Genomic DNA, 50681 nt, shown 5'->3' with positions numbered 1-50681 from the left:
GGCCTCGCCCTGCCACCGACCCCCCTCCCATGTGAGCGTGTCCACACCGCCGGCGTAGGTCCCGACGTGCAGCGCGTCCCCCTCGAACAGCAGCGCCGTCACCCAGTTGTCGCTCAGATGGCCCGAGAGCATCGACAGGTGCTGCCAGGACCCGTCGCGCTTCCACCGGATCAGCCCCTGCGTCGTCCCCAGCCACAGCTCCCCGTCGGGCGCCTCGGCGATCGCCCAGGTCGCCCAGCGGCGTGCGCGGGACCCGAGCGCGCGCACATCCCCCTCGCCGTCCACGATCGCAACCCCCGCGTGGGTCCCGACGAGCAGCTCCCCCGCACTCGACACCGCGAGGCTCAGCACCGTCGAGTTCGGCAGCCCGCGCTTCTCGGTCCAGGTCTCCACGGCCCCGCCACCCACGCGATGCAGGCCGCGCGCGGTCGCCACCCAGACCCGCCCGTCGCCCGCCGGGGCCAGCGCGTTGACCTGCGGATCGATCACGCCCTCGGGATCCTCGATCGACCTCCACTGCCCATCTTCGTACACGGCGACCCCGCGATCAAAAGTCGCAAGGTACAGCCGATCCCCCACACGCAGGAGATCCGTCACGTCCCCCGAGGGCAAGCCGCGGTCCAGCGTCGACACCCAGCGCCGACCGTCGCGGATCCACAGCCCCTCCGAGCTCGCCACGCAGCGGTCCCGATCAAAGCCCTGCACGTGACTGATCGCCGGACCAACCCGCGCCTCCGAGCCCAACTGCGCGAGCCCCTGCCCGCGGCTGCCGATCAACAGCTCGTTGTCGACGCTGGCGAGCGCGCGCGCGTCGTGGGTGCTCACGGTCCTCGAGTTGGCCCCGTCGACCAGGCGCACGCCCGCGAAGGTCCCGGCGTAGAGCGCCCCATCGTGCACGGCCAGGCTCCACACGACCCCCTCGACGCCATCCACGACCCGCGGCTGCTGCCCGAGAACCCAGGCCCCGGCGCCCGCACTCGCGACGACCACCTCGCCGCGGTGGACGACCAGATCCGTCACCCGATCAGCCTTGACCAGCTCGGGCCCCGCGAGCGCCCGGAGCTGGCCCTCGCGCAGCTCGAGCACCCCACCGCCCCAAGTCCCGACCAGCGTCCGACCATCATGCTCGACGACCGCGCGGACTGGCTCCGAGGCAAAGGACTCGAGCACCTGCGCGCCACCAGCGGTCCCCTGGACCCGCGCGAGGCCCCCCTCGGTCCCCACCCAGACCTCCGTGTCGGACCCCGCCACGGGCTCCACCGCGTAGCTGCGGGTCTCGGGCAGCCCATCGAGCGCCGTCAAAGGGGCCCCGGCCACCCCAGCTCGGTCGAGAAAGACCACGCCGCCGTCGGTCGCGGCGACAAAGCCCTGATCGAGCCCAAGACAGTCCCGCACGTCGCGGGTCGCGGTGGCGGGGGCGCTGGCTGGGGCTCCGGCTGCGCTCGAGGTTCACACCGCGACCCCGCGCCGCAAGGTCAGGGTCTGTCCGTCAGGCATGATCAGCTCGACCCGCTTGGCATCCAAGGTCGACGCCTCCTCGCCGCCGCGCCGGCCCTCGACGCGCTCCCGCGCCGCGTCGGCGTCGGTCAAGACCTGGCGCGCGAACACATCGAAGGCCCCATCATCGCGGACCTTCAGCTCGAGCCGCAGCTGCGGCGCCTCGACGTCGATCGTGTACTCCAGGTTCAAGATCTCGACCCGCCCGTCGGCGTGGGTGACCCGGACCAGGACCTCGTAGATGCCCGGCTGCGTGTCGTCGTCGACCAAAAAGCGCACGGTCCACTGCCCGAGCTCGTGCTCCCAGCGCGCGGCCTTGGTCTCGCCAAAGGGAAACACGACCTCGACCGACTGCGCGTCGCGGGGCGCGGGGATGTGAACCTCGGGGTCCCCCGGCTGCAGATCCCCAGGCCCGAGGTAGGGGCTGCCCCCGTCGGCGTCGAGGTTGCGACCGGAGACCTCGGGATCGCCCGGCGCCGCGGGCCCGTTGCGGCGCTCGATGTCGTAGCGCTCGTAGGCCTCCTCGCTCTCGAGCACGAGCATCGCGGTGTGCTTGCTGAGCACCGAGTGCTCGACGCTCAGCGCGATGGCGGCGGCCTTGTCGGAGGTCGCGGCGAGCTCGCGCGCGGCCCACTGCTGGCGCACGCCCGCGAGCAGCTCGGGCCGACCGAGCGCGATGACCTGCTCGAAGGGCTGACCGTCGGCGCGACCGCGGACCACGACCTCGCGCGGCAGCGGCTGATCCTCGCCGACCCGAAACAGCACGACCGGCCGCTCACCCTCGAACCAGGTCGTGCTCACGGGCGCGCGCAGCTCCTCGACGCCAGGCAGCTCGAGCTCGACGGTGGCCACGCGACGGACCTCGGGCGCGCGATCCAGGAACGAGGCAAAGGCCTGGACCTGCGCGCCCGACTGCGGCCGGACCGTGCGCCCGCCCGTGATCCCCGTCAGCGCCTCGAGCGTGTCTCGGCTCTCGCGCTTGCCGACGCTGACGGCGTAGAGCGGCGCGCCACCCAGGGCTGCCTTGGCCCGCTCGACCAAAGCCTGGCGGTCCGTCGTGCCCCAGGTCGGGGTCCCGTCGCCGACGTACACGACCTGGTCGAGGTCGGCGTCGCTCGGGCTCGCCAGCGCCTCGCCAACATGCGCGATCACGGCCCCGAGGTCGCTCGCGCCGTCGGGATCGATCTCGGCCAGAAACGCCAGCGCAGCCGCCCGCGCGCCCGCTTCGTTGCGCAGGAAGCCGTCGCCGAACACCCGCGTGTCGAGATCCGCCGCGACGAGCATGAACTCGTCCGCGGGGTCGAGCCCGTCGAGCACCGTCGCCACGGCCTCGCGCGCCAGCGCCCAGGACTCGAGCGCGCTGCGTGAGCTGTCGACCACGATCACGGTCCGCCGCCGGCCCACGCTCGCGCTCGGCTCGGGCACGGCGGCCCAGTCGAGGTCGAGGCGCGCGGCCAGATAGCGCTGCCCAGCGTGGGGCTCCTCGACGAAGGCGGGCACGCTGCTCGGCCCGAGCGCGACGCTCAGGTTCTCGCGCGCGGCGTGGTCCTGGCGCGCGAGGACCTCGCGTCCGTCAACGCTCACCGTCAACGAGGGAATCGAGGTCTGCATGGCCGGCGCCGCGGTCGGGATCGCAACCGAGAACCCGCTCTCGGCGTCGTCATCGGGCAGCAGCGGGGCCATGTAGCGCATGACCACGCGCTTGCGCTCACCGGGCTCGATCGGGAACACCCGCAGCTTGAAGGTCTGGCCGGCCTCCCACTCGAGCAGGGCCGGATCACGCATGCTGTCGACGATCTCCTCGTAGATCTTCCGGGCCCGGTCGCGCTCGAGGATCTCGCCGTCCATCAGCTGACCGTCGATCTCCATTGCGAGCCCGGTCACGACCGAGCCCGCGGGCAGCGGAAAGCGAAAGGTGCCCTCGAGCAGCTCCTCGCTCGGGTTGTGAAACACGTGCTCGACCTCGTAGCGAGCCATCGGCCCGGCGGTCTCGACGTCGACGGCGAGCGAGGCGAGCTCCAAGAACTGCGGCGCGCCGCGAAGATCCTCGACCTCGAGCTGACCCGGGCCAATCTCCTGGGAGCCGCGGTCCATGTCGTCGAGCCACGCAGAGGTCCGCGCGACCTCGGGCGAAACCGTGACCTGACTGGCCTCGCCCGAGCGGGTCGTCGACAGCGAGGACGACGAAGACGCCACGCAACCCGCGAGCAGCACCATCGACAAGACTGGAAAGTAGCTTCGCATCACTTGACCTCGATCTCAGCCACGCGAACGGTGTCGCCAGGCTTGGGCAAAACGTAAGAAAAAGTCTGCTGGCGCTCGTCGTCGCGCCCTTCGTTGACGACGACCATGACCTCGCCGCGGGCCTCTTTCATGGCCCCGCCGCTGCCGTAGTAGTTGACCTCGATCGCGTAGCTGCCGGCCTTGGCGTGGTTGGCGGTGAAGCTCTCGGGCCCGTAGCCGGTCGTGACGTCGCCAAACAGCGTGCCGCCGAAGGCCCCCTTGCGATGGCTGTAAAACACCTTCTCGCCCCGCGGGTTGGTGACCCACAGATCCACGTCGGTCCGGTCGGTGTCCCAGGTCAGGTAGACCTTGATGTCGTTCTCCGAGCCGCCCTCGAGCTCGAGCGCGTCGATCTTCGCGCTCCACTCCTGGCGCTGCGCGTCGGTCGGGGCGTCGCGTCGGAACCGGGCGTAGATCTGCCCGAGGCGCTGCTTGGCCGGGTGGCGCAGCTGCTGATCGGCGTCCTCGTCGGCGGCGATCAGCTCGAAGCGCTCGACGGCGCGCTGGTAGTCGCCCTGGCGCAGCTCGATGTCGGCGAGCTCGAACAGCAGGCGCTGATCCTCGGGCCGGAGCTCGACGGCGACCTCGAGCCGGGCGTAGGCAGTGTCGAGGTCCCCCTGGGCCTTGAGCACCGTCGCCAGCGCCCGCTGAGCCTCGGGATCTTCGGACAGGAGCTCGGTCACGGCGGAGTAGGTGCGCAACGCTTGCCGGGTCTGGCCGAGCTCGCTCTGGATGTCCCCGATCAGGCGCACGACCACGAGGTTGTAGGCGTCGACCTCGCGCCAGGCCTTGGCGGCGGCGAGGGCCTCGTCGAGCTCGCCCGCGTCGATCAGCGCGCGCACGAGCGCGAAGCGATGGCCTCGCTCGCGCGGCTCGTCATTGACGAGGGTGGTCAGCTCGTCGATCTCGGCGTCGAGCGAGGCGCTCGGCTCCCGGGCGGGGCGCTCGTCGACCGGCGTGACGGTGAAATTTGGCGGCGCGAAGGCCAACGTGGCGCAGAGCCAGAGCGAAGGGGTCATGATGGCGCCCAGACGCACGAGCGCGCACGAGCTATTCCGACCAAAGTCTCGATCTCGTCCCGCGGGCCCGAGCGGAGCGAGGCTGGCGGGGCGCAGGCCCGAGTCGGGATCCGCCTATGAAGGGTTGCGCCCTAGCTCCGTGGCGCGCGACACTCCGGGCGCCATGGACAAGACCTACCCCTCCGCGAGCGCCGCCATCGAGGGCATGCGCGACGGCATCACCTTGATGTCCGGCGGCTTCGGCCTGTGCGGCAACCCCGAGAACCTGATCAAGGCGGTGCACGAGGCCGGCCACGCCGATCTCGACATCATCTCCAACAACTGCGGCATCGATGGCGTCGGCCTCGGCATCCTGCTCGACGCCGGCCGGGTCCGGAGCATGACCGGCTCCTACGTCGGCGAGAACAAGACCTTCGAGCAGCTGTTCTTGTCGGGCGAGCTGAAGGTCACGCTCGTCCCCCAGGGCACCCTGGCCGAGCGCATCCGGGCCGGCGGCGCGGGGATCGGCGGGTTCTACACCCCGACGGGCTACGGCACGCCGATCGCCGAGGGCAAGGAGGTCCGCGAGATCGACGGGCGCTGGTACGTGCTCGAGATGCCGCTGCGCGCCGACTTCGCCCTGGTCAAGGCGTGGAAGGGCGACCGCCACGGCAACTTGATCTATCGCTACACGGCCAACAACTTCAATCAGGCCATGGCCACGGCCGCCACGATCACGATCGCCGAGGTCGAGGAGCTCGTCGAGCCCGGCGAGCTCGATCCCAACTTCGTCCACACCCCCGGGATCTACGTCGATCGGATCATCGAGGGCCCGTCCTACGAAAAACCGATCGAATTCCGCACCACGAGGGAGGCCTGACCATGGCGATGTCCCGCGAGCAAATCGTCCAGCGCGTGGCCAGGGAGCTGCGCGACGGCTACTACGTCAACCTCGGCATCGGCATGCCCACGCTGATCGCCAACTACGTGCCCGAGGGCATGCAGGTCGTGCTCCACAGCGAGAACGGCCTCCTCGGCATGGGCCCCTTCCCGACCGAGGACGCGGTCGACGCCGACCTGATCAACGCCGGCAAGCAGACCGTCACCGCGATCCCCGGGGCCAGCTTCTTCGGCAGCCACGACAGCTTCGCAATGATCCGCGGCGGCCACCTGGATCTGTGCGTGCTCGGGGCCATGGAGGTCAACGAACACGGCGACCTCGCCAACTGGATGATCCCCGGCAAGAAGGTCAAGGGCATGGGCGGGGCGATGGATCTGGTCGCGGGCGCCAAGCGGGTGATCGTGACCATGGATCACTGCAACAAAAAGGGCGCGCCCAAGCTGCTGAATCAGTGCAAGCTGCCGCTCACGGGCAAGCGCGTGGTCCACGAGCTGGTCACGGATCTGGGCTACTTCAAGCTCGGGCCCGAGGGCTGCACCCTGGTCGAGATCGCGCCCGGCGTCAGCGTCGAGGAGATCCGCGAGAAGACCGAGTGCGAGGTCAAGCTGCCCGAGGGTGAGCTGCCCGTGATCTCGATCTGAGCCGCAGAGCTTCGCGTGTCGAACAGGCAGACGAGCGCGGCGCCCATCTCAGCGCCCGACCAACACCAGCCCCGGCGCGCGCTCGGTGTCCAACACGACCGAGGTCCCAACCGGCGCCGCGAGCAGGTATTGGAGGATGTAGCGGCGCCCCACGACGTCGTAGCCGTCGATCGCCGTGATCACGTCATCGACCTCCAAGCCCGCCGCCGCGGCCGCGCCTCCCGGCTCCACACGGATCACCCGCGCGACCTGGTCGGCTTGATCCGCGACGTGGTCCCAACGAACCAGGCGAAACCCGAACGACGCCGCTTGCTGATCGGGGCTCAGTCGGCGCGTCGGCACGCCCAGGTCGCCGAGGTCGAGCGGGGCGCCCGGGTTCACGGTCACGCTGAGGTGGGCCTCGGTCAGATCGGGCGGGCGCGCGTGCAGGTTCTTCGGAATCACGTGCAGGGTGACCCGCCCGGTCGGCGGGTCCGAGATGAGGAAGCGCCCGCTCGCGTCGCTGACGTTGCGCGCGTCCTCGTGGACGTAGCGGCTGCGGAGCTGGGCGTCGAGCGCGGTCGCGACGACGCGAAAGTCCGCGAGCGGCTCGCCGGTCTCGAGTCGGACCACGCGTCCGAGCAGCTGGGTCAGATCGTCGAGCGGCACGTCGCCCGCGTCGTTGCGCCCCGCCCCGACCTCGGCCTCGACCGCCCCCGCGCCCTGGCTGGCCTTGATGCGGACCTGGTAGCGACCGACCGGCAGCCCCGCGACTGACCACTCGCCGCGCGTCCGCAAGAACACGTCCCGCCGGCGCACCGCCGCGTCCCCGCGCACGACCTCGACGACGAGCAGATCCGGGATCGACCCGTCGCTGCGATAGTGCGCGCGGCCTTGCAACGAGCCGGTGTCACGCACGACGAGCTCGACCTCGTCGCCGATCGCAACCCCAGACAGGACCGCCTCACCGCCGCCGCGAACCCGAGCCTCGAGCGTGTACTGCCCGCCCGACAGCCGACGGATCTCGAAGCTGCCGTCGACATCGGTCATCCGCGGCGCACAGCGACCGCGCGAGACGAGCGCGTCCGGGGGCGGAGCGTCCGCTTTGGCGCACACGAACGCGGCGGCCAGCGGCTCGCCGTCGCTATCGACGACGACCCCGGTGATCACCCCGGCTTGCGGGGCAACGACGAACTCCAGCTCACTCGCCTCGCCGCCCTCGACGCTCGCGCTCGCCGACGCCGCTGCGCCGCTCGAGCTCGTGAGCGGCTGGCCGCCCTCGGCCAACAGGTCGACCTGGTAGCGACCCGGCGGCAACGAGGCGAACGCGAACTGTCCCTCGGCGTCGGTCAGCGTCTCGCCCCGCCAGCGACCGTTGACCGAGCGCCGGACCGCGAGCACCCGCGCCGAGGCGACGGGGCGTCCGCCGACCTCGACGACCTCGCCGCGCAGCGTCCCTCCCGCGCGCAGGGCCAGCTCGAACGAGTCGTCACGCGGGATCGTGACGCGGAGCTCGGCGTCGACGGGAAACCAACCCGGCGCCACGCCGGTCACCACGTACTCGCCATCGTCGAGGCCCGCGAGCTCGACCTCGCCCGCCGAGTTGGCGACGGCCACCGCCGCGGGCGGACCCCCCCGCGCAGCGATCAGCGCGACGGCAGCCTCGGCGAGCGGCTCGCCGTCGCCCGAGACCCGACCCCGGAGGACGAAGCCGCGCTCGACCACGAGCTCGATCGACTCGTCGTCGCTCGGGTCTCCGCTCAGCTCGAGGACCGGCGGATCACCCACGAGCCGATGCCCCTCGCAGCGCACCGCGACTCGATAGCTGCCGGCTCCCGCAACCGAGAGCTCGACGCGCCCGTCGAGGTCGGCGGAGCTCGCCAGCCGACGCCCGACCTCCTCTTCCACCAGCGAGACCTCGGCGCCGGGGCAGCCCTGCCGGGTGTCGGCGATCACCACCCGCGCTCGAACCCTCGTCCCGCGGTGGATCAAGATGTCGACGTCCTCGACCCGGCTGCTGAACTCGACGGTGACGCCGCCCTCGCTCGCCCCCTCGCCCCACGGGCCTTGGCTGCTGAGCCCGAACACTCCGCCCGGCAACCCACGGATCTCGTAGCGCCCCTGCGCGTCGCTCCGGGCTCGGTACACACCGTCGTCGCTGCCCTCCCGCGCGTCGTTGTCGGCCCGGCGCGCCGAGACCAGCGCGTCGGGGATCGCCGCCCCGGTCCGAGCATCGAGCACCCGCCCGGCGATGACCGCCTCGGGCAGCAGCACCAGCTCGACCGCTCCGCTGGGCAGGACCAGCCCCTTGCTGCCGCTCACGTAGCCGTCGGCGGCGGCCTCGATCCTCGCGTGGCCTTCGCTCGCCCACAGCTCGAACTCGCCGCCCTCCCCAGACACGCTCGCGGCGATCGCCGCGCCGCTGGCGTCTTCGACCCGGACCAGCGCCCCCTCGATCGTCCCACCGGTCGCGTCCGCCACGACCCCGGTCACACGAACCCCGCCGCGTCGCAGCGTCACCTTCACGTGGTCGCCGCGTGGCGCCAGCTCGCCGGGTCGGGGGACCATGGCCGGTCGGTAGCCCTCGGCCGAGACCGCGATTCGCCAGCCCTCGCCCGCGCTCAGCTCGAGCTCGTCGACGAAGCCGCCCGCGTCCGTCGCCGCGCAGCGCTGCGCCAGGACCTCGCGTCCGGCCAGCAAGAGGCACACCTGCGCCCCCGCGATCGGCTGTCCGGAGCCATCGACCACAGCGACCGACATGCGCCGCGCCTCGGGCTGCTCCGGACCCGCACGGCCTGGCCTCGACCCCGCCTTCTTGGCCATCTTTGACTCGGTCGCGCCGTCATCTTCCGGCTTGTCTGCCGTGCTCGAACGGAGCGTGAAGCCGACGGCCAATGAGGCGATCAGCAGGCCCACGAACACCAGCCAACGCGGCCTCGCGCTTGGTCGAGTTTGCTGGTTCACGCCGCGGCTCCGAAGGCTTGGGTCGAGGTGGCTCTGCCCATCGACCGAGGATACCCCAGGCTCCAACGCACGGCTTGATCGTCACGACGACCGCGAGTGATGAACCACCGACCCCGCGCCGCGCCCCCGGGTTTCACCCTCGCGCTTGCCTTGTCTCACCCCTACAAGGCCCCGATTGCGAGCGGGGTCTGAAGCACGACGCCGCCTTGGCGGGACCAAAGTGGGCCATGACCAAACACCGACGACGACTGAGCACTGCGATGACCCTCGGCCTCGCCCTCCTCCTCGCGCCCGGGTGTGACGGTGAGGACGTCGGCGACGCCGACGCCGACGCCGACGCCGAGAGCGGAGACGGGGACACCGAAGATGACGCTGGCGACGGCGACGGCGACGGCGAAGACGACGACACAGGAGGCGCCAAGACCGGCGACGGCGACGGCGACGGCGACGGCGAGCTGATGGGCTGCGCCCTGCTCTCGACCGAAGCCGACTGCCTCGCAGAGTCCGGCTGCGGACCCGTCTACGGCAACGCCCTCGTCGACGACGGCGACGAGGGCTGGTGCACCCTGCCCGACGAAGTCTTCATCGGCTGTGCGAGCTCCTCAAACCTGTGCCCGACGTTGGGCAAGACGCTGTGTGGCGAGACCTCGGTCTGGTACACGACCGGCTGCGTCCCGGACAACTTGACGCCCTGCGAGACGCCCGGAGGAATCTCGGGCGCCTGCTAAAGAGGCACAGCGCGCGCGCCCACTACAAGAAGGGCTGGTAGCCCTCGAGGTCGGCGGCCGAGCGCGGGATGATCTTGTAGGTCGAAGCCGAGAGGTTCAGCGGCCCCTGAATGGCCGTGAACGTGGCTTCGAGGCCCAAATCGGGGAACGCTTCGTCGGCGTCCATCACGTTGAACACGTAGTCGTCGACGTAGCCGTTCGCGGTCCCGTCGTCGATGATGAACTCGCCATCGCCCGGCAAACCGACGACCTCCAGCTCGCCCTCCACGCGGACGAACACGCTCTCCCAGGTCGCGTCGATGTTGCCAACGGAGATCAGGTCGGGCGGCAGCGGCGACTCGAGCTCGCCGACGACCGTGACGCCTCCGTTCAAGGCGTTGATCTCGTTGACCTCGTTGAACTGCCCACGCACACCGAGCACGTCGACGACGTCACCGACCTCAATCACCTCGAGGTCTGGCAAGTTTTCGCCAGTGTAGACCCAGATGCCGCTGTACTGCCCACCGCCCATTTCCTGGACCCACAGGCCGTTGCTGCGCTTGGCGGTGACCCAGACGTTGGAGACCCAGACCCAGCCAAAGGACGGCGCGGTCCCGTCTTGGATCTGATAGATGGAGTATTGGTCGGCAGCTTCGCCGCAACAGTGGCCGTCGCCGTCGCCACTGTCGCCGTCGCCATCGCCGTCGCCGTCGCCGGTCGAATCACCATCACCATCACCATCACCATCACCGGTCTCGGTCTCGGTTCCGGTCTCGGTCTCGGTCCCGGTCTCGGTCCCGGTCGCGGTCCCGGTCTCGGTCTCGCCCTCGTCATTCGGCTCTCCGGCCTGGCAAGCCATGACCAAGCTCAGCGCCACACAAAAGAAGTTCGCGTGCTTCATTTGGCCGCGAGGCTATCACCTCAGCACCGCGATAATAACAAGGTTCGTCCCCCGAGCGGGCAGCATCGCCCGGGCTCAACCCGGCTCCTGAGACCGCCGCTCGTCCTCACAGTTTTGCGGCTCGTAGCGCTCGCGCAGCTCGTCTTTGAGCTCGCTACGCCCGGCGTTGAGCTTGCGGCTCGCGAAGCGCTCGATGATCTGCTCCTCGAGCGCCTCGAGTGGCAGCGGGCCCGGACCCCAGTGGCCCTCGACCAGGACGACGTGAAACCCGAACTTGGTCTGGGTGACCACAATCTCCCCAGGCTTGGCCTTGAACACGGGCTTGGAGAAGTCCTCGACCATGCGATCGGCGGAGAAGATGCCGAGGTCGCCGCCCCTGGCGGCCGAGGGCCCATCGGACTCGGCGCGCGCGAGCTCGGCAAAGTCGACGTCGGGCTGGTTGGCGAGCGCGGCGAGGCGCCTGGCCTCGGCCCGGGCCTCGGCCTCGCTGGCCCGGCCGACACGATCGGGATCGACCTTGATCAGGATGTGCCGGGCCCGGACCCGGTCGTCCTTGCGGTCGTAAGAGGGGGCGATCGTGTCGTACTCGGCCTGGACCTCGTCGGGGCTGACCGTGAGCGCGCCGCGGTGGTCGAGGATCGCCCGCTCGCGCAGCTCGGCGATGTGAAGCGCTCGTAGCGTGGCCTCGGTCTCACCGCGGCGACGCAGGTAGGCGTCCCAGTCCTCGATCCCCCGGCGCTGCTCGACCTCGCGCTCGCGGAGCGCGGCCTCGTCGTGGTGGACGCCGAGGCGCGCGGCCTCGAGCTCGAGCAGGCGCTGGTCGATCAGCCGATCCGCGATCGAGCGGCGGTAGCGGAGCTCGGCGGCCCTTGGCATCTCGCGCCCGCGGTCGCTGTACTTGCGCCGCTCGAGGCTCATGAGCGCCTCGTGGCCGACCATCGAGAGGCCCTCTTCGCCAATGATAGCGAGCAGCTCCGACCGGCACACGAGCGGCGCGTTCTCGGGATCGGGATCGGGCTCGGGCTCCGCGACGATCGGGGCCGCGGGCTCGGCGACGGCGATCTCGGCGGGGACCTGCCGACACCCGAGCAGCCCCGTGACCGACGCGAGCACCACAACACGCCCGAGCGCTGCCCCTCCGATCATGCGAGACGTACTACCACGACTCAGGCCCAGGTGGCCTCGAGCAGCGCCATGGTGAAGCCAGGACCAAAGGCCACGACGATCCCGTGGTTGGGCCGCTCGACGAGCTCGGGTCGCTCGTTGTCGAAGGCCCGGCGCAGCACGTCGAATACGCTGACGCTGGCCGTGTTGCCGACCTCTCGCAGGCTCGCGCGGCTCTGCCCGACCAGGCGCTCGTCGATCCCGAGCGAGGACACGATCCCGTCGAGGATCCGCCGCCCGCCCGTGTGTGCGACGACGAAGTCGAGGGCCTCCACGCCACGCGAGCGCACGAAGTCCTGGATCGTCGGCGCGATCTTGGGGATCGAGTGCATGACACCGCGGTCGAGGGTCAGGTGAAAGCCGCCGTCGCCGACCTCGTAACGAATGTAGTGCTCGCTGTCGGGCATGGTGTAGCTCATCCCCTCCCCGAGCCGCAGACCCGAGCCGTCGTGGGCCGCGCCAGACACGACGCAGGCCATCGCCCCATCGCCAAAGATGCTGGCGCACACGGCCGAGGTCAGGTCGTCGTGCTCGGGAAAGAAGCACAGCGAGCTGAGCTCGACGGCGACGACGAGGACCCGGGCCTCGGGGTAGGCCCGACAGTAGTCGTTGGCCATGAGCAGGGCCGAGACCCCGGCGACGCAGCCCAGCTGCGCGATCGGAAGCCGCCGCGTTGTCGGGGGAAAGCCGAGATCGTTGATCAGGTAGGCGTCGAGCGAAGGCATCACAAAGCTCGTACATGAGCTCGTGATGATCAGATCGATGTCCGCGGGCATCAGGGCCGCTTCGTTGAGCGCGTCTTCGATCACCCCCCGCGCCAGCGGCCGGGCGTGCTCCATGTAGAGCCTCGTGCGCTCGGCGAGGCCCGCCTGCTTGCCGATCTGCTCGAGGGGCAGCGCGAAGCGGCGCTCGGCGATCTGCGTGTTGGAGATCATCCGCTCGATCGCGCGAAAGTGGCGAGCGTGGCCATAGAGCTCGCGCGCCAGGGTCAGCATGCCCGCGAGCGACAGTCGGTGCTCGGGGTACGCGACGACCGGCCGCGACACCGATGAGTGGTGCGTCGACATCAGCTTCGAGCCAACTCCGCGTTGGCGCCCGCCCCCTCGGGCAGCCGGGCCTCGGGGAGCAAGGTCTGGGCAAGCAGCGCGAAGAAGGTCAAGGCGCCGATGATGAACGCGGCCGCGCGCAGCGGCAGCAGACCTGCGAGGAGCGCTGGAAAGGTCAGACACTCGGTCAGCCGCCCGGACTTGAGCGCGGCGTAGCCGACGGTCGCGCACGGGCTCCGCAGCAGCTCCACGCGGCTGTGGACCGTCAGCGCGGCGCCGAGCGCCAGCGGGATCAGCGGCGTCGGGCCGCACAGCCCCCGCGCGACCGGGATGATCTGCACGGCGATCCCGAGCAGCCCGACGCCCAGCGCGAGCGCGACCGCCGGTCGTGGACCCCACACGACCGGCAACACCCGCTCGGGCACCGCGCCCTCGTACAGATCCTTGAAGGTGCCGACGATGTTCATGTTGATGTCGATCAAGAAGATCGAGACCCCCGCGATGGCGGCCAGGGCGTGGACCTCGCCGGAGACCATCAGCGAGCCGTAGGCCGGCATCAACCCGAGCGCGGCGGGGAGCAAGAGATGGTGGACCAAGGAGATCTGCTTGACCCGAGAATACCAGCGCGTGAGCAGGTAGACGATCACGACAATCGCGGCGGCGGCCGTCGAATAAAGCAGCGACAACAGCACCCACGCAATCGTGAACAGGTGCCCGCCAACGAGGACCTCTCGAGCTTCGAGCCCGCCCGAGGGAATGGGACGAAAGGCCGCGTTCACGGCGTCAATCTCCCGATCCTCATAATCGTTGAAGCACTGCGTCGCAGCACAACCCACCAAAGCCGCCACGGGTAGCACCAACCACAATTCACGCAATTGCAGATCTGCCGCGCAGGCCCCAACAAAGATTCCTGCCAATGGTATCGGCACGTTGAATACACGTATGAGCTCGAACCACGAGCGCATGTATCCCTTTGGTTTAGCGCCCATCATTCGACTCAAACGATGTGCTTATAGCACCTGATCCGAAGATCGAACACTCACCCTCGGGGGGGGTTCGGAGCCACCCACGCGAGGTACCGCAGACACGCGCGCGAGTCCGAGGGCGCCAGGGCGCGTGGAGCACGCTCCGAGCAGGCCGCGAATGAGGCCGCAGACCACCGCCGCGAGGCCCCAGGCCGCGGGCGGGAGCTGCGCAGGCCGTCGATTTCGACATGTGGGTGGGCTCGGCGCCGGGCAGCGAGTATGCTCATCGACACGTGGACGCGGTCGTCGACACATCGCAAAGGCCACTATGCCGGATCACCGTCGGTACATCGCCGACGATCGAGAGCTTCGACGACATCTTCAAGCAAGTCGAGGCCGAGCTCGGTCGCCACCGGTCGATCTGCGTGCTCGCCAACGCCGAGAAGACGGCCCGCATCGACCTCGCCCACGTCAAGCGCATCGCGGAGTTCGGTCAGACCCATCACACCTTGTTGCAGGCTTACATGCGCGCCCTGGCCTTCGTGATCCCCTCGGCGGTGGTCCGCGGCGCGCTCAAGCTGGCGTTTCAGATCAAGACACCGCCGCACCCCTACCGCGTCTGCCACTCCGAAGAAGAGGCGCAGGCCTACCTCGCTTCATTCATCGATCAGATCTCGGGCTGAAAGCAGATCAGCGACTTGAACTGCGGGCAGCGTTGAGCGCGAACAGGCGATCGATGACCTCGTCCTCGAACGCCGGGTGCTCGCCAAGGTACTCGGGCACCTCGACGTCCGCCCAGCCATAGGCCGCGAGCACGGCCCGATCGAGCTCGACGTGGAGTTCGCGGAGCTCGACGATCGCGTCTGCGCGACAGGCTGGATCGCGCAGCGCGTTGTAGGTCTTGGTCAGGCCGAGCGCGGCCCCGACCATGTAGCGCGCCCGGGCACGATCGAGGCGCTCCCCTGCCCTGTCGAGCGCGGGGTCCGGGAGCGTGGGCAGCGCGAAGGTCTCGAAGCAGTCGCTGGGTGAGTAGTTGATCCCCGCGTTGCGCATGGTCGAGCTCAGCAGCCACGCCCAGATCCCGTGGATCCGCGACTGCAACACGGCGAAGGCCGCCCAGGTGTCGAGCGGGAACACGCACAGCTTGTGCGAGAACAGCCGCCGCGCGGGCTGAAACGCGAACACCAGGTGCTTGCTGACGAGCGAGGTCACCAGGCACCGAGACAGGGGCGCGAGAGCCCGATGCAGCGCAGGCGTGGCGCGCCCGTGCTGCCACCAGTAGCTCTTGCGCCGCCGACCGTCGGGGTTGTCCTTGAGCTTGTCACGGCCGGGCTTGACCTCGCGTCGGACGATGTCCAACAGGTCTGGCCAGGCCGCGGCCTCGTCGAGCGAGAGGTCACCAAAGTCGATCGCGTAGCGCGTCGTCGCCTGGGTCGGCGACGCGTTGACCTGCTCACCGCCAATGTACGCGCGGATCCGTGCGCCGTTGCGGGCGTCCTTGGCGACCAGCTGCTCGCGCTCGGCCGCGCTCAACACAAAGCCGCGCCCGAGCACGTAGGTGCCGATGAACGCCAGCGTCGCGTTCGCGGCCAGCCTGATCGGATCAGCCCGCTCGGGTCGCGCCCGGAGGCGGCTGTTGATGACCTCGACCGCTTCGCCAGCGAGCCGCCGCTCGAGCCCCTCGCTGACCGGCCCCCGAGCGAGGTGCACGATCGAGACCGTGACATGAGCGGCGCCGGGCCACTCGAGGTGCTCGGTCGCGTCGTAGATCTCGGCCCCCGACGCGAGCAGCTGGGCGAGCCCGGTCGCGCGCGTGTCGCCCTGGCCGATCGTGTTGGTCGCGACGAGGCCAATCGTCCCGCCCCGGTGACCGAGCAGCGCATTGGCCCGACGGAAGAAGTGCGCCGAGTAGTCGGCGTTGCCGTGGGCGCCAGGGTGGACCTGCTTGAGCCAGTCGAGGTAGGCGCGGCCGCCCTTGTCGAGCACGCCATTCTTGCCCAGAAAAGGCGGATTGCCGACAAATGCATCGATCTGGAGCTCGCCCTCGGCGTCGCACAATTGAGGGAATTCGACAAACCAATGAAAGGGCCGAGGCCCCGCTCGAGGCCCGCCCGAAGCTCCACCCTCGAGCTGCTCGACGAGGCGGGCCCGGGCCTGCGCGCGGGCCCGGGTCCGGGTCGAGCAAAAGAAGGCGTGCACGACTCGATCACCGAGGGCCCGCAGCGGCGCCGTCACGCCCTCGAGCTCGGCGAACGCGGCCGCGCGCCGAGTCGCCGCGGCGAGGCCGAGCTCGGTCCCGAGCGCCGACAGCTGCGCCCGCAGCCGCGCCCTGCCCTCGCGCGCCCGGTCGACGAGCTGGCCGACCTCGTCGACCGGGTCGCCGCGCTCGACCTCCCAGCTCAGCCGCCGCAGCTGCTCGACCGTCAGGCCCACGAGCGAGTCGCCGCAGCGCAGCGCGTGGTCGAAGCAGGTGAAGGGCAGCTCGCCCGCGCGGGTCTCGAGCCACAGCGACAGCTTGCCGAGCTCGACCGCGTCGGGGTCTTCGTCGACCCCGTAGATGCAGGTCAGCGCGACCGCCAGCGGCCCCTCGTCGTGGTCGAGCCGGGCGCCGAGCTGCCGACAGACCGCGAGCAAGAACACGCCCGAGCCCATCGCCGGATCACAGACCGCGACAGAGCCCGGCCCACGCGTGCGCAGCAGCGGCTCGAGGGTCCGGGCGACCACGCGCTCGGCGAGCTCGCGCGGGGTGTAGTGCATGCTCGTGCGTCGGCGATCGGCGCGGGTCCGCATGGCCTCGTAGACGCCGCCGAGGACCTCGACCTGTGCGTGTGCGTAGACCCGCAGCTCGTCGAGCACCGCGAACACCGACGCGTCGTCGACCGACAGGCCGGCCAGCGCCGCGACCCGGTCGGGCGCGAACAGCCGCCCACCGCGGCGCGCGTGAACGGTGTCGAAGATGCGCAGCAGCTGTGGCCAGGCGTCGACGCACCCGGCTCGGTCACGGGTCTCGAGCAGCGCCCGCAGCTCCCCACCGAGCAGCCCGCGCCCGCTGGCCTGCCACAGGAAGATCAGCCGGAGCACGACCGCGAGCAGCCCCTCGCCGATCCGCTCGCGCTCGCGCTCACCCTCACCCTCACCCTCGCCCTCGCCCTCGCCCTCACCGTCACCGTCACAGCCGACCGCCTCGAGCAGGCGCGTCAGAGACCGGACGGCGGGCAACACAGACATCCGACCCGCGCTAAAGCTCGACGCAAGAGGTCGGCGCCGTCCTCGTGGCTCCCTGCGGATCCCCAGGAAAGTCGAACGAGGGCGTAAAGCCCTTGTCGACCAGCTGCCCCCACATGGCAATGACCGCGCGCTTGCCCGCGCTCAGCTCCCGGGTGATGGGTAGGTACGCGCTGTTGTCTCGCAGCGCGGCCGAGGTCCGCTCTTGAATGCCGGAATTATTGTCGATCAGCTTCTGCTTGCTGCCCACGAGCCCGGCCATGATCGGATAGATCAGGGCATAGGCGGCGAAGATGTGGCGATCGACGAACTCGTAGGCCGCGTCCTCGCTGTGGGTGCGGTTCCAGCACTCGGCGAATTTCGCGGGCAGATCGTCGTCGAAGGGCATGATCCGCGCGCAGGCGTAAAACGCGTTGAGCGTCGTCAGGCCCGGGGCCACCGGGCCGATCTGCTCGGGAAGCTTGGGCGCTGGATTCGAGTCGAGGTAGGGGAAGAACACGTAGGTAGGAAACCCGGGCTCGATCGGAGCGAAGGAGAACGAGCCCCGGCCGTAGCCGGTGTCGTCGAGCGCGACCTGAACCGTCAGGACCTGGCTCGAGCCCCCCGGAGTCGGGAAGTAGGCCGCGGGCGCCCGGGGCTCGGTCTGGCCCGGCAGCGTGCTCCCGACCAGCTGCCACGCGCCCCCGTCGGCGCCGGGCGGCGCGGACACGCGCAGGTACTGGGCGATGGTCACGTGCACGGTCCGACGCCTCGGCGCCGGGCCGTTGTAGAGCACGTCGAAGTTGATCACGCCGGTCTCGCCCTGCTCGACGTAGACCCCGCGCTGGTCGGTCTGGACGACCAGCTGATCGGCGCTCTCGGCGAGCGCGGCGACGAACCTCATCGAGCTGCTGCCGCGATACAGGCGCTTCTCTTGGGCCTCGAGCACGAGGCGACCTTCGAGCGGTACGCCCGTGGGGATCGCCATGTCCACGATCCCGGCGGTCCGCTCGTAGGCGGCGGCGGCGTAGGCGGAGGGCTTCAAGCTCCCGATCTCGAAGCGCTCGCCGCCGCTCTCGATGCCGACCCGAAGCTCACCGAGGTCGTACTTTTGACCGGCGCTGTCGGTCTCGGGCACGGTGTTGCCCAGATCGAGGCTCAAGACCCGCGCGCCCCCGTCGATCCGCGCGTTGGCGCAGCCGAGAGGATTGGGCGCGTAGCCGGTGTTGGCGTTGACTAGCCTGGGATCGATGACCGCGGGCAGGTAGCGCTGCCAGGGCACCGTCGAGGGCTCGCCCTTGTCCCAGATGCCGACCGTGCCGACGACCCTGGCGATCGCCCGGTTCTTCTTCTTCGACATGCTCGGGGTCTGGTTCCAGAGCTTCAAGAGCTTGTCGTACTGGCAGGTGATCAGCTCGTTGACGTAGGCGCCCGGGCTGGTCTCGCGCCTTGACGACAGCTCCAGACACTCGGCCAGCTCGGGGATCTCGGCGAGGATCTCCTCGCTCGCCCAGCGCTGGGTCAGGTAGGTCGAGAAGCGCAGCTGCACGCCCTGGACCCCGGCGCTGCGCAGGGCCGTCTGCATCCGGCTCAGGAGCGTGGACGCGCCCTTGGGGTTGTTGATCGCGACGCCCGTCGTCGGCAGGCCGATCTGAAACACGCAGCCACCGACGCCGGCGATCTCGACCTTGCCGTCGGTGTTGAGGTTGCGCTGGAAGTTGATCCAGCGCGAGTGCATGCGCGTGCCCTCGGGCACGACGCCCGTCAGCCACGGCGAGTTCGGGTCGCTGGGCTCACCGATCTGGACGCCGCCCACGTAGATCTGCGAGCTCCACAGCGCGCCCGGGTTGAGCTCGACCCGGCGCGCGCTGCCGGTCTGGGGGCTCGCGTTGCCGAGGATCGCAATCGGCGAGCCGACGATCGGATCTCGAGTGAGCAGCGGCGGATCGGCGGGATCTTGGGCGTAGGCGATCTGGCCCGCGGTCACGGTCGTGGTTGTGCCGCCGGTCTTGGACTGAATGAACTGGCTGGAGTTGGCGCCGTAGTAGTTCCACTCCGAGGGCGGCTGGCGCCAGCTGGTCGCGCCTTCGGTGTGGGTCTGCGGGGTCAGGACCCACTTGGGGAACAGCTCACGATAGTTCTCCGGGGTGATTGCGACCCCATCGACGGTCTGCGTGGCCAGGTAGGCCCAATTCAGCTCGGCGACGGCCGAATCGTAGGTTGGCCAGTGGTTGCCAGTCGCAACATCCCAGGATGTGCCGCCGCGAAAGTAGATGCGTGGAGGAACGAGAACGGTCATGGATGGCGCAGCCTTGGTCGGGAGCGCCACCATACCGCATCCGCGTTCACCGCAGGGCTCAGATGTTGATCTTGATGTGGGTGTGGTCCTCGACCAAAACGGCGATGTGCTTGCCGTCGTAGTCGAGCCAGACCAGGCCGACGTTCTTGACGGGGATCTCGGCCGAGCTCCCGCTCGAGGCGACCGCCGTGCCCTTGAGCCAGCGCGGGCCCTTGTACTCGACGGACTTTTGACCGGTCGCGGAGATCAGCTCGATCACCGCGCCGCTGCCCGGGTACCAGTCGACCTCGTAGGGGTAGAAGGCGCCGATCTCAGCCTCGAGCGCCTTGACGCGGACGTCGAAGCCGGGGCCACGCAGGGCATGGAGGACGCCCTGCTCGCGCACGGCCGCCTTGGCGCGATCGAGGTAAGCGAGCGCCCCCGCGAATTGATTGATGCGGCCCTTCGGGTACTCGAAGCCGCTCTCCTTGCGCGCGTCCTTGAGCTCGTCTTTTTTGAGGTCCTCGTTGCGCGACCGGGCCAGGACGTAGGCCCGGGCGAGGAGAACCTCGGGCAGCTCGGCGGCGAGGCTCTCGGCCTTCTCGAGCGCGTCGTAGGCCTTGTTCATCTTGCCCGCGTCGATCTGGGCCAGGACATCGAGCGCGTGAAGGATGGCCTTGACCTCGGTCTGGTCCTTGCCCGCCCGGGCCTTGTCGATCTCGGTGAAGGCGAGGGGCAAGCGGTTGGCCGCGATCGCCAGGACCTGCTGGAGCTTGAGGCGGTTGTTGTCCGCGTCGAGCTTGAGCGCGGCGCCGATGTCTTTGGCAGCGCCGACGGGATCGCCCATCTGCAGATGCTGCGCCGTGCGCGCTGAGTACATGACCACGAGCGCGGCGGTCATGACCTGACGCTGGGTCGGCTCGAGGTACTGGCCCGAATTCTCGAGCAAGCTGGTCATCCGCGCGATCGCGGGATCCGAGTCGCCATTGCGGAATTGCGCCTGGGAGATCCGAAAGCGCAGATCGAACTCGGGCTCGTCTTGGAGCGTCGCGGTGCGGACCTTGAACAGCGCCTCGACCATGTCGTTGTTGCGGCTGGCGGCGGCGGCCCCGAGCAGCTGGATGCGCAGCTCCTGGAACTGCTGCTCGGCCTCGGCTTGTCCGCCGGCGATCAGCGGCGCCGCGGCCTCGAGCGCGGCCTGGGCCTGGGCGAGGTCGCGCTGAGACGGCGCGAGCCAGGTCCGGACGAGGCCGAGGGCGTCGAGGGGATCCTTGCCCTGCTCGAAGGCCTGCTGGAACAGCTGACGCGCGCCGAGGATGTCGCCCGCGGCGAGGGCGTTGACCGCGGACTCGTGGACCATCATCGCGCGCAGGCGGCCGCAGCCGTGGCAGCCGTCGACTTCGAGCAGCTCGTTGGCGTCGGTCATGAACCCACGCTTCATCAGCAGCCGCGCGAGGCCGAGGCGGGCGGCCTCGTTGCGCGAGTCGAGATCGAGGGCCTCACGGTAGAAGTCCTCGGCCCGCTTGGGCTCGTCGGCGGCGAACTCCGCGGCCTGGCGCGCGAGCAGGACCGAGAGCTGCGCCGAGGCCTCGACCCGGGTCGACTCCGACTTCAACGCCTTGCGCAGTTGAACCTCGGCTTCGGCCTCGTCGCCGATCGCAAGGGCATCCTGGGCACGAGTGAGACTTCCGCCGCAGCCGCCGACTCCAACGAGAGAAGTGGCGAGGACGAGGGTGGCGAGGACACGCTGGGGCTTATTTCGAAGCATCGGACCGCCGCGAGGTATATCAGGGGATCCCGAGCGAGAGTAGCTCCGAGCCGGGATCCCGAGCGAACCATGCAATTCGACGTCGACACTCACACAATCTTCTTGGGACTGAGCGGCTCACACGCCTACGGAACGGCCCGCGCTGGATCTGACGTGGACCTGCGGGGCTGCTGCGTGGCACCGCTGCGGACGCGCTTGTCGTTTCGCACCAAGTTCGAGCAATTCACCTGGGTACCCAAATCTGCGAGCGCGGAGCCACCGCTCGGGGCCACCTATGCGCGGGCGCTCACACGCGCGGGCGAGCACCCGAGCGCGGGGCCGTCGCTGCGCGCGCGCACGGCCCCGCCAGACCTCGTGATCTTCGACCTCGCCAAAGTCGTGGCCCTGTGCGCCCAGTGCAACCCCAACATGCTCGAGCTGCTCTTCCTCGACGAGCGCGAGATCGTGTTCTCGACGCCGCTGTGGGATCGGCTCCGAAGCCAGCGCAATGCCTTCTTGTCCCAGAAGGTGCGCTTCACCTTCGCGGGCTACGCCCAGGGGCAGCTGCGCCGAATCCAGGGTCACCGCGAGTGGCTGCTGCACCCCCCCGACCACGAGCCGACCCGGGGCGAGTTCGGCCTGCCCGAGCAGTCGCTGCTCTCGGCCGACGAGCGCAACCGGATCGAGGAGAGCATCGCCAAGGTCGTCCGCGGGTGGACCGTCGACGAGGGCATCGAGCTCCCGGGCGCCGAGCGTGACGTGTTACGCGAGCGCCTCCGCGAGTTTTGGTCGACGGTGCTGACAGCTCGACCGGGCGGTCAGCTCGACGAGCAGGTCGCCGAGGTCGCGGGCGCGAGCTTGGGCCTCGGCGCCGAGGTCTTGCGCACGCTGCGGCAGGAGCGTCGCTACCGGGGCGCGCGCAAGCGCTGGACCCAGTTTCAACGCTGGCAGCGCGAGCGCAACCCCAAGCGGGCCGCGCTCGAGGCTGCCCACGGCTACGACACCAAGCACGGCATGCACCTGATCCGGCTGCTGCGCATGGGCCTCGAGATCCTCCGCGACGGCGAGGTCCACGTGCGCCGGGACGACGCCGAGGAGCTCCTCGCGATCCGACGCGGCGAGCTCAGCTACGACGCGCTGCTGGCCGAGGCCGAGGCCCTCGATCAGGCGATGCGGGCCGCGCTCGAGACGACCTCGCTCCCCCGCGAGGTCGACGAGGCCGCGCTCGACGAGCTGCTGTTCGAGCTGCTGCGCGACGCGAGTCAAGGGGAAGATTGACGCTCGCGTGTGATCGGAGTGACGATCGAGCTACATACACCCGTCCGTGCTGACCGACGCGGCGAGCGACTTCCCATGACCATCACAAAAACGCTGGCAGGACTCCTTCTCACCGCACCGCTGCTCGTGGCCGGGTGCAACCAGCTCTCGCCCGAGACAATCGACGACGAGGGCGCGGGCGAGGCCGCAGACACGAGCGAGGCCGCAGACACGGGCGAGACCGCAGACACGGACGAGACCGGGGGCACGGTCGACGAGCTCAACAGCTTCTACCCCCTCGTCGATGGCGGGCAGTGGAGCTACGTCTCGACCAACAGCATGGGTCAGATCACCGGAATGGACATCGTCGAGGCGACCGAGACGACCTTCGCGGGCGAGCCCGCGTGGGACTTCGTCGACAACCCGAACGCGAGCGGCGAGTGGACCCGAAGCACGATCGCCCGGTCTGGAACCGTCGCCGCGCGGGTCCACAAGGAGGTCATGGACGCCAACGGCACGATCATGATCGTCGACTACGATCCCGGCTTCGTCCGCTTCGACGACGCCTGGGACACGGTCGGCTCGTTCGAGGAGATCCTCTACGACCGAACCGAGACCGACGGCGACGGGCTCAACCCCGACTACGAGCCGCGCGGGCACAGCTTCGAGGTCATCGCCGTCGACCAGGAGGTCACCGTGCCCGCGGGGACCTTCAACTGCGTTCAGATCGAGCGCGTGCGGACCGTGGGCACGACCGCGGGCGAGACCGTGATGTTTTGGTACGCCCCCGGGATCGGCAAGGTCCGCGAAGAGCGACCCGAGGACGGCGAGGTCGAGGAGCTGGTGAGCGTCTCGATCCCCGGCGGCGCCGAGTATCCCTGAGCGCGGCGAGTATCCCTGAGCGCGGCGAGCAGCGCGAGCGCGCCTGTTGCCCGCCGCCTCAGTGCTCGCCCCCGCCTCCGGCCGCGACCTCGAGCTCGGCCCGGAGCTCGTTCGCCGACGCGTGCAGGGTCTCGTCGACGCCAGCCTCGAACAGCGCCTCGGCGCGATCGAGGGCCTCGAGCGCGGCCGAGCTGCGCCCGCGTCCGCCCTCGATGGCGGCCCGCATCACCAACGCCGCGAGCACGTAGTGGAGGCCGTCGCGCCCGGTCTCGCCCGCCTCCTGCTCGAGCTCGACGAGGCCCGCGAGCGCCTCGGCGTCGTGACCTCGAAGGTGGGCGAGCTCGGCGAGGCTCAGGCGGATCTCGAACACCGCCGAGTGGGCGTCGCCGACGCTCTCGGTCAGGCGCGCGAGGCCCTGCTCGAAGTGGGCCTGCGCGTCGTCGAGCCGACCGAGCCTGAGCTCGGTGCGGGCGACCGCCCCGAGCCCGCCGATCGTGATCGGGTGATCGGGCCCAAACACCTCGAGCTTCATGGCGTAGGCGGTCTCATACAGCGCGAGCGCGCCCTCGTAGTCCTCGCGGACCAGGGCCGCGTCGCCGAGGTTGCCGTAGGCGCCATTGAGGTAGGCGTCGGCCCCGTTGGCCTCCCAGATCTCGATCGCCCGCCTCGCGTGCCGCTCGGACTCCTCCGCCTTGCCGCGCGCGACGAGGGCCGCCGCGAGGTTGTTGTGACACTGCGCGACCTCGGGATGATCGGGGCCGACGAGCTTGGTGTAGACCTCGACCGAGGCCCGAAAGCCCTGCTCGGCCTGCTCGTGGCGGCCGAGGTAGTGCTGGGTCGCCGCGATGTTGAAGCGCAGATCAGCGGCGCGCATGTGCTCGGGTCCGAGCTCGCGCTCGGCGAAGGCCAGCGCCCGCTCGAAGTGCGCGAGCCCGGCCTCGTAGTCGCCCTGGGTCGTGAGGATCGAGGCGCGGTCGGACTTGACCTGGAGGACCTGCATCGTCGGCTCACCGAGCGCGACGAGCTCGGCCTCGGCCTGGTCGAGGAGCCACAGGCCGAGCTCGAAGTTGGCCCGGCCCGTGCCCTCGAGCCACGCGATCATGCTCAGGGCGCGGGCGAGCTCAGCCCGGTGACCCGAGCCAGCCGCGACGGTCGCCGCCCGCCGGGCGACGGGCAGCGCCTCGTTCGGGCCCGTCGCCTCGAGCAGCGCCGAGTGCAGGTAGAGGGCCTCGGCGAGGACCGGGTCGTAGCCGAGGGCCTCCGCGTCTGCGACGAGCCTGGCCGCGAGCTCGAGCATGTCGCCGCCGTCGGCCGAGCGGCGCAGGACCTCGAGCTCGGCCGCCCGCGCGCGCAGGGCCTCGACCTGCTCGCGCTGCTCGGGGGGCGGCGCCGCGACCCCGCCCTCGAGCAGCGCGAGGTCGTTGCAGCTCGAGATCGGCGCGCTCGCGCCGAGCAGGTCGTCGACCTTGCTGACGGTCTCGGGCTCGGCGGCCACGAGCGCGGCGCCGACCGCCGCGAGCTCGCTGCGGCGCTGGGCGAGGCAGCTCATGCGCCGATCGAGCAGCTCCTCGGACTGCTCGCCGTAGACCCGGGTGGCCTCGCAGGCCTGGGTGTGCGAGTCGATCCAGTCTGCGCGGGCCTGGTCGAGCTGGGCGGCCACGCGCTCGAAGCTGCGCCCGGCGAAGGGGCGCTCGGAGGCCGCGAACGCTCGCTCGGCCGCGTCGCGGACCGCGGGGTCCCACACGCCCGTGAGCTGCTCCTCGGCGCGAGAGCACAGCGCCGGGGCGGCCTCGCTCGAGGGCTCGGACGCGCCGCGAACGTAGACGAAGCTGGCGACGATCATCCCGACGACGCCGAGGCCAGCCAAGCTCAGCGCGACGAGCGAGCCCCGCGATCGACCCCGGCTGCGACGGAGGGCCGCGCGGAGCTCGTCGAGCAGCGAGTCCATGTCCGCGAAGCGATCGTCGGGCAGGCTCGACAGGCCGCGCTCGAGCGCAGCGCGGACCCGGGCCGGGACCGGCGAGTCCCGGGGAAAGGGCTCGCGCTGGCCGCTCGTGACGCTGAAGGCGATCGCCCCGAGGGTGGTCCCGGCGAAGGGCCGCTCGCCGACCAGCGCCTCCCACAGCGCGACACAAAAGGCGAACTGATCGGCGCGGTGGTCGGCGGTCCTGCGCAGGTGCTGCTCGGGCGCCATGTAGGCCGGCGTGCCCATCGTCGCGCCGGTCAGCGTCAGGCCACCCACGGCAGCGACCGAGGCGCGCGCGCCCGACTGGCTGCGCAGGGTTGAGCGCAGGTCGTCGAGCGCGGCCGAGCCCGGCGCGCTCTCGTCGCGCCGCGCGAGCCCGAAGTCGCCGACGCAGACGCGCCCGTCCTCGCGCACGAGCACGTTGTCGGGCTTGAAGTCGCGGTGCACGATGCCCTCGCGGTGGGCGGCGGCGAGGCCCTGGCCGGCCTGGATGAACACGCGGACGAGGTCTTGCCAGGAGCCGGTGTGCGCGGCCAGCCACTCCCGGAGCGAGCCCCCCTCGACGAACTCCATCGCGATGAACACGTCGTCGCCCGCGGTCCCGACGTCGTGCACGGTGATCACGTTGGGGTGCGAGAGCCGAGCCATGGCCTGGGCCTCGCGCAGCAGCCGGGCGCTCGCCCCACGCGCGGCGCGGGGTCCGACGTGCATGAGCTTGAGCGCGACCTTGCGATCGAGCTCGGGGTCGTAGGCCGCGACGACCACGCCCATCGCGCCCTGCCCGACCTCCTCGAGCACGACGTAGCGACCGATCAGGTCGCCGCGATCGAAGGGCAGCTCGGAATCCGCGCCCGCGCCCGCGCCGAGCGAGGCCAGCGTCTCGTCGAGCGGTCCGCTGTGATCCCCGGCCTCCGATTGGGGCAAACCCGCCGTCATCAGCGTGGCGCATACACCGACGCCCGCCCGAGGTCCAGGCGTTCGCCCGCGGCCATGCGCGAGCCGGCCGAAGGACTGCAGCTGCAGCCGCCGCCCCCTTCGAGCCTGACCCGCGCCTACCCCGAGCTCACGCCCAATCAATTGGCGAGCGCATTTGAGAGCGCTTGCTCGAGCTCATCCGGCGTGGTTCCGGCCTGCTCACACGCGGCCGCCCACGACTCGGCGCTGGCGCCGAGCAAGTGATCACGGACGGCGTCGCGACCGAGCTCGGCGACCGCCGTCTTCACGATCAAGCCCGCGATCGGATACGAAGTCTGCTCCGGGAGCTTGGTGAACGCCGGGCCGAGCAGGGTCGCGATCGGGGCGTGCTCGGTGATCTGCGACTTCCAGGCCCCGAGCCTGCGCCCGCCGTACTGGCCGCTGACCCAGACCGCGAGCCCCTCGCCAAACAACGCGCTGCCCGGGGGCCCCCACGCCTCGTAGGCGAGGACGTGGGTGGCCTCGTGGGCGAGCAGCGACTCGAGCTCGCCACCGACCGCGGGATCGAGGCGGATCACGTGGACCGAGCCCGACGACACGACCGCGTTGCCGTGGCCCCCGTCGCCCGTCAGGCGCCGCTTGGTCTCGGCGTCGGGGTAGACATAGATCGACAGCTGCACCGGATCGGACACGCCGAGCTTGTCGATCACCGTCTTGACCCCGCGAACGCAGGCCTCGACGAGCTGCTGCTCGTCGGCGTCGGCGGGGCCCTCGGCGAGGAAGTGAACCCGCAGCCGCGCGCCGCCCTTCTCGAGCGTGCGCGTCAGCCCGCGCCAGGCCGGCCGCGGCGCTCGCTCGCTCGCCAGCGCGGCCTCGAGCTCGGCGCCTGGACCACGTACCCAGCGCCCGGTCACCAGGCGCCCGAACTGATCGGCGATCAAGATCGGCTCGGCGCCGTGGGACACCTCGTTGATCTCTGCGACGCCCGGAGTCCCGGTGCCCGCGTAGAGCAGGAACTCCGGATAGCCCGGCCCGCGCTCGTCCGGGGCGCGACCCGGGACCACGGCGATCACTCGGTAGCCCGGCCCGCTGAAGGTCTCGCCGCCGATCGTCAGCGCGTCCGACGAGAGCTCGAAGGGCAGGGTCGGGGCCAGCTCCGCGAGCATCGTGTTGACCTGGGGGCCGCCGTAGACCACGGGGTTTTTTGGCCACACCCTCGGACCCTTGCCGACGTCGATCGACGCGTCGGTCACGAGCTTCGAGGTCGAGAACAAGAGCGCGCGGATGAACTCGGCCTGGGCCACAACGCCGCGATCGGCGAGCTCGTCGCCCGCCGTGCCCACGACGAAGGTCAGCTCGCCGCGGGTGAAGAACGCGTTGGGGGTCGGGCCTGTGGCCTCCTGCGCGGACCTGGGCGCGCGCTCGCTCGACGACGCCGCGGCCGGGTCGGGGCCCCCCTTCACGGCAGGATCCGGCTGCCGCCCGCAACCGCAAGCCAGCGTCAAGCCGATGAGGCCAGCCACGCTCGACCTTCGAACCACCCGCACAGGTCATGCTACCTGCGCCATCGCCCGCAATCCAAACCCTTCGCGGCCGCCCGACCTTGGCGCGCGCCGGAGCCCCGCACGCGAATCAGCCACCTCCTTGGCCAGCGCCGCGGTGTCGACCTCGACCTTCTCACAATGCGCGAGCAGCGCACATCGCATCACTCCGAGCCTACATGTCTTCGAGTGGGGCTTGACGCCAGAGCAGCTGGCCGTCGCGATCGAGGCGCATGAGCTGGCCGTCGCCCGTCGCGAGCCAGACCTCGCCCTCGGCCGTGACCGCGAGCGAGGTGTACTCCTCCTGGTCCGAGGGCCGCACGGCGGCCATGCCCTCGCCATCACCGCCAACGCGGACCAGGACCGAGCTGCTCTGCTCCTCGCCGCTGACCATGGCCTCGGTGAACGCGAGCATCTGCTCGACGCTCATCGTCCCGCCGACCGTGCGAAACACGGCCCAGGTCGTGCCGTCGGGGCTCGCCACGGGAGTGACGATCGAGACGTTGACGCTCGGAGCGGGGACCGACCAGCGGATCTCACCGCTGCGAGCGACGCGTCCGACCTTGTCCCCGAGCACGATCCTGAGCTCGCCGTCGAGGCCCACGCCGAGGCGGCCGCCGGCCTCCTCGGCCAGCCGGCGGGCCCCGAACAGCCCGGCGAACAGGCCTCGCTTGGGCCACAACGGCTGTTCGCGACCCTCGGCGTCGATCCGGATGCGGCCGCCGCTCATGGTCTGGCACACGAGGGTCCCGTCGGGGTCGGGGGCCACGTTGATGACGGGCTGGGGCGCCGTCGTGGTCCGCAGGTGCGCGCCAGTTTGGGCATCGAACACCTCGATCGTCCGGAGCCCCTCGCAGTAGCCGAACAGCTCGTCGGCCCACGCGCACAGGCTCATGAGCCTAGCTTTGCCGATCGACTCGAGGTCCACCATCCAGCGGATGCCGAGCGGGTCGGTGTCGAGGGCGAGCAGGGCGAAGGGCGTGTCGCCGTGGGAGCCGACCGCGTAGACGACGCCCGCGCCCGCAGCGAGATCGAAGGCGTGGAGCCGGCCGCGCAGCCCCGGGGCCCGGCTGGCGCCGCCGTACAGATACCAGCTGGCGACGGCGCGGGGGGCATGGAGACGGCGCCAGACCTCGTCGGGGACCACGGTCTCGCGGCCGCACGCGCCACACTCGAGCTTGCGCGTGTCGCCCTCGGCGGTCAGCGGCGCCCCACAGCCGCTGCACGACAGCGTCTGCGGCGCGAGCTCGCGGCGCTCACGGGCGAGCATGTGGACGTCCTCGCCGACCAAGGTCCCGGCCGCGAACGCACGGACCGAGACCGCGGTGGCGCAGGCCGGGCATGCGCGCTCGGGCAGCGCGTTCCATGGCTGGCGACAGTGGGGACAGGTCGCGTCGACGGCCGCGATCGCCAGGTTCAAGGTCATCCCCTGGGCGTCGAAGCTGCGGCTCGTGGTCGCGTTGTTGTCGAGCTGCTCGGCGATCTCGCGGGCCTCCGCGAGCGCGCTGTCCCACAGCTGCTCGGGGATCGCGAACTCCGCTCCGCACCCGACACAGGCCAGGCCGTCGACGGCCGCGTTGACGGCCGTGACCTCGGTGCAGGCCAGACAGCGAGTGCTGGCTTGCAGACGTACCCAGGTGGTGTCTGTCATCACCGCACGGTACCAAATACAGGCGGCCGTCGTGCTCGCCGACGTCGTAGACCGGGCCCACGCTGGAGGCCGTGATCCCTGGCCAGGCCCTACTCGTCGAGCTCGTCCCAGAGCCAATCTCCGGGGTGCGCTTCGCTGTTCTCGAGGTAGGCGGCCCGGGCCAGGCCGACCTCCTGTCGGGCCTCGTCATCACGCCCGAGCGCACGCAGGGCCTTGGCCACGACCAGCCGGCGCTCAGCGATCACGCGCGAGCTCGCGGGCTCCTCGAGCACGATCGCGTCTGCGGCCTCGACCTGCGCGAGGGCCTCGAGCGGGTGGCCGCGACCGAGCTCGATCTGGCCAAGCTCGACCAGGAGGTTGGCCATCATCGCGCTCTCGCCCTCGCCCGCGGCCTCGAGCCGCGCCCGCGCGCGCTCCCCCTCGGCGAACGCCACCTTCCAATTGCCCATCCGACGATGGATCTCCACGCCCAAGGTGATGATCTTGACCAGATCGACCTGGGTGTCTTGCCGATGCGTGCGCATGACCGCCCGCGCCTCGTCGAGCAGCTTCAGGCCCCGGGCGCCGTCGCCAGACCGGGCCACGGCGATCGAGAGGTTGGCCTTGCACTGCGCGGTGGCCATGTTGTCGTCGCCGTACTCGCGCTCGTAGACCGTCAACGCGCGCTCGAGCATCTCGACGCCGCCCGGATCTCCGATTTCGCTGAGCAGCGCGCCGTAGTTGAACATCGCGGCGGCGACGGTGATGTGCTCGGGCCCGAACAGACGCGTGCGTCGCTCGAGCAGCTCGGCGAACAGCTCGTCTGCGGTCGCCGCGTCGCCCATCTGCCAGGCCAACACCGCCCGGGCGTTGAGCGCGACGAGCGAACGGAGGTCGTCCGGGCCCAGGGTTCCGGCCCAGATCGTCTGCGCCCGCTCGACCCCGGCCATCGCCTGCCGGATGTGCCCCTCGTCAAATTGAGCCGTCGAGAGGTTGAAGTAGGCGTCACCAGTGCGCTGCGCGTCAGGGCCGTAGAGCTCCAGGGCCATCGCGACGGCGCGCTCGTAGCTCACGATCGCAAGCTCGTAGTTCCCGCGGCCCCGCTCGAGCCGGCCGCGCGCCTCGTGGAGCAGGATCCTGAACGAGTCGTTGTCGACGTAGTCCGCGAGCGCCTCGGCGACCCGGAGCCAGCGCTCGGCCTCGGGATGGCGGCTGTCATGAACCCCGATCAGCGAGGCCAGATCCTCGGCGGACTTGCCCGCGAGGAGAAACAGCCCGGCCGCGAGCGCGCCCTCGTAGGCGAGCTCGATCTCGCCCTCGGCCCCGTCTTCGCGGAGCTGGCTCAGGAGGTCACCGCGGACGTAGCGGGCCTCCGCGATCAGCGTCGGGTGTTCGGTCGCGAGCGCAGCCTCGTAGGCGGGCTCGAGCCGGGCCTTGGCCTCGGCGTAGCGCCCGATCGTCCGCTGGGCCAAGACCGCGTCGAGCTCGCCGAGCAAGCGCTCGAACTCGGCCCGGCGGGCAGGATCGGCGGGCGGCGGGACCCGGGCGTGCATGATCTCCGGGTCGCTGCAGTCGTCGATGTCGCCGATGTCGTCGACCTTGGCCGAGGCCCGACGGAGCTGATCGTCGTCGGCGTTGGCGAGCTCGTCGACGAAGGTCTCGAAGCGCGCGCGGCGACGCTCGAGGCACAGCATGCGCTGGTCGAGCATGTCCTCGGACTGCTCGCCGCGGATTCGCGTCGCCGCGCAGGTCTCGGTCCACGCACCGGTCCACGCGCGCGCCCAGCCGTCGAGCTGCGCGCTCAGGCGGGCCTCGTGTTCGGCGACCCACGCCCCGTCGAGCTTCGCGTAGCGGGCGTGGACGGCCGCCTGCTGGGCCGAGCTCCAGGCCTGGCCGAGGGCCTGCTCGGCGCCGGTGCACTGGGCGGGCGGCGGCTCGGGCTCGGGCTTGGGCTCGGGCTCGGCGCGCAGCTGCGGGACGATCGCGATCGCGGCGAGCCCCGCCACGCCGAGGACGACGCCCGCGACGCGGCGGCGCCTCGCGGCCGGGTCCGTGACGAGGGCCTCGAGCAGGTCGGGCATGTCGGGCCACCGCGCCGCCGGATCTTTTGCGAGTCCACGCTCGACCACCCGACGCAGCCGGCTCGGGACTGTCGCGCTCGCTGGCGGCTCGCGGAGCTTGCCCTGCTCGAGCGCAAACAAGATCGCGGCCGCGGTGTCGCCAGCGAAGGGCCGCTGGCCGTAGAGCGCCTCCCACAGCGCGACGCAGAAGCTGAACTGATCCGAGCGCGCGTCGACGTCGGCGCCGAAGAACTGCTCGGGCGCCATGTAGGCCGGCGTACCGACCAGGGCCCCGGTTTGGGTCAGGGGGGCGGACAGCGAGTCCCCGAGCGTGTCCTCGGAGAGCGCCGAGATCGCGCGCGGGCGCGCGGGCGTGTCCCCGGCTCGGCGCGCGAGGCCAAAGTCGGCGACCTGGACCCGCCCGTCAGCTCCGAGCAGGACATTCGCGGGCTTGAAGTCGCGGTGGATCAGGCCCGCGGCGTGGGCCGCCGCGAGCCCGCGCCCGGCGGCGATGAAGCGATCGAGCACCTCACGCCAGGGGTGGGGGCCCTCGCGCAGCCAGCCGTCGAGGGTCCCGCCGTCGACGAACTCCATGGCCACGAACACGCTGCCACGGTGGATCCCGACGTCGTAGACCGCGACGACGTTTCGGTGGGAGAGCTTGGCCATCGCCTGGGCCTCGCGCTGCAACCTCGAGCTGCTCGCGAGCGACGCGTCGCTGACCTCGGTCCCCGGGGCCTGATGCAGCAGCTTGATCGCGAGCTTGCGATCGAGCTCCGGATCGTAGGCCGCGTAGACCTTGCCCATGCCGCCAGCGCCGAGCTCATCGACGATCAGGTAGCGCCCGAGCTGCTCGCCGCGCCCGAGCTCGACGGGGACCCGCTTGGCCTGGCCCGGAGCGAGCTGCGTCGCGTCCAGCGTCGCGTCGTCTGACGGGGACGGCATGGCGGCCGAGCATAGCCCACGCACGAAGCCCGCTCTCGCCCGGCTCCGGCCGCGCGCCACGCATCCGTGCATGAACCTCGCGGTCGCCGCCGCGCGATCCTTCGCCCCGACTCGATGGGTTCGACGAGAGCTCCGCAGAGCCTGTAGCCGCCGTAGACCCGGGCCCTCGCGGAGCGTATAGACTCGGGGACATGATCGTCGTGACCAACCGGATTCCCGTCGCCGAGGGGCACGAGATCGACTTCGAGGACCGCTTCCGCGAGCGGGTCCACCTCGTCGATCAGCACCCCGGCTTCATCCGCAACGAGGTCCATCGTCCCCGGCCGATGAAGATGGACCGCGAGACCGGCGCCTGGTCGCCGGATCCAGACAAGCAGGGCTACTACGAGGTCAAGACCTGGTGGCGGAGCTTCGACGACTTCGTCGCCTGGACCAAGAGCGAGTCCTTCCGCGAGGCCCACCGCGACCGCCCGCCCAAGGAGATGTTCGCGGGCCCCAACGTGCTCGAGGTCCACGAGGTCTTCACGAGCACGGACCTCGACGTCTGAGCGCCACGGCGCGGCGCGCAGGCCAGGGTTGTGCGCTACCGTGACCACGAGCCGAGATGGCCAAACGCGACCGCCCCCGATGACCACCCTCCACGCCCTCCGCGTGGCGATGAGAGTGGCCAGCTCGACTCACATGCACGATGGCTTGCACCGCGGAGATTTCAGCGAATAGTCGGCGCCTGCCACACCCCGTGGCGCAGCAAGGAACCGCCATCATGCTCATCACCATCGTTGCTTCTGTCGCCTGTGTCTGCGTCGTCCTGTTGCCGGCCATCGCCGAGCTGCGCCGGATTCATGACGAGCGGAACAATCCCATGCGCCTGCTCCGGATCCCGACTCGACGTGCCCAACTACGTACCGACATGTACGAGCGCTGAGTCTGTCCATGCCGGCCGTCGACGACTTCACGAGATGCGGGCCGGCGCGACTGGCCACGCCCCGGCGTAGCGCGAGCGCGTCGCGGTCACCCGCGTCACCTTCGGGTCGCGCCCGCAGCTCGAGCGCGACGGCGCGAGCCCCGACGCGCTCGCGATCGGGACGTCCGCGCGCTCGCGCTCGCCCGCGAGGCGCAGGGCCAGTCGCATCAGCCCCCCGCGCCCGTCGGTGTTGGTCCGGGCCAGGAGCTTCTGAATCGCCCCGAGCGCGGCCCCCTCATCGACGCCGAGCTGCCCCGCGATCGCGCGGCTGGTCGACCCAAACAAGACCGCCTGGGCGAGGGACTGCTCGAGCTCGTTGAGCCCATAGGCATCGCGCAGGCCCGCGACGAGGAGCTTCACCACCTCGTTGATCCGAGCCACGTGGTCGACGGGCGTGGAGACGATGGAGACTGGATCGCGCGGGGAGACTGGGGCTTTGCTGGTCATGATCGGAGGAGGTCCGACCATGCGCAGGATCGGGGCGGACCGTCAGGTACGACAGAGCAACCGCCGCGTCACCGACCGTCACCGATCGTCACCGACCCCTCCGCGAGACAGCCGCGCCCGCAAGGCCTCGGCTGCGGCCGCGCCCGACGACTCGCGATGAGCGAAGGCGACGCCGTCGAGATCGGGCTGCGCTCGGGCGCGCTTGCGCGAGACCATCAGGCAGCGCGGAGATCTTCGATCAAGTCTTCGTCTGCGCGCTCGGTCACGGGTCCCGAAACAGGCATGCGCGAGGGCGACAAAGTGGTTCGGCCGCGGACGTTGCGCAGTCAGCCTCCTTGTCGCCTTCGGCGGACGCTCGGACCTCCGGCGCACTCCCCACGACAAGGCGCTACACTCGCCCGCGATGGCATCCGACGCAGAGCTGCTCGTCGCGTGGTCCAAGGGCGACCAGGTCGCGGGCGAGGAGCTGTTCGAGCGCCACTACGAGGCGGTCTCTCGCTTCTTCCGCAACAAGTCCGGCGACGAGTGGTCCGAGCTGTGTCAGCGGACCTTCCTCGCCTGCGTCGAGTCCCTGCCCCGACTGCGCGAGCAGGCCAGCTTCCGCTCGTTCCTGTTCGGCATCGCGTATCGCCAGCTCTACCGCTTCTATCGCGAGCGCGCCTACGACCAGGCTCGGCTCGACTTCGCCACCTTCTCGCTCGTCGACCTCAACCCCAAGGCGAGCTCGATCGTCGCGGCCCGCCAAGAAGAGCAGCTCCTGCTCACCGCGCTGCGCCGGATCCCGCTCGACTACCAGGTCATCCTCGAGCTGCACTACTGGGAAGACATGACCGCCAAGGCCTGCGCCGAGGCCCTCGGGCTCCCGCTCGGTACGGCCAAGACTCGACTCCGACGGGCGCGGCAGCTGCTCGAGGTCGAGCTCGGCAACTCGGCGGAGTCGCCCGAGGTCCTGACAAAGACCCTCACGGGCCTCGACGACTGGGCTCGAGGGCTCCGCGCTCAGCTCGAGGGCTGAGCTCCGCGGACATCGGCCGACATGTCCGAAGCGCCCGAGCCGAACGCGCCCGAAGCGGACGCGCCCGAAGTGAACGCGCCCGAAGTGAACGCGGACGAACTGCCGCCCCGCTCGCCGGCCATCGACGCCGCCAAGCAGGCGCTCGGCGCTCGCCCGGGCTTCGAGACCCGGCGCCAAAAGCAGCTCATGCGCGCGGCGCTGTTCGGCAAACCTGCGACGCCGACACGCCTCGATCGCTACCTCGTGTTGCGCGAGCTCGGGGCCGGGGGCATGGGCATCGTGTACCTGGCCTACGACGACCAGCTCGATCGTCGCGTCGCCGTCAAGCTCCTGCGCGGGTCGAGGTCGAGCGCCGAGGCCCAGTCCCGGCTCCAGCGCGAGGCCCAGGCGATGGCCAGGCTCTCGCACCCCAACGTCGTCACGGTCTACGAGGTCGGCAGCGTCGAGGATGAGGTGTTCGTCTCGATGGAGTACGTCGCCGGCCGCGACATGCGAGCCTGGCTGGAGGCCGAGCCGCGCAGCTGGTCCGAGGTCCTGGCCGCCTACCTGCCCGCGGGCGCCGGCCTGGCCGCGGCCCACGAGGCCGGCATCGTCCACCGCGACTTCAAGCCGGACAACGTGCTCGTCGGCGACGACGGCCGGGTTCGAGTCGCCGACTTCGGCCTCGCCTACGCCCAGGCGGGCGAGCTCAGCCAGTCAGCTCCCTCCGAGCCGTCCGCGCCCCGACCCGAGCGCAGCCCGCTCGACACGCCCCTGACCCGAACGGGCGCGCTCCTGGGCACGCCCGCCTACATGGCGCCCGAGCAATTCAGCGGGGCCCCGACCGACGAGCGCACGGATCAGTTCAGCTTCTGTGTCGCCCTGTGGGAGGGCCTCTACGGTTGCCGGCCCTTCGTGGGCAAGACCGTCGCCGAGATCGGCATCTCGGTCACCGCCGGCGTCATCGATGACCCGGAGCTCAGCGCGAGCCGGGCGGTCCCGACCTGGCTGCGCGCCGTGCTCGAGCGCGGCCTGGCCCGAGAGCCCGGCGCGCGCTGGCCGAGCATGGCCGCCCTGCTCGCGGCCTTGGCCGACGACCCCCGGGTTCGTCGCCGCCGCCGCCTTCGGGCCCTCGGCCTCGGCTCCGGGGCGCTGCTGATCATCACCGCGCTCGCGGTCTGGGCCACGAAGGAGCTGCGCGCGAACGTCCGCCAGCGCTACTGGAACGCGCTGACCGAGGACCTCCTGCAGATCGAGCGCGAGCGGGGCCTCGCGCAGGCCAACGACGACGCCCGCCGAGCCCGAGACGCGACCAAGCTCAGCGTCTACCGCAGCTACCAGCCCGAATTCGGCGAGGTCGACCACGTCGATCCGGCGATGGCCGCGGTGCTCCTGCGCGAGGTCAGCCCGTCGAGCCGGGCGAGCGAGACCTGGCTCTCGGCCGCCAACCTCAGCCTCGGTCGACCGCTCAGCCACGCCGTGTTCGATGGCCACCGCGACGTCGTCGTGGGCCTGGTCTTCGCGCCCGACGAGGACGCGCTCTACTCGGCCTCGATCGACGGCGAGGTCTGGCGCTGGGAGCTCGACAGCGGCCAGGGGCGCCTGCTCTACCGCCACGAGGGCGCGGTCACCTCGCTCGCGCGCAGCCCCGAGGGCGGGCGCCTGTTCACGGGCTCGGCCGACAGGAGCGTTCGCGCGTGGCCAAGCCAAGACGGGGCGCCGGAGCTCGTGGTCGAGCACGAGGCCCCGGTGACGGCCCTCGGCCTGAGCCCCGATGGTCGGACCCTGGCGTCGGCGAGCAAGTCCGGCGAGCTGCGGCTGACCGAGCTCGAGTCCGGGGTCTCTCGCCGCCTCGCCGGCCACGCGCGCGCCGTGCATGCGCTCGATTTCGACGCCGCGGGGCGGCGCCTCGTCAGCGCCTCGAGCGACGCCGAGGCCAGGATCTGGGCGCTCGATTCGGGTGAGCAGCTGGCCAGCGCGAGCGGCCACACCCGGCCGATCTACCACGCGCGCTTCGTCGCCGACGGCCGCGTCGTGACGGCGGCCGACGACGGGACCGGGCGGGCCTGGGCTCTCGAAGCGGGCGCAGCGAAGGCCGAGGCCCTCGGGGTGTTCACGGCCCACGAGGCCGCGATCTCGGCCCTCGCGATCCACGGCACGAAGCTCGCCACGGCGGCGGTCGACGGCAGCGTGCAGGTCGCGTCGCTCGACGATCCGAGCGCCAAGACCTCGCTCGTCCGCCACCCCGCGCAGGTCTGGGGCCTGCGCTTCGACCCCCAGGGCCAGCGCCTGATCACGAGCTGCTTCGACGCCGTCGCCCGGGTCTTGCGGGTCGACGGTCGCGGCCCCGTCGTCGAGCTGCGCGGCCACAAAGAGGCCCTGATGCCGCTCGAGCTCGACCCCGGCGGCCGCTGGCTCGCTACCGGGTCCTACGACGGCGAGCTGCGGATCTGGGATCTCGCCCGCCCGCGCCTCGATCTGCCCTTGCAGGGTCACCGCGCCAACCTCCACAGCGTCGAGCTCGGGCCCGCGGCCGAGCGAGTGCTCAGCGCGGGCGCCGACGGCAGCGTGCGGGTCTGGGCCTCGGACTCGGGCGTCGAGCTGGCCCGCCTCGACCGCGACGGAGCCTGGAACGTCGCGGTGTTTGAGCCTCGCGGCGAGCGGGTCGCCGCGGGGGCCAACAACGGCGACATCGTGGTCTGGGATCCGACCAGCGGCGAGCGCCACGACTCCCCCCTCCACACCGACGCGATCCGGGCCCTGCGCTTCACGGCCGACGGCGCCCTGCTCTCGGCCTCCTCGGACCACAGCGCGCGGATCTGGACCCCCAGGCTCGAGCGCAGCGTCGCGTTGCTCGGACACACGGGCATCGTCACGCAGATCGTCGAGAGTCCGGCCAACGGACACCTCGCCACGAGCTCCTTCGACGGCAGCTTGCGGATCTGGCGAGCCGAAGATGGCGCCGCGATCGCGGTCCTCGACGGCCACCGGGGCCCGATTCGGGACCTGACCCGCAGCCGCGCGGGGGTCTGGGCGACGGCCTCGGACGATCACGACGCGCGGCTGTGGCCCGACCTCGACCCCAGCCACGCGATCGTCTTGCGCGGCCACGGCATGCGGGTCCAGAGCGTCGCTTTCGATCCGGCGGGGCGGCGCGTGGTCACGGCCTCGGCCGACGGCACCGCGAGGGTCTGGGACGCGGGCGACGGCACCTTGCTGCACACCCTCTCGGGCCACGCGGGCACGGTCTGGGGCGCGCGCTTCGTCGGCGACGAGCGCGTCTTGACCCACGCCGACGACAACACCTTGCGCCTGTGGGCCCTCGATCAGGGCGGCCGCGCGATCGTGCTGTCGGGCCACGCGGGCGCGGTCGTCGATCTCGCCGTCGATCCAGCCCGGGGCCTGGCGGTCTCGGCCTCGGTCGACGCGGAGCTCAGGATCTGGCGCCTGGCCGAGCTCAGCCACGACATCGACAGGCTCACGACGCGACTGTGGCTCGCGAACATCTCCTGCCTCGGCGTCGGCCAGCGGATCCGCGACCTCGGCGAAGATCCGGCCGAGGCCGAGGCCAGCTTTCGCGCCTGCGAGCGCGCCCACGGGCGGCGCTGAATTTCTCGCCCCCCAGCGCAATCCCTCCGATGGGCTCGCGGCACTGCCGAGCGAAGACAGCCCCCTCTCCGCCTCGCTCGCGCTCTTGGCGCGACGCCTGGCCGAGCTGCGCGAAAAAAGCGCACGCCCTCCGACCGTCCAAAACGGCTCGGACAGGCTTTCTTTGGTTTTTTGTCAAATTCGCAATCCCTCGCGCGGGTCCATGGCACTGCCCCCGCGAGCGCGGCCGATCCTCGCGCGACACGGGATATCGACATGAAGACAGCTTTCCATCTCATCGCCACCTCCGCTTTGCTTGGCTGCGTCTCCGGCGAGGGCTTCGACGACCCCGAGCTCGATCCGCAGACCGCCGACGACGCGTCCGCGCTCCCGTCGAGCGTCGCGCCCGGGACCCACGCGGAGCCCGAGCCCCGCTCTTCGCTCAACTATCCGGTCGTCTCGTGCCCCAACGCTCGCCTCATCGGCGTGCTCGATCCTGGTCAGGAGGACTGCAGCCTCGCGGGCACGCTCCCGGGCGGCTGGAACGCGATCAGGATGTTCGACACGGGCTCGCCAGACATCCAGAGCCTCGGCGTGCCGGCGCCGGGGGCTCTGGGTCGCTACTGCATGTACGAGCCCGAGGCGCCGTCGGTCAGCCAGCAGGACTACATCGACCTGTTCGACCAAATGCACGCCTCGGGCATGATCTCGCTCAACTCCGTGGCGCCCGACTGCTTGGGCCAGGGCACCCAGGGCACGGACCTCTACGACACCGTCGTCCGCGAGGGGCTGCAGGAGGCCTTCGGGCTCAACGTCGATCGGGTCGACGGCATCGATCTCGGATCGACGGTTGGATTTCGCGCCAACGTCGACCTTGGCGTGATCGACTCGACCTCGGGCAGCGCCGCGGCCGGCCACGTCACGCCGATCAACGAGCACGGCCTGCAGATCGCCGCGATCATCGAAGACCTCGCCTGCCCCAGCCACGACCCCAGCTGCATCGACAACCTCAACCACTTCATCGCGCTGCCGCGGACGGCCTGGGACACGCCGCCGAATTGGATCGAGGGCGGGCATCAGGGCACGCAGGGCGACCTCGCGATGGCGGTCTATGCCGCGGTCCGGGACTGGAACGAGCGCCTCGGCGGGCCCGGTGGCAGCGAGCGCCTGGTCCTCAACCTCAGCCTCGGTTGGGAGCGCGGCCTCGGCGAGCCCATCGATCCAAGCCGCGGGCCGATGCGCTCGCTTCAGTCCGCGCTCGAGTACGCCTCGTGCTCGGGCGCGCTCGTGTTCGTCGCGGCCGGCAACAACCCCAGCCCGGGCTGCGAGGACGAGACCGAGACCGCGGGCCCGACCGAGCCCGCGGCCTTCGAGAACATCCCGGCCCCGGACAGCGCGACCTGCACGAGCCTCGGCTTCACGCCCGGCGGGAGCCTGGGCCGGCCCGTGTTCGGCGGCGCCGCCTACCGACCCCTGGTCTACGCCGTCGGCGGCGTCGACGAGCACGACCAGCCCCTGATCAACGCCCGCACGGGCGGCCAGCCCCGGCTCGTCGCGCTCGGCTCCAACGGCGTCGGCGGCGTCTCGCCCAACCTCCACGCGGCCTTGACCGGGACCTCGGTCTCGGCGGCTGTCGCGTCCGGGGCCGCGGCGCTGATCTGGTCCTACCGCCCCGAGCTACGCCCGAGCGAGGTCGCCGAGCTGCTCTACGACACGGGCTACGCGACCGGAGACGCCGCCGACTTCGGCGGCGGCGTCCCCAACGCGGTCCGGCGCGTGTCGGTCTGCGCGGCCCTGGCCAGCGCCTGCGCGGGCAAGCCGTCCTACTCGTGCCCACAGCTGACCTGCACGGCCTCCGCCCCGGCCACTGACGGCAACCTCGGCACCTTCTTCTTCGAGGTCGACACCGTCTACGCCGACGTCGTCGCCGCCGAGACCCTCGAGAGCTTCGACCAAAGCAGCGACCTCGGGACGCCGGCGACCTGCGGGATCAGCAGCTGGGACAGCCTGCTCGATCCGCAGCCCGAGACCCCGATCTGCTCGCACTGCTCGATCGACGTGCCCAAGGGCGGCAGCTCGGGCGACGACCAGCTCACGATGGATGTCGACCCCCTCTACAAGGGTGACATCAGCAGCGCGACCCTGGTCAGCTACGACGCTTCGCGTGCCGCGACCACCTATGTCCTGGACTCCAGCACGATCACCGCGCTCAACCGGTCCACGACCGACCTCGTCAGCGTGACGCTGGATGTGCCCGACACCATCTCGGCGGTGCTGGAGTTCGAGGTCGACAAGGGCGGCAGGACGACGACGCAGTCCAACCCGATCACCGTCCGGAGCGAGTAGCGAGGGCGTGCACGCTGCTGGGCCCCCAGCCTTCTCGACTTGCTATTCACGACGCCCGATCAGCTGCCGCGCGAAGGCCTCCTCATTCGCGCCCCGCCGCCGATGCTCCAGATCTTCCCGACGTCCCTCTCGGCGGCGAAACCACGCCGGAATGGGGCCGCGGACACCCGGCGCGGGACGTCACTCTCGGGCGTCGACGCGAGCCAACGAGCGAGGTGGCGAGCTTTGATCTGACTGCGCCATGAGCATCCAGTCGAGTGTCTCCCCCAGTCGCATCGGCGTCCCATCCCAGCGCGGCGTGTTGACCTCCGGACCCAGATTGATGCCTTCGTCGCCGAGCCACTCCTCGAGCTCATCGAGTTCGGCTCCGGTCGCCGCACTCGCCGGGACCTCGACGAGCTCGCGCTTCGTGCTCGCTGGGATGAAGCGCGGTTGACCCTCGCGGAGTTCCACGTCGAGCACGCCTTCGTGGATCATACGGTGGTGCGCCGGGCACACGAGGACCAGGTTCGACAGCTTGGTCGGGCCGCCGTCGGCCCACTCATGGAGATGATGCGCGTGTAAGTGCCAGCGGCGCTCGCAGCCCGGCACGCGACAGCCGTGATCTCGCAGCCACAGCGCGCGTCCGATCGCCGAGGGGATCACCCGAGTCCGTCGACCGACGTCGAGGACCTCGCCGTGCTCGCCGACCGTGACCGCGACCTTGCTGCCGCAGCAGGCCAGCATTCGAGCGACCCCCACACCGATCGGCGTGCCGTCGCGCAAGAAGCCGCCGACACCACTAGGGGTATCTGGATCCTGCTCGAGATGATCTTTGGAGGTTACGAGCACCAGCTCGTAGCCCGAGCCGAGGGTCCGCGGGCGGTGTTGCAAATAGGCGCGGGCGACATCGACGATCGCGTCGGCGTGGCGCTGCTCGGGCCCGCGCAGGTCGCTAGCCAGCGCTTCCGCGGAAGCTTCGGGCATCGGTGACCCATGGGCTTGTACGGGTTCCTCGTCAGTCGCCGCTTCGGAAGCTTCTGCGGAAGCCTCCGCGAGCGAGCAACCGGACGACGCCGACATCACCGCATCCCAGACCAGCGCGGCCTCTTCGGGTGGCAGCTGAATTTCGATGCGAACCATGCCCCCCGCGACCTCTGACCTGCGCACAAAACGTTCGTCGACTGCCCACTGCTTCGTTCCTGGCGACGCGTCGACCTGCTCGACGGCGTTTCGATAGGAGCGAACGAGGCGCTCGACCTGCGCGGCGGTGGCGTGCATCGCTAAGTCGATGAGATCCTGCTCGGTCTGTGGTGTGGCCACGCGAGTGATCGCTCGGACCTTGGAGTAACTGAGCTCACCGCGGCCAAACAAGTCGTCGAGCTTCTCGAGTGAGCCCAGCGCGCGGGCGACCCGGACCTGCTCGCGGGCAGCCTTGAGCCCGACGCCGATCCGCCAGGCGAGCCAGGCGGCGCAGGACGAGAACCCCAGGCCCCCCCAGGCCTCGCAGCGGTCGAACACCCGCAGGCGCGTGAGCAGGGCGTGCTTGGCAACGTCGACGCGAGCGGCGAATGTGGCGATCTCATCGGCGAGCGACTCAACCTGCTCGGGGGTTAGTCGAGACTCACAACCTGACGTATCCATAATGTCAGAATGCATCACAACAATGAACTAGTCAATCCAGTTCAGCCCATTGCCTGATCCAAACGAGGACACCAACAAGAACACTACGTTTCATGACATCGACAATACCTGTGACCTGAAGTCGCCAATCCCGACCTCGCCGCGGTCGTCGCCGCAGCGCGCTTCGTCAGCTGCGGCTCGTTCACCCCGGCTCGTAATGGGGGCGCCTGGCTTGCGTGGTCTCATCACTGGACGAGGCCGAGACCGAGGACGAAGTCAGCGCCACTGTCGCCCGACGCGCTCACGTCGAGGCTCGACACGACGTTGTACATGAGCGCAACGTCGACCCCGGTTGCTCATCAAACTTGTCAGCGTCCGGGTTCACGACCCTGAGCATCACCCCGTAGACTCTGCTACTCTCCCCCCGCCGCCCATGGACCTCTCGTTCACCCCCGAAGACCAGACCTTCCGCGAGCAAGTCCGCGCGTGGATCGCCGACGCGCTCCCCGACGACCTCGCCGTCAAAGCTCGGGCCTGTGCCCACTTCACCCACGAGGAGATCATGCGCTGGCACAAGATCCTCGCGGCCAAGGGCTGGGTCGCCCCGAGCTGGCCCGAGAAATTCGGCGGCCCCGGCTTCTCGGTCACCCAACGCTTCATCTTCAACGAGGAGCTCGAGCTCGCGGGCACGCCCCCGCTGAGCCCCTTCGGCCTGGTCATGGTCGCGCCGCTGATCCAGCGCTTCGGCAACGAGGCCCAGCAGGCCCGCTTTTTGCCCAAGATCCTGTCCGGCGAGGAGTGCTGGTGTCAGGGCTACTCCGAGCCGAACGCGGGCAGCGATCTGGCCAGCTTGCGAACCACCGCCCAGGACATGGGCGACCACTTCGTCGTCAACGGCCAAAAGACCTGGACGACCTACGCCCAGCACGCCGACTGGATCTTCTGCCTGGTCCGCACGAGCTCCGAGGGCAAGAAGCAGGCGGGCATCTCCTTTTTGCTGATCGACATGCGCTCCGAGGGCCTCGAGGCCCGACCGATGCTCACGCTCAGCCACAGCCCCGCGTTCTGCGACACCTTCTTCGACAACGTGAAGGTGCCCAAGGACAACCTCCTCGGCCCGCTCAACGGCGGCTGGACCCTGGCCAAGGCCCTGCTCGGTCACGAGCGCACGCTGGTCGCGGCCGTCGGGGTCGTGCGCCGCTGGGTCCGGCTGGCCAAGTCGATCGCCGCGGTCCAGGTCGGCGCCGACGACCGCCCGCTGCTCCAAGACCCCTACTGGCGGCGGCGCGTCGCCGACATCGAGATGCGCCTGCGCGCGCACGAGATGACCAACTACCGGGCCCTCGCCGAGCAACAAAAGGGCCGCCACCCCGGGCCCGAGACCTCGATCTTGAAGGTCGTCGGGTCCGAGCTCCAGCAGCGCGCCAGCGAGCTGTGCATGGAGGTCATGGGCCACGACGCCCTCGCCTGGCTGCCCGAAGACGGCGTCGTACCCGACAACGAGCGCTGGGTCGCGCCAAACTTCTGCTACGACCGCGCCGCCACGATCTACGCCGGGTCCAACGAGATCCAGCGCAACATCATCGCCAAGCACATCCTCCGACTCCCGAGCGCCTGACATGGACTTTGATCTCAGCGAAGAGCAACAGCTGCTGGCCAAGACCGTCGGCGACTATCGCAAGCAACGCTCACCGGTCTCGCGGTTCCGCGAGCTGCGTGACGCCGAGGGCCCGGGCTGGAGCGCGCAGGCCTGGGCCGAGATGGGCGAGCTCGGCTGGCTCGCGGCGCCCTTCCCCGAGGCGCTCGGCGGACTCGGGGGCAGCTTCGTCGAGGCCGCGATCATCCTCGAGCAGCTCGGCCAGACCCTGGTCCCCGAGCCCTACCTCGCCAGCGTCGTGCTCGGCGGCTACACCCTCGCGCTCGGGGCCGACGAGGCCCAGCAGCAGCGCTACCTCGCGCCGATGCTCGAGGGCGAGACCAGCCTCGCGCTGGCCTGGGCCGAGGCCAACAACCGCTTCGACCCAACGCGGGTCGAGTGCGAGGCCCGGCCCGCAGCGGGAGCCGGCGGGTTCACGCTCCACGGCGACAAGCGCTTCGTGCTCAACGGTCACGCCGCCGACCACCTCTTGGTCTCGGCCACGACCCCCGACGGCCTCGCGCTCTTCGTCGTGGGCGGCGACGCGCCGGGCCTGACCCGAACCACGGTCGGGCTGATCGACGGTCAGCGCGGCGCCCACCTGCGCCTCGACGGCGTCGCGGTCACGGCCGCGCAGCGCCTCGCCGGTACAGGCGCCGGAGCCAAAGCGGTGCTCGAGCGGGTGCTCGACTATGGGGCCGCGGGCGCCGTCGCCGAGGGCCTCGGCGTGGCCTCGGCGATGCTCGACATGACCAACGAGTACCTCGGCACCCGCGAACAATTCGGGCGCAAGATTGGCAGCTTCCAGGCCCTCCAGCACCGCGCCGTCGACATGTTCATCGAGGTCGAGCTCCTGCGCTCGCTCAGCATGGAGGCCATGATCCGCGCCAACGAGGCCGACGAGCGCGAGCGCGTGATGGCCGTCAGCGCCGCCAAGCACCAGCTCGCAACCGGCGGCCAGCTCGTCAGCCGCCAGAGCGTCCAGCTCCACGGCGGCGTCGGCGTGACCGACGAGCACGACATCGGCCTGTTCTTCAAGCGCATGCAGGCTCTAGCCACGATCTGCGGCGACGGAGCCCACCACGCGACCCGCTACGCCAAGCTGATCTAGCAGCCTTTCAAACAGCTCCAAGCAGGCGCGGACCGATCTGGGCCAGGCGAGCGCTCAGCCGCCGCCGAGCACCAGCGAGGACGCGTTCGGGACCCCGCTGAGGGTGAAGATATCCGCGACCGTCTTCGGGTCGGCGTGTCGCGGATCGACGATCACATAGCGCAGCAGCAACTCCAACTGCTCGCCCGCGTCCGTCGCAGCGCTCGCCTCCACGAGCAAGCCCTGGCGATAGCCCGCGAAACTATCGTCAATGATCGCGGCGATCGGCGCGACCGCCTGGGCGTGAAGCTGGGCAGCGAGCTCGGCCTTGCTCGGCAGCGAGAGCGGATCCTCGGCGATCCCGGCCACGCTCTGGGCCGCGTGCGCGTCGTCCTGGGCGCTGATGCTCAGCGGCTGATCGAAGACCAGCTCGGGCCGCCCGTCGGCGTGCGCGAGCGTGGCGGTGGCCTGGACCGTAGCCGTGAGCGTGTGCGTGGTGACCGAGAAGCTGTGGGTCGAGTAGACCGGCTCCTGGGTGGTCTGCTCGGTGCTCGCGGCCTTCTCCTTGGCCCGGATCACGGCGTTGCGCTGGTCCGTGAGCGAGCGGCGGGCGGCCTCGAGCCGGCTCCGGGCGTTGCGCAAGTTCTGCTCGGCGCCGGTCGAGACGCCGGGCGTGTCCCCCTCGCGGGCGACGTCGGCGCTGTACTGGTCGACGTACTGCTCTTGCTTGGTGACCTCGTTCTCGCGCTCGACCAGGCGCCGCTCCTCGTCGAGCACGTCGTCCTGGGCCATCTTGTAAAACGGGTTCTCGACCTCTTGGGTGCCCGACTGGTACTGGACCGACTGCGCGCGCGTGCTCTTGTCGGTCGAGAACCTGGCCTCGCCGAGCGTGAGCGAGAGCGTCGCCGAGCGGCGCTCGCCCTGGGCCGCGACCTCGAGCAGCGACGCGCCGACCTTGCCGAGCAGCGCGGCCGCGACGGCCCTGGCCCCGACGTCGGCGCTCCTGGCCGCGACGACCACGAGGTAGCGCAGCTCGGCGGCGACCTGATCGCGGGCGGCGTCGCGCTCGGCCACGCCCGCGCCGCTCAAGTCCGCGATCTTGGCCCGATAGAGCAGGACTGAGCCCCGACGCCCGGCGGCCTCGGCCTCGCTCGCGGCCGCGCTCAGCTGCGCGACCCAGGCCTGGACGACCGCCTCGGTCGCGGCGCGGACCCGACCGCTCGCGCTGGGCAGACGGGCGCTGATCCCATCGAAGATCGCCATGGCCGCGGCAAACTCCTGGGCCTGTGCTTTTTGCTGGGCGCGCTCACTCGTGACCGAGACGACCTCGTCGATCAGCGCGATCGTCGTGGGGTGACTCGGGAGGATCGCGTGGGCGTCGGCCGCGAACGCGATCGCCTGGGCGTCGGCGTTGGCGGCCAGCGCCCTGCGGGCGTGATCGGCCCGGACCTCGACCTGACCGGACTGGGCCGCGTCGAGCTTGGCCGCGATGTCCGCGTCGTCGGGGCGCAGGCGCAGAGCCTCGGCGTACTCCGCAGCGGCCGCGTCGTAGTTGGCCGCGACCATGAAGTCGTCGCCCTTCTTGATGTGGCCCTTCCAGGCGCAGCCGAAGGCGAGGGTGAGGGAGAGCAGCGAGGCGGTCAGAGCCGAGCGAAGCCAGCGTCGTCGCATCCGTCACCTCTACCACGCGCATAGTCCGCATCGCACCGAGTTCCTGCCGGAGTACACCCGCCAGCTCCGGCTCGGCGCGAGCACGGGCTCGGTCTTCGGTCCGCGCCAGACCGAGGTCGACTCGAAGCTGCGCTCGGCGTGCCAGCTGGTCGAGACGCCAGGTCTTCGCCGAGCCAGTCCCACGAGCTTCCCTGGATGGGCCGAATGGAGTCGAGCAGGCTGCGGGTGGGTCCTGGCCGCTGCAGCCCGTGTTCAGGGCCGCTGCGGGGATCGGTTAGGCTGAGCGCGGCGATGGTGCTGTCTCGTCCGCGCTCGATCTTGCTCGGCCTGTTGAGCCTGGGCAGCCTCGCGACCTTCGCGTGGATCGGCGCGTGCGCGGAGCTCGAAGAGGTCGACCTCGGGACCTGTGGCAACCGCGTGCTCGAGCCCGAGCTCGGTGAAGACTGCGACGGCTCGGCCCTCAGCTTCGGCGAAAACGCGCGCTGCGGGGCCCCTGGGAGCGCGGGCGCGTGTCGCCTGACCTGCGATCCCCAGGCGCCCGCCAGCAGCTCGCGCTGCCCCTCGGGCTGGGGCTGCGGAACCGACGGCGTCTGTCGCCAGCCCAGCGCGGAGTTCGAGTTCGGCACGCTCCCCGGCGAGGCTCGGGCGGTCGGCGACCTCGACGGTGACGGCCGCGACGACATCGTCCTGCGCGGGGCCCAGGCCGAGGCCCAGGTCGCGTTCTTCAGCGAGGGCCGGGTCTTGACCGATCTGTTCACCGACCCCGCGCGCAGGCCGATCAGCGACTCACCCGCGGTCCAGCCGATCGTGACCCGCCTGACCGCCGACGAGGTCGACGACCTCGCGCTCCCGCTGATCGGCGACGACGTCGCGATCAAGGTGTTCACGGGCAGCCCCAGCCGTCAGCTCGACGACCCCTTCGTCGAGCTCGTGACCGCGCCCTTCGGCGCGTCCGGCCAGCTCACGATGGAGGCCGCCTTCAACCCCCGCGGCGTGCCTGCGCAGATCTGCGAGGTCGGAGGCTGCACCCAGACCCTGCTCCTCGGCCGCAGCGAGGGCGGCGACACGCGTTACGCCGTGCTCGAGGACCGCGAGCTGACCGAGCTGTTCTCGCTCACCCCGGGCCACCACAGGCAAGCCACCGCCCTCGCGCGCTTCGACGAGGCCCGCTCGTGCGACGCCCTCGCGGTCAGCTACCGCCAGACCGAGGACGGCTCGCCCGGCAACCTCGTCGAGCTGTTCTCGCTGTGCAAGGGGCCCAATCAGCTCAACCGCAGCGATCAGCTCGATCCCCTCGGCACGGTCGCGCCCTTCGCCAGCGTCGCCGTGTCCGACACGCCCGAGACCTTCAGCCTCGAGATCCCCGGCGTCGGCGACGTCAACGGCGACGGCCACCCCGATCTGCTCCTCAACATCACCGACAACGACACCACCACCCCCGACGACGACCGGACCTACGTCGCCTTCGGCCTCGGCGACGGCCAGTTCAACTCGCGCGCCGACCTGAGCGGGCTGTCGGGGCTCGCCGATCGCTCCGCGCCGCTGATCGCCGCCCACTCGTGGTCGTCCTCGAACGATCCGAGCGTCCGGTTCACGCACGCGACCTGGCCGCGGGCCGTCGCCGACATCAACGGCGACGGCTACGCCGACTTCCTGCTCAGCGCGGGCATCGTCGCGCTGAGCAGCCCCGATCCGAGCGACGCGTGCGTGGTCGCGGGCGAGACCGTGCTCGCGGGTCCGCCGATCGGCCTCCTCGACGAGCCGCAGTGGGGCTACGCCTGCCTCCTGCTCACCAGCACCGGCCTCGTCGACGCCGCCACCGCCACCCGAGCCCAGGTCGCGCGGAACTGGCGGACCTCGGGCTCGCTCGCGACCAGCCTCGACGTCCAGGGCGGCGGCGTGCGCGGGTTCGCGGCGATCGACAAGAACAAGATCGAGAACACGGGCAAGCCCATCGATCACTCGGAGCCGGACTTCCTCGATCTGGTCTGGGTCGACCCCTCGACCTCGCAGCTGGTCCTGCGCACGATCACCGCCACGCGCATCGAGCAGGTCGCCGCGGGCGACATCGACGGCGACTTTCAGATCGACCTCGTCTACGGCGGCGGGGACTCGGTCCAGGCGATCTGGGGCCCGCCCTTCGACCCGGCCCGGGCGAGTAAATTCTCGCCCGTGGGCTTCGACATCCTCCGGGTGTTCGGCGAGGGCCTGGCCAGCGCGAGCCTCGGCGCCGAGCGGGATGGGCGGCTGACGATCTTTCGCGACGGCCAGTGGCCCGCGCTCGCGCTGATCAAGCCCGGCGAGTGCGCCACGCCCGACGACTGTCACGTCCGCTTCGCCTCGGGCTCGCTCGGCGACGAGCTCAACTTCGCGTGGGCCCTCGGCGTGGTCCAGAGCACCGAGGCCGGCGGCCTCCGCCTGCTCCGAGCGGTCGAGGGCGAGGCCGAGCTCGGTCCGGCCTACGACTCGACCGACGCCGACTTGCTGCCCCTGTCCGAGCTCGGCCTGTCCGCTTCAGCCGCACACACGACCGTGCTGGCCGTCGAGCTCGGACCCACAGGCGACGACCAGCCGCCGATCGAGGAGGCCGTCGTCGTCGGCCGAAGCGACGAGGGGATCGAGCTCGCCGTCCTCCGCCCACGGCTCGAGCGCTCGCCCGCCGGGCCCCTGTGCGGGGAGCCCTTCGTCGTCGAGCTCGAGCGCGACGTCGAGGAGACGCGCGCGGTCTGCTTCGAGCTCGTCGGCCAGCTGTCCGTCCCGGGCACGGCGCGGGCCCACGGGCTGAGCGAAGCGCCCTTCATCGAGGTCGCCGACGCAGACGGCGACGGCAACCTCGACCTGAGCTGGGTGACGGTAGACAACCACGTGGTCCTCGCACGGGGCGACGGCTCGGGCTCGCTGTCGCTCGACGACCTGATCGAGCTCGAGCTCCCCGAACTCGAAGGCGAGCCCGAGAGCAGCGAGACCTCGGGCCCCTCGCACATCGACTGGGTCCGCTGGATCGAGCTCGACGGGAGCTCGGGCCGGGAGCTCCTGACCAGTGACTACCTCGGCACCCGCCGGGTCTGGAGGATCAACGTGAACTTCAGCAGCGGCGTGCTCGAGCCCCGCGGCGCCCTCGAGCTCGACACGGGCAACGAGCGCAACGTCGGCCTGATCGGAGACTTCGACGGCGACGGCGTCGACGATCTCGCCGTCGGCAACCGCGTGTTGTTTGGCCAGCCCTTGAACGACTGACGCCTTATTAGCTCGCTCGCTTCGAAGCGAGTGACGCCCGGGAGGTCTGAGCCAAAGTTCGACTTCGCCGCTTCGCCTCCTTCGCCTCCTTCGTCAATGTCGTCGACCTGCGACCGGATCAGGCATTCTCGATCACGGCGAGACCGGGGCCGGTCATCCCCCTGTTCCGCGGGGGGGTCACCCGCAATGACCCAATTGATTTCTTTGCAACGACTCGCACCATGTGATCGGCGCTAAGCTGGGCTCTCGACCGCGCGCAGCGATCGAGTAGAATCGACGAGATGACTCGCCATTACACAATCCCCCCGAACACCCATTGGTCCAATGTATCGCATCACCCCGCGCCGGACGTTTCGTCGAGGGCGCAAACCCAAAGCGCCGCTGAGGTCGGCCCATTGCAACCACTGGCGAGAAGGTTCGCGGCGAAGAGGCCAAGCGAGGCGTCCCTCGTCGACGGCCTCAGCGCAGGAGCGTTGGCCAAGCTCTCTGCGAGTGCCATGGTCTTGCTCCTCGGCGTCAGCATGAGCGCCTGCAGCGACGACGCCGGCGGCAGGGAAAGCGCCGGGATCGACGACGCCGGGACGGCGGGCGAAAGCGCAGGCGAAACCACTGGCGACCCCGACCCCGTCCCCGAC

At 70.5% G+C, this 50681-nt stretch carries 33 protein-coding genes and 1 pseudogene; 15 read left to right on the top strand and 19 right to left on the bottom strand.

The features are described from left to right. The 3 genes from ENSA5_RS23615 to ENSA5_RS23605 all read right to left on the bottom strand — a co-directional run. A partial coding sequence (locus ENSA5_RS23615; protein ID WP_146156035.1) for a ligand-binding sensor domain-containing protein occupies positions 1-1395 on the bottom strand: 1395 nt, incomplete at its 3' end. 54 nt (positions 1396-1449) lie between these two features. Next, entirely contained in the window at positions 1450-3741 is a 2292-nt protein-coding gene (locus tag ENSA5_RS23610) for a VIT domain-containing protein (RefSeq protein ID WP_106393952.1), read from the bottom strand. Then, positions 3741-4799, bottom strand: a complete 1059-nt coding sequence (locus ENSA5_RS23605) for a DUF2135 domain-containing protein (protein ID WP_146156034.1) — start codon at positions 4797-4799, stop codon at positions 3741-3743. The genes ENSA5_RS23610 and ENSA5_RS23605 overlap by 1 nt, the downstream gene beginning before the upstream one ends. Positions 4800-4962: 163 nt before the next feature. Here ENSA5_RS23605 and ENSA5_RS23600 point away from each other — a divergent pair, with 163 nt between their 5' ends. Continuing rightward, positions 4963-5658, top strand: a complete 696-nt coding sequence (locus ENSA5_RS23600) for a CoA transferase subunit A (protein ID WP_106393950.1) — start codon at positions 4963-4965, stop codon at positions 5656-5658. Between the two features lie 2 nt (positions 5659-5660). After that, positions 5661-6320, top strand: a complete 660-nt coding sequence (locus ENSA5_RS23595; RefSeq protein WP_106393949.1) for a CoA transferase subunit B — start codon at positions 5661-5663, stop codon at positions 6318-6320. Positions 6321-6368: 48 nt separating this feature from the next. On the opposite strand, the gene ENSA5_RS23590 is transcribed toward ENSA5_RS23595, so the two are convergent. Beyond that, positions 6369-9059, bottom strand: coding sequence for an MSCRAMM family protein (locus ENSA5_RS23590; protein ID WP_181198067.1), 2691 nt, complete (start codon positions 9057-9059; stop codon positions 6369-6371). A gap of 431 nt (positions 9060-9490) precedes the next feature. Between ENSA5_RS23590 and ENSA5_RS36305 the strand changes: the two genes are divergently transcribed. Continuing rightward, positions 9491-9991: a hypothetical protein gene (locus ENSA5_RS36305; RefSeq protein ID WP_181198066.1), complete on the top strand. Its 501-nt coding sequence runs from the start codon at positions 9491-9493 to the stop codon at positions 9989-9991. 22 nt (positions 9992-10013) lie between these two features. Here the strand turns inward: ENSA5_RS36305 and ENSA5_RS23575 are convergent, their stop codons facing one another. The 4 genes from ENSA5_RS23575 to ENSA5_RS23560 form a co-directional block, all read right to left on the bottom strand. After that, entirely contained in the window at positions 10014-10871 is an 858-nt protein-coding gene (locus tag ENSA5_RS23575) for a hypothetical protein (protein WP_106393945.1), read from the bottom strand. A 75-nt stretch (positions 10872-10946) separates the two neighbouring features. Further along, complete coding sequence (locus ENSA5_RS23570; protein WP_106393944.1) at positions 10947-12017, bottom strand: peptidylprolyl isomerase; 1071 nt, start codon at positions 12015-12017, stop codon at positions 10947-10949. A 20-nt stretch (positions 12018-12037) separates the two neighbouring features. After that, the gene (locus ENSA5_RS23565; RefSeq protein ID WP_106393943.1) at positions 12038-13102 is read right to left on the bottom strand and encodes a type III polyketide synthase; all 1065 of its coding nucleotides are present in this window, start codon (positions 13100-13102) and stop codon (positions 12038-12040) included. Beyond that, the gene (locus tag ENSA5_RS23560; RefSeq protein ID WP_258182993.1) at positions 13102-14046 is read right to left on the bottom strand and encodes a UbiA prenyltransferase family protein; all 945 of its coding nucleotides are present in this window, start codon (positions 14044-14046) and stop codon (positions 13102-13104) included. The genes ENSA5_RS23565 and ENSA5_RS23560 overlap by 1 nt, the downstream gene beginning before the upstream one ends. Before the next feature lie 293 nt (positions 14047-14339). Between ENSA5_RS23560 and ENSA5_RS23555 the strand changes: the two genes are divergently transcribed. Next, complete coding sequence (locus ENSA5_RS23555; protein WP_106393941.1) at positions 14340-14729, top strand: STAS/SEC14 domain-containing protein; 390 nt, start codon at positions 14340-14342, stop codon at positions 14727-14729. A gap of 7 nt (positions 14730-14736) precedes the next feature. Here ENSA5_RS23555 and ENSA5_RS23550 read toward each other — a convergent pair whose 3' ends face one another. Genes ENSA5_RS23550 through ENSA5_RS23540 form a run of 3 tightly spaced genes read right to left on the bottom strand, consistent with a single transcriptional unit; the run spans position 14737 to position 21296 of the window. After that, complete coding sequence (locus ENSA5_RS23550; protein WP_106393940.1) at positions 14737-17274, bottom strand: DNA methyltransferase; 2538 nt, start codon at positions 17272-17274, stop codon at positions 14737-14739. Between the two features lie 10 nt (positions 17275-17284). Beyond that, positions 17285-19549, bottom strand: a complete 2265-nt coding sequence (locus ENSA5_RS23545; protein WP_146156031.1) for a hypothetical protein — start codon at positions 19547-19549, stop codon at positions 17285-17287. A gap of 58 nt (positions 19550-19607) precedes the next feature. Then, positions 19608-21296 carry a tetratricopeptide repeat protein gene (locus tag ENSA5_RS23540; RefSeq protein ID WP_146156030.1) on the bottom strand — a complete coding sequence of 563 codons (1689 nt, stop codon included), beginning with the start codon at positions 21294-21296 and terminating at the stop codon, positions 19608-19610. A gap of 69 nt (positions 21297-21365) precedes the next feature. On the opposite strand from ENSA5_RS23540, the gene ENSA5_RS23535 reads away from it, so the two are divergent. Both ENSA5_RS23535 and ENSA5_RS23530 read left to right on the top strand, forming a co-directional pair. Further along, the gene (locus ENSA5_RS23535; RefSeq protein WP_106393937.1) at positions 21366-22553 is read left to right on the top strand and encodes a DNA polymerase beta superfamily protein; all 1188 of its coding nucleotides are present in this window, start codon (positions 21366-21368) and stop codon (positions 22551-22553) included. 75 nt (positions 22554-22628) lie between these two features. Beyond that, the gene (locus ENSA5_RS23530; protein WP_146156029.1) at positions 22629-23414 is read left to right on the top strand and encodes a TapB family protein; all 786 of its coding nucleotides are present in this window, start codon (positions 22629-22631) and stop codon (positions 23412-23414) included. 58 nt (positions 23415-23472) lie between these two features. On the opposite strand, the gene ENSA5_RS23525 is transcribed toward ENSA5_RS23530, so the two are convergent. From ENSA5_RS23525 to ENSA5_RS23510, 4 genes are all read right to left on the bottom strand, one after another. Next, on the bottom strand, positions 23473-26316 hold the full coding sequence (locus ENSA5_RS23525) for a serine/threonine-protein kinase (protein WP_106393935.1): 2844 nt from the start codon (positions 26314-26316) through the stop codon (positions 23473-23475). 137 nt (positions 26317-26453) lie between these two features. Beyond that, entirely contained in the window at positions 26454-27758 is a 1305-nt protein-coding gene (locus ENSA5_RS23520; protein WP_106393934.1) for a DUF2268 domain-containing putative Zn-dependent protease, read from the bottom strand. A gap of 253 nt (positions 27759-28011) precedes the next feature. Beyond that, a complete protein-coding gene (locus tag ENSA5_RS23515) occupies positions 28012-29487 on the bottom strand; it encodes a hypothetical protein (RefSeq protein ID WP_106393933.1) in 1476 nt (491 codons plus the stop codon). Between the two features lie 89 nt (positions 29488-29576). Continuing rightward, a complete protein-coding gene (locus tag ENSA5_RS23510) occupies positions 29577-32471 on the bottom strand; it encodes a serine/threonine-protein kinase (RefSeq protein ID WP_181198064.1) in 2895 nt (964 codons plus the stop codon). 191 nt (positions 32472-32662) lie between these two features. Between ENSA5_RS23510 and ENSA5_RS23505 the strand changes: the two genes are divergently transcribed. Further along, complete coding sequence (locus ENSA5_RS23505; protein ID WP_106393931.1) at positions 32663-33019, top strand: antibiotic biosynthesis monooxygenase family protein; 357 nt, start codon at positions 32663-32665, stop codon at positions 33017-33019. Positions 33020-33234: 215 nt separating this feature from the next. Beyond that, positions 33235-33396, top strand: coding sequence for a hypothetical protein (locus ENSA5_RS38125; protein WP_181198063.1), 162 nt, complete (start codon positions 33235-33237; stop codon positions 33394-33396). A gap of 27 nt (positions 33397-33423) precedes the next feature. On the opposite strand, the gene ENSA5_RS23495 is transcribed toward ENSA5_RS38125, so the two are convergent. Further along, positions 33424-33882 (bottom strand): hypothetical protein, encoded by a 459-nt coding sequence (locus ENSA5_RS23495; RefSeq protein ID WP_146156028.1) that lies wholly within the window; start codon positions 33880-33882, stop codon positions 33424-33426. 78 nt (positions 33883-33960) lie between these two features. Then, positions 33961-34098 (bottom strand): hypothetical protein, encoded by a 138-nt coding sequence (locus tag ENSA5_RS38120; protein WP_181198062.1) that lies wholly within the window; start codon positions 34096-34098, stop codon positions 33961-33963. Positions 34099-34285: 187 nt separating this feature from the next. Between ENSA5_RS38120 and ENSA5_RS23490 the strand changes: the two genes are divergently transcribed. The 3 genes from ENSA5_RS23490 (at position 34286) to ENSA5_RS23480 (ending at position 40810) form a co-directional block, all read left to right on the top strand. After that, complete coding sequence (locus tag ENSA5_RS23490; RefSeq protein WP_106393928.1) at positions 34286-34897, top strand: RNA polymerase sigma factor; 612 nt, start codon at positions 34286-34288, stop codon at positions 34895-34897. A gap of 21 nt (positions 34898-34918) precedes the next feature. Beyond that, on the top strand, positions 34919-38485 hold the full coding sequence (locus tag ENSA5_RS23485) for a WD40 repeat domain-containing serine/threonine protein kinase (protein ID WP_106393927.1): 3567 nt from the start codon (positions 34919-34921) through the stop codon (positions 38483-38485). A gap of 255 nt (positions 38486-38740) precedes the next feature. After that, positions 38741-40810, top strand: a complete 2070-nt coding sequence (locus ENSA5_RS23480) for a S8/S53 family peptidase (protein WP_106393926.1) — start codon at positions 38741-38743, stop codon at positions 40808-40810. Positions 40811-40990: 180 nt separating this feature from the next. Here ENSA5_RS23480 and ENSA5_RS23475 read toward each other — a convergent pair whose 3' ends face one another. Further along, the gene (locus tag ENSA5_RS23475) at positions 40991-42448 is read right to left on the bottom strand and encodes an HNH endonuclease signature motif containing protein (RefSeq protein ID WP_106393925.1); all 1458 of its coding nucleotides are present in this window, start codon (positions 42446-42448) and stop codon (positions 40991-40993) included. A 397-nt stretch (positions 42449-42845) separates the two neighbouring features. Here ENSA5_RS23475 and ENSA5_RS23470 point away from each other — a divergent pair, with 397 nt between their 5' ends. Further along, positions 42846-44030 (top strand): acyl-CoA dehydrogenase family protein, encoded by a 1185-nt coding sequence (locus tag ENSA5_RS23470; RefSeq protein ID WP_106393924.1) that lies wholly within the window; start codon positions 42846-42848, stop codon positions 44028-44030. A gap of 1 nt (position 44031) precedes the next feature. Further along, on the top strand, positions 44032-45159 hold the full coding sequence (locus ENSA5_RS23465) for an acyl-CoA dehydrogenase family protein (RefSeq protein ID WP_106393923.1): 1128 nt from the start codon (positions 44032-44034) through the stop codon (positions 45157-45159). 54 nt (positions 45160-45213) lie between these two features. On the opposite strand, the gene ENSA5_RS23460 is transcribed toward ENSA5_RS23465, so the two are convergent. Further along, complete coding sequence (locus ENSA5_RS23460; protein ID WP_106393922.1) at positions 45214-46809, bottom strand: hypothetical protein; 1596 nt, start codon at positions 46807-46809, stop codon at positions 45214-45216. A gap of 291 nt (positions 46810-47100) precedes the next feature. Here ENSA5_RS23460 and ENSA5_RS23455 point away from each other — a divergent pair, with 291 nt between their 5' ends. Both ENSA5_RS23455 and ENSA5_RS23450 read left to right on the top strand, forming a co-directional pair. Next, positions 47101-50046, top strand: a complete 2946-nt coding sequence (locus ENSA5_RS23455; RefSeq protein ID WP_106393921.1) for an FG-GAP repeat domain-containing protein — start codon at positions 47101-47103, stop codon at positions 50044-50046. Between the two features lie 395 nt (positions 50047-50441). Beyond that, positions 50442-50681, top strand: a pseudogene (locus ENSA5_RS23450) (hypothetical protein); the annotation flags it as partial.

The organism is Enhygromyxa salina, assembly GCF_002994615.1.
Classification (GTDB): Bacteria; Myxococcota_A; Polyangia; order Nannocystales; family Nannocystaceae; genus Plesiocystis; species Plesiocystis salina_A.
This window is presented reverse-complemented; position numbering and strand designations above follow the sequence as displayed.

What these genes read in the sequence shown, in the direction of transcription:
- ENSA5_RS23575 (WP_106393945.1), bottom strand. Translation starts at nt 10,871, where the DNA reads ATGAAGCACGCGAACTTCTTTTGTGTGGCGCTGAGCTTGGTCATGGCT.
- ENSA5_RS23545 (WP_146156031.1), bottom strand. Translation starts at nt 19,549, where the DNA reads ATGACCGTTCTCGTTCCTCCACGCATCTACTTTCGCGGCGGCACATCC.
- ENSA5_RS23530 (WP_146156029.1), top strand. Translation starts at nt 22,629, where the DNA reads ATGACCATCACAAAAACGCTGGCAGGACTCCTTCTCACCGCACCGCTG.
- ENSA5_RS23525 (WP_106393935.1), bottom strand. Translation starts at nt 26,316, where the DNA reads ATGACGGCGGGTTTGCCCCAATCGGAGGCCGGGGATCACAGCGGACCG.
- ENSA5_RS23455 (WP_106393921.1), top strand. Translation starts at nt 47,101, where the DNA reads ATGGTGCTGTCTCGTCCGCGCTCGATCTTGCTCGGCCTGTTGAGCCTG.
- ENSA5_RS23590 (WP_181198067.1), bottom strand. Translation starts at nt 9,059, where the DNA reads ATGTCGGTCGCTGTGGTCGATGGCTCCGGACAGCCGATCGCGGGGGCG.
- ENSA5_RS23550 (WP_106393940.1), bottom strand. Translation starts at nt 17,274, where the DNA reads ATGTCTGTGTTGCCCGCCGTCCGGTCTCTGACGCGCCTGCTCGAGGCG.
- ENSA5_RS23565 (WP_106393943.1), bottom strand. Translation starts at nt 13,102, where the DNA reads ATGTCGACGCACCACTCATCGGTGTCGCGGCCGGTCGTCGCGTACCCC.
- ENSA5_RS23515 (WP_106393933.1), bottom strand. Translation starts at nt 29,487, where the DNA reads ATGACAGACACCACCTGGGTACGTCTGCAAGCCAGCACTCGCTGTCTG.
- ENSA5_RS23540 (WP_146156030.1), bottom strand. Translation starts at nt 21,296, where the DNA reads ATGCTTCGAAATAAGCCCCAGCGTGTCCTCGCCACCCTCGTCCTCGCC.
- ENSA5_RS36305 (WP_181198066.1), top strand. Translation starts at nt 9,491, where the DNA reads ATGACCAAACACCGACGACGACTGAGCACTGCGATGACCCTCGGCCTC.
- ENSA5_RS23595 (WP_106393949.1), top strand. Translation starts at nt 5,661, where the DNA reads ATGGCGATGTCCCGCGAGCAAATCGTCCAGCGCGTGGCCAGGGAGCTG.
- ENSA5_RS23470 (WP_106393924.1), top strand. Translation starts at nt 42,846, where the DNA reads ATGGACCTCTCGTTCACCCCCGAAGACCAGACCTTCCGCGAGCAAGTC.
- ENSA5_RS23510 (WP_181198064.1), bottom strand. Translation starts at nt 32,471, where the DNA reads ATGCCGTCCCCGTCAGACGACGCGACGCTGGACGCGACGCAGCTCGCT.
- ENSA5_RS23605 (WP_146156034.1), bottom strand. Translation starts at nt 4,799, where the DNA reads ATGACCCCTTCGCTCTGGCTCTGCGCCACGTTGGCCTTCGCGCCGCCA.
- ENSA5_RS23495 (WP_146156028.1), bottom strand. Translation starts at nt 33,882, where the DNA reads ATGACCAGCAAAGCCCCAGTCTCCCCGCGCGATCCAGTCTCCATCGTC.
- ENSA5_RS23600 (WP_106393950.1), top strand. Translation starts at nt 4,963, where the DNA reads ATGGACAAGACCTACCCCTCCGCGAGCGCCGCCATCGAGGGCATGCGC.
- ENSA5_RS23570 (WP_106393944.1), bottom strand. Translation starts at nt 12,017, where the DNA reads ATGATCGGAGGGGCAGCGCTCGGGCGTGTTGTGGTGCTCGCGTCGGTC.
- ENSA5_RS38120 (WP_181198062.1), bottom strand. Translation starts at nt 34,098, where the DNA reads ATGGTCTCGCGCAAGCGCGCCCGAGCGCAGCCCGATCTCGACGGCGTC.
- ENSA5_RS23560 (WP_258182993.1), bottom strand. Translation starts at nt 14,046, where the DNA reads ATGCGCTCGTGGTTCGAGCTCATACGTGTATTCAACGTGCCGATACCA.
- ENSA5_RS23475 (WP_106393925.1), bottom strand. Translation starts at nt 42,448, where the DNA reads ATGCATTCTGACATTATGGATACGTCAGGTTGTGAGTCTCGACTAACC.
- ENSA5_RS23505 (WP_106393931.1), top strand. Translation starts at nt 32,663, where the DNA reads ATGATCGTCGTGACCAACCGGATTCCCGTCGCCGAGGGGCACGAGATC.
- ENSA5_RS23535 (WP_106393937.1), top strand. Translation starts at nt 21,366, where the DNA reads ATGCAATTCGACGTCGACACTCACACAATCTTCTTGGGACTGAGCGGC.
- ENSA5_RS23460 (WP_106393922.1), bottom strand. Translation starts at nt 46,809, where the DNA reads ATGCGACGACGCTGGCTTCGCTCGGCTCTGACCGCCTCGCTGCTCTCC.
- ENSA5_RS23465 (WP_106393923.1), top strand. Translation starts at nt 44,032, where the DNA reads ATGGACTTTGATCTCAGCGAAGAGCAACAGCTGCTGGCCAAGACCGTC.
- ENSA5_RS23490 (WP_106393928.1), top strand. Translation starts at nt 34,286, where the DNA reads ATGGCATCCGACGCAGAGCTGCTCGTCGCGTGGTCCAAGGGCGACCAG.
- ENSA5_RS23480 (WP_106393926.1), top strand. Translation starts at nt 38,741, where the DNA reads ATGAAGACAGCTTTCCATCTCATCGCCACCTCCGCTTTGCTTGGCTGC.
- ENSA5_RS23610 (WP_106393952.1), bottom strand. Translation starts at nt 3,741, where the DNA reads ATGCGAAGCTACTTTCCAGTCTTGTCGATGGTGCTGCTCGCGGGTTGC.
- ENSA5_RS23485 (WP_106393927.1), top strand. Translation starts at nt 34,919, where the DNA reads ATGTCCGAAGCGCCCGAGCCGAACGCGCCCGAAGCGGACGCGCCCGAA.
- ENSA5_RS38125 (WP_181198063.1), top strand. Translation starts at nt 33,235, where the DNA reads ATGCTCATCACCATCGTTGCTTCTGTCGCCTGTGTCTGCGTCGTCCTG.